This is a genomic window from Oceanobacillus timonensis, assembly GCF_900166635.1.
Lineage (GTDB): Bacteria > Bacillota > Bacilli > Bacillales > Amphibacillaceae > Oceanobacillus > Oceanobacillus timonensis.
This window is the reverse complement of record NZ_LT800497.1, coordinates 529,974-587,644: the sequence shown is the minus strand read 5'-3', so window position 1 is coordinate 587,644 and position 57,671 is coordinate 529,974. Positions and strand designations below refer to the sequence as shown.

General features: G+C 41.8%; 52 protein-coding genes (2 of these 52 cut by a window edge). 8 read left to right on the top strand and 44 right to left on the bottom strand.

Annotated elements, in window-relative coordinates; genetic code table 11:
* From B7E05_RS03170 to B7E05_RS03140, 7 genes are all read right to left on the bottom strand, one after another.
* Positions 1 to 1,337, bottom strand: the 5' portion of a protein-coding gene (locus B7E05_RS03170) for a tripartite tricarboxylate transporter permease (RefSeq protein ID WP_179134438.1). The gene continues 142 nt to the left of window position 1, outside the view; the window shows 1,337 of its 1,479 coding nt (coding positions 1–1,337); the start codon lies at positions 1,335 to 1,337; its stop codon lies beyond the left edge, outside the window.
* Positions 1,338 to 1,348: 11 nt separating this feature from the next.
* Positions 1,349 to 1,783: a tripartite tricarboxylate transporter TctB family protein gene (locus B7E05_RS03165; protein ID WP_080872451.1), complete on the bottom strand. Its 435-nt coding sequence runs from the start codon at positions 1,781 to 1,783 to the stop codon at positions 1,349 to 1,351.
* 39 nt (positions 1,784 to 1,822) lie between these two features.
* On the bottom strand, positions 1,823 to 2,791 hold the full coding sequence (locus tag B7E05_RS03160) for a tripartite tricarboxylate transporter substrate binding protein (protein WP_080872449.1): 969 nt from the start codon (positions 2,789 to 2,791) through the stop codon (positions 1,823 to 1,825).
* A 2-nt stretch (positions 2,792 to 2,793) separates the two neighbouring features.
* Entirely contained in the window at positions 2,794 to 3,819 is a 1,026-nt protein-coding gene (locus B7E05_RS03155) for a LacI family DNA-binding transcriptional regulator (RefSeq protein ID WP_080872447.1), read from the bottom strand.
* A 39-nt stretch (positions 3,820 to 3,858) separates the two neighbouring features.
* Complete coding sequence (locus tag B7E05_RS03150) at positions 3,859 to 4,767, bottom strand: dihydrodipicolinate synthase family protein (protein WP_080872445.1); 909 nt, start codon at positions 4,765 to 4,767, stop codon at positions 3,859 to 3,861.
* Positions 4,768 to 5,067: 300 nt separating this feature from the next.
* A complete protein-coding gene (locus tag B7E05_RS03145; protein WP_281252427.1) occupies positions 5,068 to 8,154 on the bottom strand; it encodes an efflux RND transporter permease subunit in 3,087 nt (1,028 codons plus the stop codon).
* A gap of 3 nt (positions 8,155 to 8,157) precedes the next feature.
* Positions 8,158 to 9,024 (bottom strand): efflux RND transporter periplasmic adaptor subunit, encoded by an 867-nt coding sequence (locus B7E05_RS03140; RefSeq protein ID WP_080872442.1) that lies wholly within the window; start codon positions 9,022 to 9,024, stop codon positions 8,158 to 8,160.
* A 1,270-nt stretch (positions 9,025 to 10,294) separates the two neighbouring features.
* On the opposite strand from B7E05_RS03140, the gene B7E05_RS03135 reads away from it, so the two are divergent.
* From B7E05_RS03135 to B7E05_RS03125, 3 genes are all read left to right on the top strand, one after another.
* Complete coding sequence (locus B7E05_RS03135; RefSeq protein WP_080872440.1) at positions 10,295 to 11,287, top strand: ABC transporter substrate-binding protein; 993 nt, start codon at positions 10,295 to 10,297, stop codon at positions 11,285 to 11,287.
* A 117-nt stretch (positions 11,288 to 11,404) separates the two neighbouring features.
* Positions 11,405 to 12,262: an ABC transporter permease gene (locus B7E05_RS03130; RefSeq protein ID WP_080872437.1), complete on the top strand. Its 858-nt coding sequence runs from the start codon at positions 11,405 to 11,407 to the stop codon at positions 12,260 to 12,262.
* The gene (locus B7E05_RS03125; protein WP_080872435.1) at positions 12,262 to 13,470 is read left to right on the top strand and encodes a quaternary amine ABC transporter ATP-binding protein; all 1,209 of its coding nucleotides are present in this window, start codon (positions 12,262 to 12,264) and stop codon (positions 13,468 to 13,470) included. Before B7E05_RS03130 ends, B7E05_RS03125 begins: the two co-directional genes overlap by 1 nt.
* A 107-nt stretch (positions 13,471 to 13,577) precedes the next feature.
* Here B7E05_RS03125 and B7E05_RS03120 read toward each other — a convergent pair whose 3' ends face one another.
* The 11 genes from B7E05_RS03120 to spoIIID all read right to left on the bottom strand — a co-directional run bounded on the left by B7E05_RS03120 (position 13,578) and on the right by spoIIID (position 23,198).
* Positions 13,578 to 13,823 carry a hypothetical protein gene (locus tag B7E05_RS03120; protein ID WP_080872432.1) on the bottom strand — a complete coding sequence of 82 codons (246 nt, stop codon included), beginning with the start codon at positions 13,821 to 13,823 and terminating at the stop codon, positions 13,578 to 13,580.
* 191 nt (positions 13,824 to 14,014) lie between these two features.
* A complete protein-coding gene (gene fabZ / locus B7E05_RS03115; RefSeq protein WP_080872429.1) occupies positions 14,015 to 14,434 on the bottom strand; it encodes a 3-hydroxyacyl-ACP dehydratase FabZ in 420 nt (139 codons plus the stop codon).
* Between the two features lie 80 nt (positions 14,435 to 14,514).
* Positions 14,515 to 14,847: a DNA-directed RNA polymerase subunit beta gene (locus B7E05_RS03110; RefSeq protein ID WP_080872428.1), complete on the bottom strand. Its 333-nt coding sequence runs from the start codon at positions 14,845 to 14,847 to the stop codon at positions 14,515 to 14,517.
* A 109-nt stretch (positions 14,848 to 14,956) separates the two neighbouring features.
* Entirely contained in the window at positions 14,957 to 15,775 is an 819-nt protein-coding gene (locus tag B7E05_RS03105) for a flagellar hook-basal body protein (RefSeq protein ID WP_080872426.1), read from the bottom strand.
* Positions 15,776 to 15,788: 13 nt separating this feature from the next.
* The gene (locus B7E05_RS03100; protein ID WP_080872425.1) at positions 15,789 to 16,598 is read right to left on the bottom strand and encodes a flagellar hook-basal body protein; all 810 of its coding nucleotides are present in this window, start codon (positions 16,596 to 16,598) and stop codon (positions 15,789 to 15,791) included.
* An 84-nt stretch (positions 16,599 to 16,682) separates the two neighbouring features.
* Positions 16,683 to 17,684 (bottom strand): rod shape-determining protein, encoded by a 1,002-nt coding sequence (gene mreB / locus B7E05_RS03095; protein ID WP_080872423.1) that lies wholly within the window; start codon positions 17,682 to 17,684, stop codon positions 16,683 to 16,685.
* Between the two features lie 258 nt (positions 17,685 to 17,942).
* Positions 17,943 to 19,508: a hydantoinase/oxoprolinase N-terminal domain-containing protein gene (locus B7E05_RS03090; RefSeq protein ID WP_080872420.1), complete on the bottom strand. Its 1,566-nt coding sequence runs from the start codon at positions 19,506 to 19,508 to the stop codon at positions 17,943 to 17,945.
* Entirely contained in the window at positions 19,508 to 20,602 is a 1,095-nt protein-coding gene (locus B7E05_RS03085) for an S-methyl thiohydantoin desulfurase family protein (protein ID WP_080872418.1), read from the bottom strand. The genes B7E05_RS03090 and B7E05_RS03085 overlap by 1 nt, the downstream gene beginning before the upstream one ends.
* Positions 20,599 to 21,933 carry a purine-cytosine permease family protein gene (locus tag B7E05_RS03080; protein WP_080872416.1) on the bottom strand — a complete coding sequence of 445 codons (1,335 nt, stop codon included), beginning with the start codon at positions 21,931 to 21,933 and terminating at the stop codon, positions 20,599 to 20,601. Before B7E05_RS03080 ends, B7E05_RS03085 begins: the two co-directional genes overlap by 4 nt.
* A 131-nt stretch (positions 21,934 to 22,064) precedes the next feature.
* On the bottom strand, positions 22,065 to 22,673 hold the full coding sequence (locus tag B7E05_RS03075; protein ID WP_179134437.1) for a TetR/AcrR family transcriptional regulator: 609 nt from the start codon (positions 22,671 to 22,673) through the stop codon (positions 22,065 to 22,067).
* A gap of 195 nt (positions 22,674 to 22,868) precedes the next feature.
* Positions 22,869 to 23,198, bottom strand: a complete 330-nt coding sequence (spoIIID, locus tag B7E05_RS03070; protein ID WP_080872413.1) for a sporulation transcriptional regulator SpoIIID — start codon at positions 23,196 to 23,198, stop codon at positions 22,869 to 22,871.
* Between the two features lie 535 nt (positions 23,199 to 23,733).
* On the opposite strand from spoIIID, the gene B7E05_RS03065 reads away from it, so the two are divergent.
* The 5 genes from B7E05_RS03065 (at position 23,734) to B7E05_RS03045 (ending at position 29,586) form a co-directional block, all read left to right on the top strand.
* Positions 23,734 to 25,449 (top strand): hypothetical protein, encoded by a 1,716-nt coding sequence (locus B7E05_RS03065; RefSeq protein WP_080872411.1) that lies wholly within the window; start codon positions 23,734 to 23,736, stop codon positions 25,447 to 25,449.
* Positions 25,446 to 26,462 carry a membrane dipeptidase gene (locus tag B7E05_RS03060; protein WP_080872409.1) on the top strand — a complete coding sequence of 339 codons (1,017 nt, stop codon included), beginning with the start codon at positions 25,446 to 25,448 and terminating at the stop codon, positions 26,460 to 26,462. Before B7E05_RS03065 ends, B7E05_RS03060 begins: the two co-directional genes overlap by 4 nt.
* The gene (locus B7E05_RS03055; RefSeq protein WP_080872407.1) at positions 26,444 to 27,217 is read left to right on the top strand and encodes a DUF3726 domain-containing protein; all 774 of its coding nucleotides are present in this window, start codon (positions 26,444 to 26,446) and stop codon (positions 27,215 to 27,217) included. The genes B7E05_RS03060 and B7E05_RS03055 overlap by 19 nt, the downstream gene beginning before the upstream one ends.
* Positions 27,218 to 27,279: 62 nt before the next feature.
* Positions 27,280 to 28,740: an aldehyde dehydrogenase family protein gene (locus B7E05_RS03050; RefSeq protein ID WP_080872405.1), complete on the top strand. Its 1,461-nt coding sequence runs from the start codon at positions 27,280 to 27,282 to the stop codon at positions 28,738 to 28,740.
* Positions 28,741 to 28,848: 108 nt separating this feature from the next.
* Positions 28,849 to 29,586: an IclR family transcriptional regulator gene (locus tag B7E05_RS03045; protein ID WP_080872403.1), complete on the top strand. Its 738-nt coding sequence runs from the start codon at positions 28,849 to 28,851 to the stop codon at positions 29,584 to 29,586.
* Between the two features lie 106 nt (positions 29,587 to 29,692).
* Here the strand turns inward: B7E05_RS03045 and spoIIQ are convergent, their stop codons facing one another.
* The 26 genes from spoIIQ to B7E05_RS02915 all read right to left on the bottom strand — a co-directional run.
* Entirely contained in the window at positions 29,693 to 30,574 is an 882-nt protein-coding gene (spoIIQ, locus tag B7E05_RS03040) for a stage II sporulation protein SpoIIQ (protein WP_080872401.1), read from the bottom strand.
* 298 nt (positions 30,575 to 30,872) lie between these two features.
* Positions 30,873 to 32,147, bottom strand: a complete 1,275-nt coding sequence (gene spoIID / locus B7E05_RS03035; RefSeq protein ID WP_245832933.1) for a stage II sporulation protein D — start codon at positions 32,145 to 32,147, stop codon at positions 30,873 to 30,875.
* A 190-nt stretch (positions 32,148 to 32,337) separates the two neighbouring features.
* Positions 32,338 to 33,336: an ABC transporter ATP-binding protein gene (locus tag B7E05_RS03030; RefSeq protein ID WP_425435104.1), complete on the bottom strand. Its 999-nt coding sequence runs from the start codon at positions 33,334 to 33,336 to the stop codon at positions 32,338 to 32,340.
* A gap of 37 nt (positions 33,337 to 33,373) precedes the next feature.
* A complete protein-coding gene (locus tag B7E05_RS03025) occupies positions 33,374 to 34,309 on the bottom strand; it encodes a C40 family peptidase (RefSeq protein ID WP_080872399.1) in 936 nt (311 codons plus the stop codon).
* A 1-nt stretch (position 34,310) separates the two neighbouring features.
* Positions 34,311 to 35,432: a dipeptide epimerase gene (locus tag B7E05_RS03020; RefSeq protein WP_080876196.1), complete on the bottom strand. Its 1,122-nt coding sequence runs from the start codon at positions 35,430 to 35,432 to the stop codon at positions 34,311 to 34,313.
* 28 nt (positions 35,433 to 35,460) lie between these two features.
* Positions 35,461 to 36,375: a S66 peptidase family protein gene (locus B7E05_RS03015; protein WP_080872397.1), complete on the bottom strand. Its 915-nt coding sequence runs from the start codon at positions 36,373 to 36,375 to the stop codon at positions 35,461 to 35,463.
* Between the two features lie 64 nt (positions 36,376 to 36,439).
* Entirely contained in the window at positions 36,440 to 38,131 is a 1,692-nt protein-coding gene (locus B7E05_RS03010; RefSeq protein ID WP_080872394.1) for a peptide ABC transporter substrate-binding protein, read from the bottom strand.
* Between the two features lie 15 nt (positions 38,132 to 38,146).
* Positions 38,147 to 39,151 carry an ABC transporter ATP-binding protein gene (locus B7E05_RS03005; RefSeq protein ID WP_080872392.1) on the bottom strand — a complete coding sequence of 335 codons (1,005 nt, stop codon included), beginning with the start codon at positions 39,149 to 39,151 and terminating at the stop codon, positions 38,147 to 38,149.
* A 9-nt stretch (positions 39,152 to 39,160) separates the two neighbouring features.
* Positions 39,161 to 40,117 (bottom strand): ABC transporter permease, encoded by a 957-nt coding sequence (locus B7E05_RS03000; RefSeq protein ID WP_080872390.1) that lies wholly within the window; start codon positions 40,115 to 40,117, stop codon positions 39,161 to 39,163.
* A 2-nt stretch (positions 40,118 to 40,119) separates the two neighbouring features.
* On the bottom strand, positions 40,120 to 41,052 hold the full coding sequence (locus B7E05_RS02995) for an ABC transporter permease (protein ID WP_080872388.1): 933 nt from the start codon (positions 41,050 to 41,052) through the stop codon (positions 40,120 to 40,122).
* 385 nt (positions 41,053 to 41,437) lie between these two features.
* The gene (locus B7E05_RS02990) at positions 41,438 to 42,262 is read right to left on the bottom strand and encodes a M55 family metallopeptidase (RefSeq protein ID WP_080872386.1); all 825 of its coding nucleotides are present in this window, start codon (positions 42,260 to 42,262) and stop codon (positions 41,438 to 41,440) included.
* A 329-nt stretch (positions 42,263 to 42,591) separates the two neighbouring features.
* A complete protein-coding gene (gene murA / locus B7E05_RS02985; protein ID WP_080872384.1) occupies positions 42,592 to 43,923 on the bottom strand; it encodes a UDP-N-acetylglucosamine 1-carboxyvinyltransferase in 1,332 nt (443 codons plus the stop codon).
* Between the two features lie 36 nt (positions 43,924 to 43,959).
* Positions 43,960 to 44,760, bottom strand: a complete 801-nt coding sequence (locus B7E05_RS02980; protein ID WP_080872382.1) for a YwmB family TATA-box binding protein — start codon at positions 44,758 to 44,760, stop codon at positions 43,960 to 43,962.
* A 48-nt stretch (positions 44,761 to 44,808) separates the two neighbouring features.
* Positions 44,809 to 45,060 (bottom strand): DUF1146 family protein, encoded by a 252-nt coding sequence (locus tag B7E05_RS02975; protein WP_080872380.1) that lies wholly within the window; start codon positions 45,058 to 45,060, stop codon positions 44,809 to 44,811.
* A gap of 190 nt (positions 45,061 to 45,250) precedes the next feature.
* On the bottom strand, positions 45,251 to 45,649 hold the full coding sequence (locus tag B7E05_RS02970; protein ID WP_080872379.1) for a F0F1 ATP synthase subunit epsilon: 399 nt from the start codon (positions 45,647 to 45,649) through the stop codon (positions 45,251 to 45,253).
* A 103-nt stretch (positions 45,650 to 45,752) separates the two neighbouring features.
* Complete coding sequence (atpD, locus tag B7E05_RS02965) at positions 45,753 to 47,150, bottom strand: F0F1 ATP synthase subunit beta (RefSeq protein ID WP_080872377.1); 1,398 nt, start codon at positions 47,148 to 47,150, stop codon at positions 45,753 to 45,755.
* A gap of 29 nt (positions 47,151 to 47,179) precedes the next feature.
* Complete coding sequence (gene atpG, locus B7E05_RS02960) at positions 47,180 to 48,040, bottom strand: ATP synthase F1 subunit gamma (protein WP_080876195.1); 861 nt, start codon at positions 48,038 to 48,040, stop codon at positions 47,180 to 47,182.
* A gap of 82 nt (positions 48,041 to 48,122) precedes the next feature.
* Complete coding sequence (atpA, locus tag B7E05_RS02955) at positions 48,123 to 49,634, bottom strand: F0F1 ATP synthase subunit alpha (protein WP_080872376.1); 1,512 nt, start codon at positions 49,632 to 49,634, stop codon at positions 48,123 to 48,125.
* Between the two features lie 22 nt (positions 49,635 to 49,656).
* The gene (locus tag B7E05_RS02950; RefSeq protein ID WP_080872375.1) at positions 49,657 to 50,199 is read right to left on the bottom strand and encodes a F0F1 ATP synthase subunit delta; all 543 of its coding nucleotides are present in this window, start codon (positions 50,197 to 50,199) and stop codon (positions 49,657 to 49,659) included.
* Positions 50,196 to 50,723 (bottom strand): F0F1 ATP synthase subunit B, encoded by a 528-nt coding sequence (locus B7E05_RS02945; protein ID WP_080872373.1) that lies wholly within the window; start codon positions 50,721 to 50,723, stop codon positions 50,196 to 50,198. The genes B7E05_RS02950 and B7E05_RS02945 overlap by 4 nt, the downstream gene beginning before the upstream one ends.
* A gap of 196 nt (positions 50,724 to 50,919) precedes the next feature.
* Positions 50,920 to 51,126 carry a F0F1 ATP synthase subunit C gene (gene atpE / locus B7E05_RS02940; protein WP_080872372.1) on the bottom strand — a complete coding sequence of 69 codons (207 nt, stop codon included), beginning with the start codon at positions 51,124 to 51,126 and terminating at the stop codon, positions 50,920 to 50,922.
* A 49-nt stretch (positions 51,127 to 51,175) separates the two neighbouring features.
* Positions 51,176 to 51,898 (bottom strand): F0F1 ATP synthase subunit A, encoded by a 723-nt coding sequence (gene atpB, locus B7E05_RS02935; RefSeq protein WP_080872370.1) that lies wholly within the window; start codon positions 51,896 to 51,898, stop codon positions 51,176 to 51,178.
* A 54-nt stretch (positions 51,899 to 51,952) separates the two neighbouring features.
* Complete coding sequence (locus B7E05_RS02930) at positions 51,953 to 52,342, bottom strand: ATP synthase subunit I (RefSeq protein ID WP_080872368.1); 390 nt, start codon at positions 52,340 to 52,342, stop codon at positions 51,953 to 51,955.
* A 475-nt stretch (positions 52,343 to 52,817) separates the two neighbouring features.
* Entirely contained in the window at positions 52,818 to 55,016 is a 2,199-nt protein-coding gene (locus B7E05_RS02925; protein WP_080872367.1) for a S8 family serine peptidase, read from the bottom strand.
* Positions 55,017 to 55,942: 926 nt separating this feature from the next.
* The gene (gene upp, locus B7E05_RS02920; RefSeq protein ID WP_080872365.1) at positions 55,943 to 56,572 is read right to left on the bottom strand and encodes a uracil phosphoribosyltransferase; all 630 of its coding nucleotides are present in this window, start codon (positions 56,570 to 56,572) and stop codon (positions 55,943 to 55,945) included.
* A 256-nt stretch (positions 56,573 to 56,828) separates the two neighbouring features.
* Positions 56,829 to 57,671 carry the 3' portion of a serine hydroxymethyltransferase gene (locus tag B7E05_RS02915; protein WP_080876194.1) on the bottom strand. The gene runs 393 nt beyond the window's last position, so only the last 843 of its 1,236 coding nucleotides appear in the window; its start codon lies off the right edge, out of view; it ends in the stop codon at positions 56,829 to 56,831.

Here is a 57,671-nt window from a genome sequence, read left to right as displayed (position 1 = left end):
AAGTTTGACTCCGCCATTGGACCGAGTATCAATGCTAAAATAAGCGGTCCTAACGGAATATCGAGCTTCTTAAATAAGAAACCGGCTATTCCTGCTATTACCATAACCCACACATCAAAATAGGAATTGTTAATTGCGTAAGATCCAATGACACAGAAAATAATTATTGCTACCCAGATAATCTCCTGTTTAATCAGCATGATGCGCGAAAATAAATTAGATCCTAACAAACCGATGACGATCACTAAAATATTAGCAATAATCAAAAGCCCGAAGATTAAATGCACCATTTCAATATTATCTGTAAACAAAGCCGGACCAGGGTCAAGACCATACATCATTAATGAACCAATCAATATCGCCGTTACTGCGTCACCAGGCAGCCCCAATGTCATCATGGTTGTAAAAGCTCCACCGATCACAGCATTATTTGATACCGCAGCAGATGTGACCCCTCCAAGCGAGCCGTTCCCATATTCCTCTTTCTTCTCTCCCTTTGACATATTTTTATTCTGGTTCCAGGAAATCATCGATGCTATATCTCCGCCTGCTCCAGGAATAGCGCCAATAAATGTTGCTAATACAGAAGAGACTAGAAACGGTCGCCGCACTTCTTTTCGTTCCGCTTTTGTTGGGATAATTCGTCCTACTTTTCTTTTCTCTACTTTAATATTTTCATTTTTGCCTAACATTTGGCTGAATACTTCCCCTAAACCGAATAGACCTATCATCACCGGTATGAAAGAAAAGCCTTCCAATAACGGAGGATAGCCATATGTAAAGCGTGGAATATTCATTATCGGATCCAAACCAATTGTAATAATAAACAGACCGATAAATCCGGAGATAAGGCCCTTTATAATTGATTTGGAAGCAACGCTAATCATAATGGATAACCCAAATACCGCCAGGGAAAAATATTCCGCCGGTCCGAAGCTAAGCGCAAATTTTGAAATTGGCACGGAAGCGACGATTAAGAACAGCACACTTACCAGACCGCCTAACCCGGAATAGATAGCATTAATTCCGAGTGCTATCCCTTCTTTTCCTTTCTGTGTCAATTTATATCCATCAAATGTCGTTACAACAGAGGCAGGAGTTCCCGGGGTATTTACAAGAATAGCCGGTATATCCCCCGCAAAAATGGCTGTACAGTAAATGGCAATCAGCATAGCCAACCCGTCTGCCGGTTCCAGCCAAAAAGTAAGCGGTGTTAAAACAGCTACCCCCATTGTTGCTGTCAATCCGGGAAGTGCTCCGATAAATAACCCCAGTACAGAACCAAGGATCATAAAGAGAATCACACTTGGTTGAAATAGTTGAATGATTGTATCCACATAAACACCTCCTAAAAAACAATATTTAAACCTTCAACAAAAACAAAGTAAATAAACAAGGTTAATACCACAGACGTCATTACTGATGTGATCCATTTGAGTTTAAAAATCATACTAACGACAAACAAACTGATGAACGAAAGGATAATAAAATTTATTTTGCCTAGTAGAAGTACAAAAACAAAAATGGTCGCTAATAACAACATGAAACGGACTAATTTCTTTTTCTCTTCTTGTGTAAATAAAGGAATATTACCACTTTTCCGAATAGTAGATATTGTATCTATCAATAAAAGAACAGCGAGACCAATAAGTGCAAATCTTGGGAAAATTGCTGGTCCTGAATCCTCTATACCAAAACGAGTCGGGAAAAAGAAAGTTAAAACGAATAGGTAAACAATCGCCACAAACAATATGGCATTAAATATCAGATTGGTTTTTTTCATTAATATTTCCTCCCCTCATCTATCATTTATGCTAATCCATTACTGCATCTGGATGGTTGGAATAAATTCATTGTAAAAATCGTATTCTCCCAACACAAATTCCTTAAAATCTTCATTGGATAAATATGCAGGGGTCAACCCATTCGTTTCTGCTAATCGCTTGAATGTATCCGTTTCCATACTTTTGTTAATTGCATGATCTAAAGCGTCCACAATTTCCTGTGGCGTATCTTTTGGTGCGACAAATCCTCCCCAAGCTCCTAACGTAAGGTCTATACCTTCTTCTTGAAGGGTAGGAACATCCGGTACAATCGGATCCCGTTCTTCTCCCATAACAGCTAGTACCTTTAAGTCTCCACCGTCTATGCCTGCCTTGACTTCAGATGGGCTTACAGAAACAGCATCGATGTGACCGCCGAGAAGCGAACTGACTGCTGGAGCAGCTCCCTCAAACGGGACATAATTAAAAGAAGTTCCCGTTTCCTGAGCTAAAGCAGCTGCGGCAATGTGCCATATAGAACCCGTTCCGGAATTCCCTATTTGGATTTCTCCCGGATGTTCTTCCGCATAGTCAAGAAATTCTTCCAACGTATCGTACGGTGCATCGGCCGGTACAGTAATCGCAGGCGGTATCGTCATAATCCGGCTGAGATATTCAAAATCTTCTGGTGGAACATTAGCAATTTCCAGACTTTCATACATGGATAATTCCACTGGAACATAACCAATTCTATAACCATCAGGAGATGATGCCATTACATCATAGACGCCGATTGCTCCGGAACCTCCTGTTTTATTAATAATCACAACAGGAACGCCTAATTCATTTTCCATTTCCATCGCTACTGCCCTGGATACCATATCAGAGGCGCCTCCCGTATCAAATGGCACAACTAAACTGATTTGTTCATCCGGATAATTTTCGACGTTTTCTTGCGTTGTTGTACTGCACCCTACAAGGAACACAATACTCAGTAATCCAATTAAAACTTTATACATACTGTTCATTATCATCCCTCTTTATTCGTATTTAAACGCGCACAACTTTCTCCAATCTCTAATTTCGGTTTAATCACAATCTGCTTCGGTTCATAAGCTTCTTTCAATGTCAGCCGGTTCTTCAATAAACTTGCCGCTTCTGTTCCAATTCGCTTCATCGGCTGCGTAATCAAGGTCAGTTTAGGAGTGATCAATTCCCATTGTTCTCTATCGCCAAATGCGATGACAGACATATCCTCCGGCACTTTGAGATCTTGCTCTATAAGAGCTTTTAAAACGCCTTTTGTCATCGTATTATTACAACTATATATAGCTGTTGGCGGTTCTTGAAGTAACAGCATTTCCTTCGTTTCCCGATAGGCCTCTTCTTCATGAAACCAGCCCTGGCGGATATATCTTTCATCGATCGGATTTCCCAGCTCTTCCATCGCGTCTACTGCGCCTTGATACCGTCCCCTGCCATTGGAATGATTTTGATGTCCAAATAAAAGCGCAATTTTATGATGGCCCAGTTTATTTAAATAAGAAATAGCTTCATAAGATCCATAGTAATTGTCATCTTCAATGCTATCGGTTAAAACGCCATCAGCAAGCCGGTCCACTGCGATAACTGGAATGCCACGGTCTTGTACATCTTCAATTAACGCTTTATTCCCTCCGGTCGGGACCAATACCAAACCGTCTACTTGCTGTTCTAAAATCAGCTGGATCAGTTCACTTTCCTGTTTTGTATCATCATTATGACTCATCAAAATCATATGGCAGCCTATGGAACGAATTGTCTTTTCAATCTCTTTGGCAATAGACATTAAATAAGGATTATTAATATAGGAAACAATCAATCCTATTTTATTGGTTCGCTCCGCTTTTAAACTGCGTGCGTTTGCATTCACTTGATAACGGAGCTTATAAACGGCATCCTGAACACGTTTAGCTGTGCTTTCACTGACGTATCCTGTTTTATTTAATGCTTTTGAAACCGTACTGATAGCTACATCGGCTTCTTTAGCAACTTCTCTGATTGTTATTTTTTTCATCTCTATTCAAGCCTCCATCTGTGTAATCAACACAGTGAATTATACTTGAATCGTTGCCGAATGTCTTTCAAGTGATTTCAGCTCATCCGTTAAAGAATCGATAGCTTTCTGATCAAGATCCAACTGTGGTTTTTTCATTGCTCCTGCTTCTACTCCCCGATGTTTTAACGCTTCTTTAAAGTAGGACATATTCGCTCCGCCTTTCAGCGCGACACAATATGCTGCTGCTTCTTTCTGATACTTTCGGGCACTTTCGATATCCCCTTCCTGATATGCTTTATATGTAGCAATAAAAGGCTCCGGATATGCACTGGAAACACCGGACACCGTCCCGTCACATCCCATTGCCAGCGCTGGTAAGAGTAGTCTGTCTGTTCCGGTTAGCACCGAAAAATGACCGTTATTGATATTGAGATACTCCGATAACCGGACAAAATCAGGATAGCTGTATTTCATACCGATAACATTCTCTGTTCTATCTACGATACGCTGCGCCACTTCTGGTAACAGTTCATTAGCAGAAGCCTGCGGAATATTATATAAATAAATTGGAAAATCAGCTGGAACGCTTTTCGCAACTGTTACATAAAATTCTTCCATTTCTGTATCGTTTGTACCCAGGAAATACGGTGTTACGACACCGATACCGTCAGCACCGATGCTGCTTGCATGTTGCGCCAGTTCAATGGTGTCTTCCTGTGTCTGTGCGCCTGTCTGTATAAAGACAGTGACTCGGTTGGCTGCTTGTTTTACAATGGTTTCCGCAACCAGTTTTCTTTCCTCCACATTCAGCTTGTTCATTTCTCCTGTTGTACCAAGCGGAAATAGACAATCTACTCCTTTATTGATTAAAAAATCAGTCACATCTTTTGTTTTCTCTAAATCTATTTGTCCTTCATCTGTAAATGGTGTTACCATCGCTGTCGTAATTCCATATAATTTTTTCATTGAAAGCCCTCCCATAATTATGTATATTTCGGAAAACGTTTTCCGTTTTATTAAAAAAATAATTGTTTTCCATCGTATACTGCATATACATAACGGAAAACGTTTTCTTGTTTGTGTATTATATAGGCATCTTTTTAAAAATGCAACAACTTTTTAAAAATTTATTTAAGATGATATAATCCTGATTAAAAAAAGCCTTTCAGAAAGCGTTTCTTCTTCCTGAAAGACTTTTAAATGAATCGCCGTATCACGCTTCACAAATATTTTGTGTTGAAAACCTCTACTGCAACTCATTTTCCTTTATTTCTCTGTTTTAGCTGCTTTAGCCGCTTTCTTCCGTTTTCTTCTCCCCGTTACTTTCTTCGTCATATTATCAAAGATAAGGTAAATAACCGGAACAAAGAATAACGTAAAGATACTAGAAACAGTTAATCCAAAAATAATCGTAACAGCTAACGGCTGCTGGAGTTCCGCTCCTTCGCCGATGCCTAACCCTAATGGAATCATCGCCAAAATCGTTGTGAGGGATGTCATTAGAATCGGGCGCAATCTGGAGCGTCCTGCTTCAATAATGGCTTCTATCTGGTCCATCCCGCGTCTGCGCAGAATATTGATGTAATCTACGAGCACAATGGAATTATTTACGACGATACCGGCAAGCATGATGAGACCGATAAAACCGGCGACACTGAGAGGGATATTTGTCATAAATAATCCGACGATGACCCCAATAATGGTTGTTGGCAATGCAAACATAATGATAAATGGCTGCAGCAGGTTCTCAAATTGTACGGCGAGCACGATGTATACTAAGAAAATCGAGAATATAAGCGCCAGCCCAAGCTCTATAAAGGCTTCTTCCATATCTTCTGCCTGACCGCCTATGTTATACGAATAGCCTTCTGGAAAATGCATTTGATCGAGTGTTGTTTCAATATCGGTTACAACACTTCCCAAATCACGGCCCACGACACCGGAACTCACATTCATCTGCGCCTGCTGGTTTTCTCTTAAGAGCGTTTGCGGTCCTTCAGCCTGTTCTATTTCTACCAGCTCATCCAATGGAACCGTTGCTCCAGACGGTGATTGCATCGTGGTATCCAGCAAGTCTTCTATACTTGTACGTTCGTCTTCCGGATAAGAAAGCGTCATATCAATTTCCTGGCCTTCTTCCCGATACTGGCCGACAACTTGCCCGGAGAATTTCATTTCCAGCTGACTTGTAATCTGTGCTTCCGTTAAACCATAGCTGGAGGCAAGGTCTTCATCTACTTGAATCTCCATTTGCGGAATACCATCTTCTGCAGCAGAAGATGTATTGGTAACCCCATCTATCTCTTCAATTTCTGTAAGAATCTGTTCGGATAAATCAATCAGCGTATTATTTTCAGGTCCATTTAATTGAATGGTCACCGGATCTCCCATTTGCATGCCGCCATCCATGGAAGAAGCTGTAATATCTGCTCCGGCAATCTGTTGGACACGTTCATCGATTTCCAACATGATTTCGTCGGTGGACCGATCTCGTTCCGATGCCGGTAATAATTGCATCGTATATGTGGATTGATTCATACTTCCTGTCATATCAGCTGCACCGACAGTAACATAGCTGACATCCATATACGATTCATAATCAGCCAAAATAGCATCGACTTGCTCTGTGATATCGACTGTATAATCTAATGTGCTTCCCGGCGGGGTTTCCACCGTAATTTGTCCTTGCCCCTGATCGGCAGAAGGCATAAATTCCATTCCAATTCTCGGAATCAGGAATAAGCTTCCAATAATCGCTGCTATGGTGACAAGCACCGTTGTTTTCCGGAATTTGAGGACCTTCTCCAGCCCGCTGCTATAACGATTCCGCAGCCAATTCAAGAACCGTTCAAACCAATATCTTTTTCCGGAACCTTCCATCACATTGGCTAATAGTTTGGAAGAGAACATCGGTACCAATGTAATCGCAACGACTAAGGATGCAATTAAAGAGAAAGACACTGCCAATGCCAGCGGTGTAAATAAGTCCGATGACATTCCTTCTACAAAGATAATTGGCAAAAACACGACTAATGTTGTTGTCGTCGAAGCAATAACAGCTGGTGCCAGCTCAATCGATCCTTTGGTTGCCGCTTCAAACAGGCTGTATCCTCTCCTTCGATACGAGAAGATATTCTCCAGTATAATAATGGAGGAATCCAGCATCATACCGATTCCAAGCGCCAATCCGCCTAAAGAGAGCACATTCAATGTCTGACCTGTAAAGTACATCAAGACAAAGGTGGCAATAATCGCAATGGGAATCGATAGACCAATCACAATGGTCGCACGGACACTCTTTAAGAAAAGAAGTAGAATAATAAAGGCGATGACTCCGCCGATGAGAATATTATTGATAATCGAATCGATAGACATCTCGATAAAATCGGATGTATCAATGATGGTATTAAGACCAAGACCTTCCGGCAACTCTTCCGTCATTCCCGGCATGGCATCGGTTATATTATTGGCTACTTCCACCGTATTGGCATCAGTCTGCTTCATGATGGAAAGTACAATCGCATGCTCGCCATTGACCATTGTTTCCGAGGATGCCTCTTTAAAATCATCTTCTACCGTTGCAATATCGGAAATATGGACAACGCCACCTGATTCGGACTGTATCTGTGTATTTTCAATATCTTCTATGGTTTCAAATTCACCTGTCACGCGAATCTGTAAATCCTGGTCTCCTTGTTCCACTGTCCCGATGGAGGAAGAACTGTTGGCACTCCCAAGTGTATCCATGACTGTTTGCGGTGTCAGGTCATACTGTTCCAGACTTGCTTCATCCAGCTCAATTTGTATTTCTCTTTCCAAGCCTCCTTCAATCGTGACCGAGGCTACACCTTCTTGTCTTTCAAAGAAAGGAATGATTTGCTGGTCTGCTATTTCGGTTAACTGCGCTAAATCATTCCCTGTCAACCCTAAGTACATAACTGGAAGGGAATCCGGACTGAAACGGAGAATACTCGGATCTCCTGCCTCTTCCGGCAGCATCCCTTTCACTTGATCAACTTGCTCTCTTACATCCAGTAAAGCCTGGTCTAAATCTGTTCCATTTTGAAACATCATCATGACCATAGAAGAACCAGACTGTGATTGTGATTGAACCGTATCTATCCCTTCTACGGAACTTACAGCTGATTCCAGCGGCCTGCTGATGGAATTCTGCACATCTTCAGGAGCTGCATCTTGATAATTTGTCGCAACAACGGCTACGGGCAAATCGATTTCAGGGAAAAGATCAACTGCAAGATTTCGCAAGGACATGAATCCTAATGCAAGAACAGCTAATACGATCATGATGACGCCAATTGGTCGTTTTACAGAAGTTTTTATAAGCTGTTTCACAATCTATTCCCCTTTCACGACTTCGACAGCATCGCCGTCTTCTAGTCCCGACTGTCCTGTTATCACAATTTCTTCTCCTGCTTCCACATCTCCTTCTATTGCTGTTTGCTGCGATTGCATCGTAACCACAGAAATCTCTCGCTGTTCTGCTGTATCTTCATCTGTAACAACAAATAGAAAGGATTCTCCTGCATTTTCTACAACGGCTTCTGTCGGTACAAGAAGCGCATCTGATTCCACGGTTTCATTCACTGCTATTTTAGCAGCCGCTCCGGAAACAAACGATGCATCTCCTGCCTCCAATGCAGCAGTAACCGGGTATAATCCTGTATCATCCGGCACTTTATCCATATTGGTAACCGTCCCTGTTTTTTCTTCTCCACTTACAGTGACAGTCACTTCGTCCTCTATATTTAAAAGATTAAGTATACTCTCTGAAGCATTTCCGGTTGCTTTCCATTCATCCGTATCAGCAATCATAATAAAAGGTTCTTCTGGATCGATATTCTCTCCTTCCTCTGCCTGAATTTGAATGATTTCCCCAGCCTCTGGTGCATCTACAGATTGTGTATTGCCATCCAGCGTCAATGTGGCAATGGTTTCATCTTCTTCTACTGTATCACCGATGTTCACTTCCAGCGCATCCACTTCCAAAGGTTGTTCTATCATCACCGGGGTCATCCCGGAAGCTTCCAGCCGAGCGTGGAATGTTCTTTCCCGCGTCAGGTCCCCTTTCTCAATCTCCTCTGCTTGTACAGAAGTTACCCCCTCCTCCTGCGTTTCTTCCGCAGATTCATTGTCGTCTTCTGTACATGCCGCTAAAAAAAGCAGCATAAGCACCAATCCAATTGCTCCAATACGTTTTTTCATGAGTGTGCATTGACTCCTTCCATGTTTTATCCAGATAATACTGGCTCTCTTTCCATATTTTTATTCCTTTACGTAGTACGAAAGTGATATAACATTTGTTTCAAAATTTTTATTTTTAGTTTACCTCTTTTTACATACCGCCACAAACTTGGATTCCCTTTCGAACAAAACATGTTAAGTTTGAATTTATTAACTCAACTTTCGCGCCTAAGAATAAGTATATAAACCTTGCTGTTTCAGGATGACCAGGATATGGAGTATTGCTCCGCTCCGGCCAACCACTCCGCTTTCCATGGGGACGGCTTCAGCTAACTTGAAAAGAAAACCGCTTTTCAAGTGGATCTTCAGCTCGCCCTATTCCCATAGGAGTCTCCATGGTTGGCCTGCGCTCTAATAGGATTCTGCGGCGCATGGAAGAAATAACATACTGATAAAGGGAGATAAAATAATCACTTTTCAGCCTAAATAAACCAATCATTCTGGTATTTGAAATGGTTGCATGACAGCATGGATTATTCATATCGAGAATAGCTTTCATGCACAGAAAGGAATGGTTGCTGAACATTTTACCACACACTAAAAAAACTGGTTCTGTCTAATCTAACTTTTATTTGTTGAGCTATTACAACCGCATAGAATATCCCACTAGCGGAGGAGGATCGTTTTGACTCCTGAGGGATCAGCACCATCTGAAGATGCCCTTTTGCCAAGTGCTCTTCTTGGCAAAAGTTAGCTGAAGAGCGTGCCCCTAGGCAGACTAAGAACGCAACGTCCTGTTGCAAGGTCTGCACTAGTACGTCCTGTACGTCGGAAAGCAAAACGGTCCGCCGTAGCGGTCGCCTTACCTTCTATTTTTTGTCAACAGATGTACGGAAGCAACAATCAACCCTTGTTTCGATGGAAAGGAAGTTACTTTTTTAAGTACGAAAGTTGAGTTATTAAAATTAGTTCTATTTTCCGACGATTTCTATGTAATATTGAGTATTCTCGACAATTATAAAGATAACGACATTTAAACTTGGCTTATCCTCGTTTTACATAGAAATTTGCACTATTTTCCGCTTTTAAGCGCTTTGTTAATTTTTATGCGTATAAGGTATAATAAAGAATCGAATCATAGCTATCTTCTTCCTGACTGCATTTATCCTCATCCAGCCCATAATAAAATACTATCATTACCAATTGTAAAATGTTTCTGTTCTACAAGCTATTTTGCATTTTTTACCCATTTCATACCTGAAAATTGTCAAAATAAAAAGGAGATGGAAAAATGAGAAAATTATTATTTGTATTCATGACTGCATCTGTTCTTATTTTAGCTGCTTGCAGTGATTCATCCAGTGATGAAATTGAAACAATTGTTTTTGCTGATGCCGGCTGGGACAGCGTGAATGTACATAATTATATTGCCGGTACGATCATTGAAGAAGGATATGGCTATGAAACAGACATCACTTCGGGTTCGACCCCGGCAACCATGCAAGGGTTAAGTGATGGAGATATTCAAGTCAATATGGAGGTCTGGACAGATAATATCCGGGAGCTTTATGAAGAGCTAACAGAAGCAGGAGATATTGAAACATTATCGGTGAACTTTGATGATAACGATCAAGGTATTTACGTCCCTGCTTATGTGATTGAAGGCGATCCGGAAAGAGGGATTGAACCGCTTGCGCCGGACTTGAAAACCGTAGAGGACTTAAAGAATTATCCAGAAGTATTTGAAGACCCGGAAGATCCCGGTAAGGGCCGTTTAATTAATGCTCCAAGCGGCTGGGAAGTAGAACAGGCGATTAATGCAAAATTTGATTTTTACGGACTTGATGAATCATTTAATAATTTTAGTCCAGGATCTGATTCAGCTATTATTACAGATTTAGCGCGCGCTTATGAAGCAGGAGAAGGCTGGGTTGGCTATTACTGGTCTCCTACTGCGATTACAGCAAAATATGACTTGGTTCTATTAGAGGAAGAGCCTTATGATGAAGAAGTTTGGGAAGAATCCAGAGGGACAGAATTCCCTCCAAACGATGTTGTTATTTCCGTTCATCCGGATTTTCCGGAACAGGCGCCAGAAGTTACCGAGTTTCTGGAGCAATATGAAACTAGCAGTGCCCTGACGGAAGAAGCATTGGAATATATGGATGAAAATGGCGCTTCCACCGAAGAAGCTGCTATATGGTGGATGCAAGAACATGAAGATATTTGGACAGAATGGGTTTCTGAAGACATTGCCCAAGATGTGCTTGATTCATTGGAATAGTTAAATGAGGAACATATGGAGTAGCTTGCCCTCAGGCTGGCTGCTCTTTCTTCCTAATCGTACAAATATATTAAAGAAGGAGAGGTAATCACTGCTTTTTTAGCAGTTAAAATAATTATGATTCGTTTTCCGGATATTACTTTCGAAGCCGGGAAGTATGTTGACGATTTTGTCAGCTTTCTTGCCGATAACTTAGAAGCTTTATTTGATTTTATATTTTTTATTACATCCAGGTCCATCAGTGGACTGACTGATTTTCTTATGTTTATTCCATGGTGGCTGTTTATTATCATCATCTTTTTACTGGGATGGTATTTTAAATCGCTTTTCTCTGGTATTTTATACGGCATATTTATATTTCTCATTGGAACATTTGGACTTTGGGAAGAAATGATGATTACGATTTCGATTATTTTAACCGCCGTTATTATTTGTTTGATTATCGGAATTCCGCTCGGCGTCGCAATGGCATTCAATAAATGGGTTTCCGCCATCCTGCGTCCAATTCTTGATGCGATGCAGACCATGCCCAGTTTCGTTTATTTAATCCCAGCGATTTTCTTCTTTGGGTTAGGTAATGTCTCTGCTATTTTTGCAACATTAATCTATTCCTTGCCGCCTGTTATCCGTTTAACAGACTTAGCTATTCGCGGGGTAGACAAAGAAGTGGTCGAGTCAGCGCAATCTTTCGGTTCTTCCAGATGGCAGACCTTATCGAAAGTTCAATTGCCGCAAGCTTTACCAACAATTATGGCCGGTGTAAACCAGACTACTATGATGGCATTAGCCATGGTTGTTATCGCATCTATGGTCGGGGCTTCCGGTCTTGGAGAGCAAGTACTGGTATCCATTAACCGGATTGATATTGCACTTGGTTTCGAAGCTGGTATTAGTATCGTATTCCTGGCGATTATTATTGACCGTATTACGAACGGAATCGCTGAAAAAGTACAACGTCGTGGAGGGAAGAAATAATGACTGTACAAATTCAAGTGAAAAATGTATCTAAAATATTTGGTTCCAAGCCAAAATCTGCTATTCCTTTGATTAAAAAGGGACTGTCTAAAGATGAAATTTTAAAGAAAACCAATCATACAGTCGGTGTCTATGATGCCACTTTTGATATCCATAAGGGCGAGGTTTTTGTCATCATGGGGCTTTCGGGAAGTGGTAAATCCACCTTAATCCGCTGCTTCAATCTGCTAAACAAACCGACAGACGGCTCGATTATCATCGATGGGGAAGATATTACGAAAAGCAGCCGGGAAGATTTGAAGAGAATCCGTCAAGAAAAAATCGCTATGGTCTTTCAACATTTCGGCCTGTTCAGCCACCGATCTATTTTAGCAAATGTAGAGTACGGTCTGGAAGTTCGTAATGTGCCAAAAGAAAAGCGTCAAGATATGGCTATGCAAAATATTGAAACGGTTGGTTTAAAAGGTTATGAAAATAAATACCCGGATGAATTATCCGGCGGCATGCAGCAGCGTGTCGGTTTAGCACGCGCACTTACCAATGACCCGGACATTCTATTAATGGATGAGCCTTTTAGTGCACTTGACCCATTGATTCGCCGGGAAATGCAGCTTGAGTTATTAGATATCCAAGAACGACTGCAAAAGACCATTATCTTTATTACCCATGATGTAAATGAAGCCTTCCGGATTGGTGACCGCGTCGCCGTGATGAAGGACGGGCATGTGGAACAGGTTGGAACACCTGAAGAAATAATTGCAGATCCAGCCAATGATTATATTTCTGATTTCATTAAAGATATTGATCGTTCGAAAGTGTTCCAGGCAAGCCATATTATGACCAAGCCAAATGCGCTTGTATCGAATAAAGATGGCTTGAATGTCGCAGTGAAGGAAATGCGGGAGAATGGTATCTCCAGTGTGTTTGTCGTTGACCGTTCCAGACGGTTGCAGGGGATTGTTACGATTGATGATGCGATGCAGGGGATTAAAGATCATCAATCCCTGAACGATGTATTACGGGAAGATATTACAATTGTTCAAGAGGAAGAATATATTAATGATTTAATTCCAAAAGCATTGGAATCCAGCTTCCCGTTAGCTGTTGTGAACGAAGAACAGAAGCTGGTCGGTTATATTCTGCGTGTTCATGTACTATCCGGACTTACTTCCGATGATGTAACTGAAAGCGAAGAATATGTATACTAAGCAACATTTCCTTATGTCAGTATGATTTTTCTTATAAGTCAATAAAAAAGAAGAAGGGAATGGCCGATATGGGGTACATTGCCTTCTTCTTTCTCATTGGCGTTTGATTAGTTCTTATCGTCACGTGGCAAATCTTCATCCGGCTCATTAAGGTTATCGTCATCCATCGGATCATTCTGGTCATTCTGGTCATTTTGATCATTGTTTTCTTCGTTCATGTCATCTTGTCTTTCTTCCTGATCCATGGACGGGTTTTCATCTGCAGGCTCATCATTATCATTCGAGGTCCCACACCCAGCCATTAATGTCAGAGCTAATGCAGAAGCACCAACTTTTAAAAGTACCTTTTTCATAAAAAATTCCTCCCTTCTAAAATAACCTATTGCTCGAAATTAGGTTATCCTGGAAAAGAGGAATCATACATTTTTTCATTCTATTCATTCAGGAAATTTATTACATATTTCATGGCCTTCTCGCTGAAACCGAGATTACCTGCCCTGCTGAAACGTGTTATGTGTCAGACCTTCTTCAACAGATTGAAGTTTTATTTTATCGCAAAGGTGATTTCTGCTTCACAAGCTACTTTCCCATTAACCGTTGCCGTGCCTTTTCCTTTGCCGATTGGTCCTTTCATCCGGATAATTTCAACGGTCAGTTCCAGCTGATCTCCCGGTTTTACTTGTTGTTTGAAGCGGCATTTGTCTACGCCTGCCAACAGGCCGATTTTGCCTTTGTTTTCTTCAATGCCTAAAACAGCAATAGCTCCAGTTTGAGCAAGGGCTTCTAAAATGAGAACGCCTGGCATGACCGGATAGTCCGGGAAATGACCCGGGAAAAAAGGTTCGTTCGCAGTGACATTTTTGATGGCTGTGACTTTTTTGCCTTCATCTATTTCTTTTACTTGATCTACTAATAAAAACGGATAACGGTGTGGAAGAACTTCTTTAATTTGTTGAATATCCATCCTTTTCTCAACTCCTTTATGTATGTATAAATTGATACTGGAAAAACAGGAAAACATACCCGTCCATCATCGAATATGTTTTAGTCTGTTTTATTCACGATATCAATAATATGCTGCCACGTCTCTAAGCGTAAAACATCCAGCGGAGAACCATCACCAAGTACCGCAAAGCCAATCATTAATCCAATAACGAAAGCAGCTGCGGCAAATATCAAAATAACGATAATCCGTAACCAGATTGGAAAAATACGCAACCTTGGTCTGTTGCGTTTCGCTTCCCATTTACGCTGTTGTTTTTCTTTCTTTTCTGTCTTTCTGGAAATTTCCTGTTGTACTGCTTGTTCCTCACTGGCTGCAGCTGACTCTTGTCCAGCTTTGGGTGAGGTATGCTGTGAAGATGGATTTTTAGTCATTTCTGTAACTCCTTACAAATGGCTGTCCAAAAAGGTTCATAAGAATCAAGCCTGCTTCTTGATCACGAACGCGGTATATAGCTTATGAAACATCGGCTGTCCGTAAAGCTTAAGAACGAATCGTGTTTACTAACCCAGACATTTGATCGCCCATGGTGATAGAGCGTGAATTCAATTGATAAAGCCGTTGGGCTGCAGTCATATCAGTCATCGCCTGCGATAAGTCCACATTGGATTGTTCCAATGCCTGCGGGTTTATCACAGCGTCTTCTCCCTCATATGCTTGCATGATTTCATCTATATCTGCTTCTTCAGTGACTGTGAAGAAGTTGTCTCCTTCTGCTTCCAAAGCGCTGGGCCGTACCGCTTCCGCAATAGCCAGTTCTGCTTCTGCTTCCTGCTCGCCGCCTCTAGTTACGAGTAATTGCCCCTGGTCATCTAATTCGATGTCATCAAATCCGTCTTGAATTTCAATGGGACCGTCATTACCGATAATAGGGTGACCATCTGCAGTTGTCAAGGCCACCATGTCTCCTTCAACAGGGGAAAGGAAAAAGGAACCGTCTCTGGTATAGACTGTTTCTTCCTGACCGTTCTCTATCCGGTTTACTTGAAAGAATGTGTTCGCTTCTGTTAATGCAGCATCCAAAGCACGATCTGTTTCCATCGCACTTCCCTGCAGCTGGTTTAACTGAATGGCACCTAGTCCTGCGCCGCTTCCTACACGTATACCGTCAGGGGTCAACCTGCCTTCTGCGTTTTCCGGCGCGTTTAAATTATCAATTTGCTGGCTCAACAAGGAGGAAAATTCCGTTTGTCTGCTTTTATATCCTGTTGTATTGTTATTGGAAATATTATTCCCGATAACATCCAATTTGTTCTGAATCTGGTTCATGGTTACTGCTGCTTGATTCATCATGCGTGACATCTTCCATTCCTCCTTACGTTAATCGGCCAACTTCTGTAACAGCCTTACCCAGACTTTCATCATATACCCGCAAAACACGTTGATTACTCTCAAATAAGCGATACGCATCCATCATATCCGCCATTGTCTGTTCCGTGTTTACATTGGATTGTTCTAATGCGCCCTGTTGCAATGCAAATGCTGCTTCTGCAGGTACCGCTTCTGCATCACCATCGAAAAGGTCATTGCCTTCCTTCGTTAATGTGTTTACGTCCGCTACATATTGCATACCGAGTGCAGTATCTCCGTCCGCTGTCGGAATGACGCCTTCCGGGGTTATTGTATCAACGGTTCCGTTCGTCTGAATATTTTCGCCGTTCTCATCCAAAACATAATTTCCTTGACTGGTCACAAGGTAACCGTCTGCATCAATTGTGAAATTCCCATTTCGTGTATAGCGGACATCTCCATCACCGTTCTGAACGGCGAAAAAAATGGCACCATTTTCGTCAGGAACCTCTCTTTGCTGAATCGCAACATCTGTTGGCAATCCCGATTCCGTGATATCTCCCTGGGAAAAGCGGGGTATCGTTTCTTGCACATATACGCCTGTATTCATTCCGCCTAATGGGCGCGAATCAGAAGGATTGAATCCTCCTTGTGTTGTGGGAATGGTGTTCTGACCGCCGCTTTGCTGAATCAATAATTCCGGAAAAGCCCGAATTGCTGTCTGATCGGCTTTGTAGCCCGGCGTATTAGCGTTGGCAATATTATTAGACAATGCCTCCTGCTGCCGCTGCTGCGTCATCATTCCGCTCGCTGCTCCATATAAACCTCTTAACACAAAGCTCCCTCCTCCGTCACTGAACCGATTGAAATTAGAGCTAGCAGTATGAGGATAAGAAACGCACTCCGCCAGCTCCTTCTATCAATTCACGCTTCTTTTTTCAATTTTATCAATGTTCTCAAGCATAATCCCTGTTCCTTTTGCGACACAATCCATTGGGTCCTCTGCGATAAAAATAGGAACCTTCAGCTCTTCCGCTAACAATTTATCTACGCCATGCAACAGTGCGCCGCCACCAGTCAGAATAACTCCTCTGTCAATGATATCTGCTGATAGTTCCGGTGGAGTTTGCTCCAGAACTTGTTTGGCCGCTTGAACGATAAGTTCCACGGATTCCACTAACGCCTTCTGTATTTCTTCAGATTCAATCGTTATTGTTCTTGGCAGTCCGGATACCATGTCACGACCTCGGATATCCATGGATTCATGGCGTGAGTCCGGAAATACGGTTGCTACATTGATTTTTATATCTTCTGCTGTCCGTTCACCAATAAGCAGTTTATATTGTTTTTTAATATATTGAAGAATATCCCAATCAAACTTATCTCCGGCCATTTTAATGGATTGGGAAGTAACAATACCGCCCATGGACAATACAGCCACGTCCGTTGTACCACCACCAATATCAACGACCATGTTTCCACTTGGCTGATAAATATCCATTCCGGCACCAACTGCAGCTACTTTAGGCTCTTCTTCTAAGTATACGCGTTTTCCGCCAGATTTTTCCGCTGCTTCTTTAATTGCTTTTTGCTCGACTTTCGTAATATTCGTCGGGCAGCAAATTAACATTCTGGGCTTCGATAATACACCTTTTACGTTAATTTTATTTATAAAATATCTTAACATTGCTTCCGTTACATCAAAATCAGCGATTACACCGTCTTTCAATGGGCGCATCGCTTCTATATTTCCCGGTGTACGTCCAACCATACGACGGGCTTCTTCTCCCACCTCGAGTACGCGGTTTGTATTCTTATCCATCGCGACAACAGATGGCTCATTTAAAACGATCCCTTTTCCTTTTACGTGTATCAATACATTTGCGGTACCAAGATCAATCCCAATATCTCTGGAAAACATGAATCTAAATCCTCCTAGCGTTACTATCTTGCACCGTCCTAAGACAAAATGCTACTAGTATATCATTTTACCACAAAACACGGTAATTAACTGTATGAAAATAAGTTTTTTTTGATTTTTTTAATCAGAGAATATGACAAAATTGGTTCTATATTAAATTTTATTTCAGGATGCTTTATGTATGTACAAATTTCATTTTCACAAAACAAAGACAAAACCGGCATCGAATTCCAGTTTTGTCTTTGTTTTTTATTTATATTATATGTTTCGATTCAATTCTCCTGCGGCTTTTACTCTTACTCGTGTGGCGTTTCCCGGCAAATAAGCTAATGGAACATCTTCTATATCTACAATCACGAGGCTGTTTGTATCCGCACCTGCATGAACAGCTGCTGATTTTGCTTCTGTTTTCGCGGATTCCAGCGCATTTTCTCTTCCTACTTCATCCAGTATATAAATACGTTCCACCTGACCGCTTACTTGTGAAATGGCAGAGCCAATCGCATTGGCAACACCAGAGTGTTTTGGACGAATCACCGTTTCAGCACCTTTTAATTCCGTTGGCAGCAGGATGCTTCCTCCGCCAACAAGAATCACGGGGATGGGATCTGCTGATGTTTTCATTTTATCAATTGCTTCTTCTACAAGTTCTACCATTTTCTCATAAATTTGATGCAACAAAGCTTTATCCAAATGAGCAACTTTTGAAGCATCACCAAGATCCACTTTGCCTAGAGCTACAGCTACGTCTGTTGTGGTTAGCGTATCTCCACCAAAAATCAGGGCTTTCTCAGACAAGAGATAACCAACACTGTCTGGTCCGATCGTAAATGCTCCGTTTTCTTTTACACGGATAATCGTTCCCCCGCCAAGTCCAATGGAAGTTAAATCAGGCATCCGAAAATTCGTTCTCGCTCCGCCAATCTCTACCTCTAAAGAAGATTCCCGCGGGAAAGAATTGATTAATACGCCAACGTCTGATGTGGTACCGCCCACATCCACCACAATCGCATTGGACAAGCCGCCTAAATACGAAGCACCGCGTAATGAATTTGTCGGACCGCAAGCAACGGTAAATATTGGATAGCGAACAGCATAATCGACCGACATTAACGTCCCATCATTTTGTCCAAAAAATACGTTTGCGTCCACTTTTTCATTTTTTAAAGCCTGAATAAATCCATCTGCTGCTGTTTTCGCCACGCGGATGACTGATGCATTCAGAATTGTTGCGTTTTCTCTCTCCAACAAGCCTACAGAACCGATTTCAGCAGACAAAGAAATCGCAATATCTTCTCCTAATACCTCTTGGAAAATTTCTTTTGCTCTCTCTTCATGATGTGATGAAACTGGAGAGAAAACAGACGTAATCGCAATCGAATCGACCGCTCCTTTTACTTCATTAGCAATCTTATACAAATGATCTTCATCCAAATCCACAATTTCTCTGCCATCAAATTCATGCCCGCCACGCACAAGATAGACGTGTTTTCCGAGTGTTTCCCGGAGATCGTCTGGTACGCCGACTAATGGTTTTACGGCTAATGTCGCAGGAGCACCAATACGTACGGCTGCCATTTTATTTAATCCTTTTCTTTCCACAATCGCATTTGTACAATGGGTTGTCCCAAGCATGGCATAACGGATATCCTGCGGGGAAACATTCGCCATTGCAATGACTTCATGCATAGCTGTATAAATCCCTGTCGCAACGTCCTCTGTCGTTGATGATTTTGTTTCCGAAATGACTTGATTATCTTGATTGAGCAAAACAGCATCCGTATGTGTTCCGCCAACGTCAATTCCAATACGATACGTACTCATTACTCAGCCTCTCCTTTACGAACTAATTCTTCCACTGGTGTATACTCCACGTCATAACCGAAATATTTGGGTCCAACTGCTGCAATCCCTTTTTCCGTTCTCCATTTTTCATGACATGGGATACCGATTACCACACATCTGGAACCATAACGGATACCTTCTGTCGTAATCGGCAGCCCTGTTTCCGCATCGAGTACGGCAATTAAATCCGGCGTCACACAAAGCAGACGTTGTCCCGCTTGTGCCAGCAGATGTTCATTCTGAAAACGAAGCTGAAGGGTCTCCCCTTTATACGTATCAATTCCTTCAAAAGATGCTGTCCCTCTCGCAAATCCAGTTTCTGTTTTACGATTAATGTCCGTTACTTTTCCATGGAATAATTCAAATCCGCCAACTGTTTTTAATACTTCCTGAATCGCGTTAACGTTGTTCGCTTTACTAAGGCGAATGGTTTTCCCAATTTCTTCTTCCAACTTCAAAATACCGGAGATGCCACTGTCTTTTAAATTTTTCCCGGTCATGGAATACATGGCATTCATGACAGAACCGCCCATCTGGATGGCAGATGCCCGGGCAATCCGTTCCGTCCAGACATTGTCAATCGTTGATAAAAGCGCCGTATTTCCTTTTTCATCACCGATTACTGCCGGTGTTGCTGAAATACCGTCTAAATAGAAAGTTACCATTTGCAATTCAGGGAAAGCTCTTCCCATCCCGTCCGCATCAATAACCGGCAGCCCTCGTCTGGCGGCTAATGCAAAAGGTAACATCGAATTTACTCCGCCCGCTTCAATCGGAAATGTTGCATAGATTTCTTCACCGAGAAACTCTTCCAGCTTCCCAAAAACTTCAATAGCTTCTTCACCGCTAGGCACTTTCTCCAGCATAACTGTTGGCGCCCCCATCATGGAAGAAGGAACGACCAAAGCATCCTCTGGAACTTCATCTATATCCAATAAGGTTACCGGCCCATTTTCTTCAATGGCTTGCAACGCCATCAATTTTCCGATATATGGATCGCCACCGCCGCCTGTTCCAAGCAATGCTGCACCAACAGCGATGTCTTCAATTTCTTGTTTATCTATGATTCTCATTTATTAGCCTCCATTTCTTTAACATATACGGTTCCATTGTCTGATTTTTTATTCTTTCGAAAGATCTGGGACCCAACATAATAGACGATCCCGCTAACCAACAGCGAGTTAATGGAAGGAATGCCAATTGTAATCACATAACCTGCAGCAAATCCTGCTGCCCAGGCAACGAGTGTGACTGGATGCATTTTTTCCACATTGGTTGGAAGCGTTCCTTTTGCTCTGGTTTCATCCAGGCTTCTGCGATGTGTTTTTAAGATAAAATATTCCACCACCATAATCCCTGCAATTGGCGGAACAAGCACCCCCAGAAACACCAGAAAATCAACAAAGTAATCCAGCATCCCGAGAACAGATAGCACCGTTCCGATAACCCCAATTATTAATGTCACTTTTCCACGGTTGAGCTTGATTTTAAATATCGAATCAAAAATATTTGTAAAACCGAGTGAAGAAGAATAAAGATTCAGATTATTAATTTTAACGGTAGACAGAACAACAGCACCTGCTCCAAGCCAGCCGGAAGCTTGTACCATAATGCTCACAACATCATTTGTTCTGGCAGCCAGAGCCATCAATACGGCAATCATATTAATACCCAGTTCCCCAATAAGGACACCAATGGTCGCCATCCAAAATACATCTTTACCACTTTTCGCAAAGCGGGTAAAATCTGGTGTGATTACTGCACCGATGATAAATCCTCCTGCAACCATCGTGGCAGCTGCTCCCATTGTCAATGGATCACCAGCTGGAACAGCAGAAAATAATCCGCTAATGGAATACTCACTAAACACATAATAAACACCAACAGCCATTGCCAGTAAGAATAGTGGTACAGTGATTGTCGCAGTAATACTCAGCAATTTAAATCCGAAGATGACGAGTACCGTAACGCCGAGTCCTGTAATCGTAGCAGCAACTGCATGTGGAAGTCTGCCTCCCGTTGCCTGAACCAGACCATCCGCAAATACAGAATTTTGAACACCAAACCAGCCGATACAGGAGATGGCAATCACGCCCCCAATAATACTGGATCCATACCTCCCAAAGCCTGTCCACCGTGAAAGTAAACTGGTAGAAAGACCTTCCTTCGCCCCTGCATACCCTAAAAGAAAGCTGACCACCTGCAAGATAACACTTCCGAACATGGTTGCCCAAAAAGCCTGCCAAAAAGTCATTCCATAACCCAACGAAGCACCCAAAATAAATTGAGAAATGGTTGCTAAAGCCCCTACCCTGATGATCGTGATACTCCAAAGAGACTTCCTTGCTTCGATTGGTACTCTGGTTAATGAATAATCATCTCCTATATTGGTTTTATTCCCCATTATCTGTTCCTCCCTCTTATCTTCATGCTGCGCTTCATGGGGAATGGCACTTTCTTTAACATCTCCCATCTATTCAGCTGAATGATTGAATTAACAAATGATTTAAAAATTACCTTTTTGAAATCATCCCTCTATCCCGAAAAATGCTCTGTCTGTACATCTTTTTGATGTCGTTCATCTAATAAGGAATACATCAATTGGCTGGCAAGCATAACTTGTTCGTCAAAATCATCCCCGTCATATAATTTAATTCCCCAGAAGACGCCATTACCAATTAAAACAAATTGCTTGATGATTCGGTCAATTTCATCAGCGGACATCTGCGAGTAGCTATTTCGCATGATCGAATCTAATGATTCAACCAGCCAATCATTATACCGCTGCATATGATCATATAAATATTGTGAAATACCGGGTATCGGAGAAGTAACCAGTGAAATATAAGCATCTGTTCCCTGCATATCCCCTTTATGGTGTTCTGCAATTCCTTCAAACATAGCAGAAAAGATTTGCTGGACAGGTTCATTTCGCTTTTCATTCAGAATTGATTTCATTTTACTGAAATGGTTATCCAAAAATTGCTTGAATGCGACTGTAAATAAATCTTCTTTATTCTTATAGAAAAAATAAATGGATGCTGGTTTAATTCCAACCTCTTCCGCTATTTTCCTCATGGTTGCGCCATGATAGCCATGTAAAGCATACTGTTTCAATGCTGCATCGATTAATTTCTTTTGCAATATCTCACCACCTAACAGTTGTTAGCTTATTATATTACCTAACAACTGTTCAGTCAATGAATTGTTTGATAATTTCTTCTACATAAAATCTTTAAGTAATTCGTATTAATAGGAATCATCATTACATCATCCGCATTTTGAAGACACAAAAAAACAACCCAATTTTCCTGTTGTAATTGGATTGTTTTCTTATTTCTAACTGCCTTGTGCTTTGGTCCTGCTGGAAGATGATAAAAATTGCTGTGTAATTTTTGCTTCTTTTAATAATTCTTCTTCTTTCGGCGTTCTATATTTTTTTCTGGTTGCTTCTCCCCCGCGTAAGTGGCGGATTGCTTTATGGTACTCCAGTATTTCTTTTACCTCTAGTGCAAGTTTGGGATTTATTTCTGGAAGCCGTTCTGTCAAATCTTTATGAACTGTACTTTTCGATACGCCAAATTCTTTTGCAATGGTGCGGACTGTTTTTCTTGTTTCGACAACGTGCCTCCCTATTTTGATTGTCCTTTCTTTGATGTAATCATGCACACCGTTCGCCCCCCTAAGTTGTAATTCCGAGGTGTCGCTTGGACAGGGTGTATGTTTTGGGATAGGACTTATAAATAAGCGGTTGACTATTTTTTATGTAGCCATTGGTTTATAAAAGGAAAAAGGGTCCACTTTTGATAAAGGATGCTTCTAAATCACATGTTTTTCACCTCAGACAGTTCGATTGCATGGTTTGTAATATCATCATATTAAAAAAAGCGCATCTTTATGCTTAAGTTTTGTACAAATAATCAGGGGGACAAGGTGTATTTTGGAAAATAAGTTACATAGCACTCCTGTGATAAAGTCAACGCGTTTCTTTATTCATGCAACAACGGAAAGGTAAAAACCATTGTCCGAAAATATTTAATATTGACAATAACTCATCTCTATTTTATTATTTAGTTAAATAAATAACGGTATCAAATTCCTATTATCGGAATAAAGATGAAATATAGACTTTCATTTTTATTTATTATTTATTGAAAGCCCTTACAATTATTTTATAAAAGATTCGTTCATGGAGGTGTACAGCATGATAGAAATGAAGCACGAAAATCATAAATTACGCCCGGCTTCTCAAGTAATGAAACTGGAACGTATTGGTGCATTCCGCCTGACAAGTTTAAGTTTTCTACGCATATTATTAAGACATATGATGCGAGAAAATTGGCAAGTAGAACGAACGGTATTTGAATTAAATCAGGATGGGCACGGTCATTGTGTATATCAGATTCAAACACCGAAGCATACGTTTTCCTTTATCGTTATCTCGACAACTATCAAGGATGATGAACGAAGCGACCGCGTTATTTCACAAACTTGGGACGTCACTTTTGCCTTATGTGAAGGGATTGTTTCTGATAAAAAAATAGAAAGTTTAAAAAAGGAATTACCAAAGCAAGAAGCAGGACGCGGTGACGCTTTTGATCTTGTCTGGTCACGCGCTAATAGAAGCAACAGAATTTTTGATTATGTGATTGATTGCCTTGCAGGACAAAAACAGCCTGATCCTAAAATTTTAAATGAAGTTGGTTATTTATTACGAACAACTGCGGTTTATGGGAATGGAAAATTCGGGCTTGCTCCTTATGAAAAAATGAAGGATAACCACCCTTTCAGCGGTCCGTTTCAAGCTCAGATGTTTGCAGTGTATATGTTGCGCCATTTTAGCTTTGACCTTGTGGAACATATCGCCTTACAAAAAAATCCGGATGCTGTTCGGTTAGCACCAGAAATCAAACGTTTTATGGGCACCGGCAATGCAACCGGATTAGGGATGGCTCCTTTTCTTAACGCACATCCCAGATTGATTCATCAATGGGTCTATATCAGAGAAAAAGCAATAGCCAGAGTAAAGGATATTCAACCGTCTCCAGATGACCTTACATTAATGGTTTATTGGCTCAATCGCGTAGCAAATTACTTCGATGACTCCAGACTGATAGACAGGGAGATTTTTTTCAAACCGGAAAAGCTGGCAGAACAAAGCAGATTTCTAAAAAAAGTGGTTCTGGAATATGTAAACGCTGGGACAATGATGGGAAAAACGACAAATGACATGTGGCACGATTTATCTATTCTCACCGATGAAACCGTATCCATGGAAATGCAGGAATTGCTGCACACCCTGCTGCTGGAGATTTATACCGATCATATCATTGATTTGGAGCGAAGCATGAACGTCGAAGAAACCTATCAAATTGAACCGCGCATGAAAATAAAAGAACTTCTTGATTTAATCAAACAACAATATTCCTGGGCATTTCAATATGATTTTACCGATCCGGATGAAACGTATTATTTCTGGTACCGTTCCGAAGAAAAAGAAGAGCCGCGTTTGGGTATTCGTGAGCAAGAATCTGGAAGCGACAAGGAGCTGTCGATGAATGTAGCAGAAGAAGTACAGGAACTTTACCGGGCTTTAATAGATGCTCATCCAGAAGAGATTGTCATATCTTTTATTTTGAGACACCCTCACTATAAAGGGATCATACAACGGATTCAATCATTGGACGGTTATGAGTATGGAGAAATTCAGGCCAATCTATTAAGCAAAGATTTATTACCTGTCAATCTACTCCGATTTAAATTAGCATTTTTTGGAGCGGAACGTTTCAATCCCAAATCGAATCGCTGGGTTCGTATTACGTTATTTCAGGGGGCGCCGCTTGTTGAAGAAATCGGAGAGCCATTCCCTGATAACTGGGTATTTCCACAATTACCGACACAGAAAGGAGAGAAACGATGAAGCAACCAAACGAAATTATCATTGATGCTCTAGAGTTAAGCAACTGGGACAGAGAATTTGTACATCTTTTACAAAAAGGTGGTGTTACTTGCGTCCACGCATGCTGCGGGTTATGGGAAAATGCCCGGGAAACACTTCATAACATTGGTCAATGGCATCGTTTCTTTCAAGAAAATGATGATCTCATCATGCAGGTGTTTCAGGGCAGCGATATCTTAAAGGCAAAACAGGAAGGAAAAATCGGCGTGATTCTGGGTACACAAAACACTTCTGCTTTGGAAGATGAACTCTCATTTGTCTCTGTTTTCAATCAACTTGGTTTGAAAGTGATGCAGCTGACCTATAATAATCAAAACTTGATTGGAAGCAGCTGTTATGAAGAGAGAGACAGCGGGCTTTCCCGTTACGGCAAATTGGTAGTTCAGGAAATGAACCGGGTAGGCATGGTTGTGGACCTTTCACATGTAGGAGAGCAGACTTCCCTTGATGCCATTGCGGTATCAGAACGTCCTGTGGCCATAACGCATGCCAATCCGAATTGGATTTATCCAACAAAACGGAACAAATCCCCAGAAGTTCTCCGTGCATTAAAAGATAATGGCGGTGTGCTCGGACTTTGTGCATATCCGCACCTTCTAAACGGGAAAGACACAACGCTGGAAGAATTCTGCAGTATGATTATCCGTACCGTTGATTTTATGGGAATCGACCAGGTTGGCTTAGGCACGGATTTAACCTTAAATATGTCCACAGATTTTCTGCACTGGATGAGAATGGGGAGATGGACACATGACGTTGATTATGGAGCTGGTTCAAAGGAAAATCCGTCATGGCCAGAGTGGCCTTCATGGTTCCGGACTCCGAAAGACTTTCCTAACATTGCAAAAGGACTCATGGAACAAGGCATGACAGGCGAAGATGTATCGAAAGTGATGGGAGGCAACTGGTTACGTTTCTTTACGGAAGGATTTAAAGATAAAAAGGAGGCGGAGAAATGCGCGTATCCTATGTAGAGCTATTTATTCATTGTAAAAAGGTGTTTCGCGCATGCGGCATTCCCTATGGATGCGCAGATGATGGGGCCGAAGTAGTGACGTGGAGTGAATTTATCGGGTTAAACGGGATGCAGGTATTGCTGGATGAAATTCCAAATATCAACCCGCCCGGCATGGAAAGCATCCATCTTCTTCAAGAGGAGAAAGGATTATATCGCTTTGATGGAAGGAGGCAAAGCGCGATTATCCTTGGTAAATTGATGGCAGACTTTGCTTTAGGGATGTCCGAAACAAAGCGTACCGTCCGCGTTTATATGCAAAATACAACCCGTTCGCGACTGCTTGCCCAACCGGCCCACTATATCGCTTCCAGAGGAAAAGGGTGTTTGGTGAATTATAAAACAAGGGAGGGAAAGCCTATGTGGATTCTTTCTACTCCGGAAATCGCCTTTCCCTTCTTTGCTGAAGGGGACGCTGCCGAGCAAATTATGGAACAAAACCTTACCGCAGATTTAGGGCAATATGAAACAGCCAGTATGACAAGCGATGGCTTTTGGCTTGTTTGTACCTCTGAAACAACATGGATTACTTCTTGCATCAGAAAGCTGCGTCAGGCAGCAGAAAACAGAACAATGCAATTGACAGAATCCGTCCATTTAAAAGCAACTTTTGAAAAGACCTATTTACAAGGCGCCAAAATCGATATGCATCATTGGAACGAATTGGATCAAATCGGCCGGGAAACACTCGTAAAAGCTTCCGGGAATGCATGAATAAGCAAACACAGGCGTCTCTCTCATATAAATAGATTGGAAATATACAAGGAGGTTTTATCATGACGGCAACAACAACATTAAAAAATTTTATAAACGGGAAATGGGCAGCCCCCACCGGAACTGAATGGAAACAAGGAGTAAACCCTGCTAATGTTCGGGAAATTGTTTCCTCCTATTACCCATCCACCTCAGCAGATGTAAGAGAAGCGATTGATGCTGCAGCATTGGCATTTCAGTCATGGAAACGCACGCCTGCACCACAGCGTGAAAACTATTTATATAACATTGCTGCATTAATGGAAGACGAAAAAGAGGCATTAGCCAAGACCATTGTCATGGAAGAAGGTAAAACCTTTACAGATGCCATCAAAGAAGTTGGGTATGCAGCTGGTATTATTCGATTTTATGCTGGAGAATGCCGCCGTCTAAAAGGAACCATTTTGGAAGCAGATATGCCGGATGTTCAAATTGAAACAAAGCCGGAACCGCTTGGTGTTGTCCTTGTCGTCACCCCGTGGAATTTTCCGCTTTCTATCCCGGCATGGAAGACGGCACCAGCGATTGCAAGCGGTAATACGGTGGTATTGAAAGCATCATCTCAAACACCGTTGACTGCGATGAAGTTTATGGAAATCGTTGAACGCGCTGGCGTTCCTGCTGGAGTGATCAATAACGTCATTGCACCCGGAAAGCTTGTTTCGGAAATGATTCATCACAAAGCAGTCAAAGCCGTCACGTTTACCGGTTCCAATGATTCCGGAAAAAAAGTGTATGCAGAAGCCGCCAAAGATATGAAACGCTGCCTGCTGGAAATGGGCGGAAAAAATCCGCTTATTGTCATGGAAGACGCGGATATAGACGAAGCAGTACAGCTTGCTGCAGCAGGCGCCTATGGGCAAACCGGACAGGCATGTACCGCTACAGGCCGACTTATCGTTCATCATGAAATTGCCGAAACTTTCACAGAAAAGCTTGTGGCAAAGACCAAAGAGCTGTTGGTCGGAAATGGCATGGAAGAAGGTGTTGAAGTAGGACCACAGGTGAGCAAATCCGAACAGTCCTCCACGCTTGCACTGATTCAAAGTGCTATAGAGGAAGGGGCAAATGTGCTTACTGGCGGGAACGTTCCAGAAGGTGCTGCATTTGAGCACGGCTATTTTGTAGAGCCCACTGTCATCCGTGATGTGACTGCATCCATGCGTATTTTCCAAGAAGAAGTATTTGGGCCTGTTAACTGTATCACAGAAGTCCGCGATATTGACGAGGCCATTGCTGTCGCCAATAATGTAGATTATGGTCTGTCATCCGCTATCTGCACCAAAAATTTGGAATATATGAATAAGGCATTACATGAAATCGAAGCAGGAATTGTGAAAGTGAATATGACAACCACAGGTACATTCTATCAGGCTCCTTTTGGCGGTTATAAGCAATCCAGCACTGGAACTTTCAAAGAATTAGGCAGTGAAGCAATGGATTTCTACTGTCAATACAAAACTCGTTATATTAAAAGTAAGTGATGAACGATCATACAGCAGGCTTCCTTTTTTTAAGCGCTGCTTAGATAATAAGTAATATGCTATAATCATTCCAAAGTATGCTAATGAATCAATTTCTGGAGGTTTATCATGAAGACAAAAGCAGATGTATCTGCAACGGTATTACGAGCAATCAAAGTATTAGAGCATCTGAAAGAAACACCTGGTCCGCAAAGCGTCAGTTATATCAGCAAGGAATTAAACCTTTCCCAAACCATTGTTCATCGTTTACTAACAACATTGAAAACGGAAGGTTTTGTACTGCAAGATACGCATTCCAAACTATATTCACTCGGCCCTGCTTTTTTAGATTATGCAAATAAGATCATAACAGAACTGCCTTTTGCCCCTGTTGTCGAGCCTTGGCTCATTCGATTACGTAACCAGACAGGTGAGACAGCTGGATTTTATATACCTAATGGACATACTAGGTTATGTGTCATGGAATATGAAAGCCAGCAGGAAATCAGGCGATCTGTAGGAGTCGGTAATCAGTACCCTATCCATGCCGGTGCTACAGGCCGGGCGATTCTAGCTTTTCAATCTGAAGAAATCCTTCAAGACGTGCTGAATAGTTTATCTACAGAAGAACGTCATATCTTAGCTGCAAAGATAAATACGACGAGGGAAAATGGTTATGCTGCCAGCTTTGAGGAGATCAATGCTAATGTTTCTGCACTTTCTGCACCTGTATTTGACCAGAATCAGCGTGTTGTCGGAGCATTGTCCATTTCAGGTCCTGCTTTTCGATTTAATCACGACATGATGGAGAGACATATTCCTGCATTAATGGATGCAACACAGGAAATTTCGAAATCGTTTGTTTGATAAGAACCTTTTCTTTACCTCTATCTTCATTTTCAGAAACATCAAAAATCCGGCAATGCATCTAATGCATTACCGGATTTTTCAGCTTTTCCCAAGCAGCTATCTATTATTCTTCTGAATCATCTAACTCCACATCGATTTCTTCATCTTCACTTGGAGCTTCTTCCTCTTCTGTATCTTGTTCTGCATCTTCTTCTGTGTCTTCCACATCTTCTTCAGGTTCTGTTGTTTCTTCTCCTGAAGTCGGCTCTTCTGACGTTGGTTCATCACTTACTGCTTCATCCTGTTCCGCACTTTCTTCTACAGCTATACTGGAAGCTGGCTGGTCGAAGTAACTTTCCGGATTAACTTCTGTACCGTCTTTACGGATTTCGAAATGCAAGTGTGTGCCATTATCTTTGCCAAACAAGTTGTTACCAGCTGTTCCAAGTGCATCTCCTTGTGCTACTTGATCACTAACGGATACAGCTACGTCTTCAAGACTAGCATAATACGTTTTTAAATCGTCGCTGTGAGATAAAACTACCACATTTCCAAGTAACGGGTCTTCCTTCACTTCTTCAACGGTTCCACTGATGGAAGCTAAGACATCAAATGTTTCTGCATCTGCTGCTGCGATATCTACTCCTGTACTTTGATAGTATCGATTGTTGTAAAGTACAAGTGCATTTTCTCTGTCTTCTTGTTCTGCGTTGTAATCAAAAAATTTAGTTACGATTTCTGCTTCATCTGTGTTTTCAAGCGGCATTCCTACCAATTCCTGCTGATCCACTACGGGGGCAGAGTCTTCCTCGTTCATAACCGGAAGATAATCTTCCTCTCCATCTCTTTGATCAGCTGGTTCTGAAACATCAGATCCTGCATTTTGATACCAAATGACTGACCCTAATAAAACAGCTGCAATACTTAAATACAAAGCTGGGAAAAACCATTTCTTACGGAAAATTTGGCTCCATTTATTTTTTGGGCCTTTGAATTCCTCTTTCATTTTCATCACCTCTGCAACCATTGTGAGCAGAAAAAGAGAATTATATACATGGCTATGAAAAAAATTTTTTGATTTTCATAATAGAGGCTGTTTATATCCGTTCAGATAGATATTTAATAGACAAAATAAAGCGGAAGATAAAGTGTTGTTACTGACATTCGGCTTTTTTTCGCCTAATGCACTATGCTGCACGATTTGCTCTATATTAACTACTACGTCTTTCTCTCATTTGAAAAGACGTGCAAAATATTTACCTGACCGTTGCATTTCAATCATTAGCCCACGCAAAAACCCCCGTTTAGTTAGAAACGAGGGCTGGTGCTATTTCACCTATTTGGCTGATTTCTACATCGGTATAGTAATGGTGAATAATTTCATTATAGTCTTTTCCTTCTGCGGCCATGCCGTTTGCACCGAATTGGCTCATGCCGACACCGTGCCCAAAACCTTGTGTTGTAAAAATCAGATGACCATCACTCTGTTCAATGGTAAAGTCACTCGATCTTAAACCCAATTTATCGCGAAATTCCGGACCGGTAAATGCATTTCCGGCTACGGTTATTTCTGCTACTCTGCCGCTGTCTGTATGGCTGACTTCCATTGGTATTTCCTTATCATCCTGAAGTGGAATTTCTAAAGCTTCGGATACTTCTGCTACCGTTAATGTTGTTTGCATGGAAAATTCTGGTGATTCTTCGTCCCATGGGCTTTCTACGCTGCGCAGATATGCCACTTCCCCTTCCCAATAATCTTCCGAGTTTTCCGTATAACCATTACTTGTGGAGAAGAAAGAAGCTGTTATCGGGTCGCTATCATAGGTAATAATCTGCCCCTCGGTTTCTTTCACAGCTTGATTGATTTTGTTCATTTTTTCATGATATTCTGGTCCCCATTGTTCTTGCAATTCTTGTTCACTTTTATATACTTGATGCTGCGTTGTATCCGTTAAATCATAGTTATCATTTTTCTCTCCATTTAATAAAAAGTTAACCGTAAATGTCCTCGCAGCAACTGCCTGGGCTTTTAATGCCTCCATTTCAAATTCGGACGGCATTTCCGAGGATACAACACCGGCTACATATTGCTCTACCGGGATATTTTCCACTTCCTCATTACTGACACGCATAACAGAAATATCAAATGGCGAAGTCCCGACTTCTACCGCTTCCTCACCAGAAGCTGTCTCTGTCTCTGACGACTTATCTTCTTCTCCATCTGATCCCTCTGATCCCTCTGATCCATCTGTTTCATTTTCTTCCTTTGTTTCCTCAGAGCCTTCTGCTTCTTCTACATTGTTCACCACTTCTGTCCCCGCACTGATTGGATTATCTGTTTTAGAAATTTGTACTACCATTGCCGGAACAGCAAGAATAAAAATAATCATCGTCGCAAAAAAACCTATTATCATCTGCTTCCAAGGAGATGGGCGCTGATTTTTATAATATGCTGATTTTCGATTGGAAATAGGTACGATTTTCTGCAAAGATTGGTTAGGTACTCTGTTTTTCTGCTTTAATTGCTTCATTTTTTTATGAATGGCTGCGTTTTTATATTTATATTTTTGATTACGCACGTTCCTCCTCCTTTTCTTAAAACTGTCTATCTATCATGCCTACTATTAAATCTATACATTTTAGCGGCAATTTAGACCTTTTCTTAAGAAAAAAATATGAGGAGAACGTTATGCATCCGAATCTTTTTCAGCTTCAGCCATCAAAAAACCACAGATACGCATGTTGAAAACGCTCTATGGTTTTTCATCTTTATGATTGTATTTCTTCTTCAACCAATTCTTCCGTCCGCTGGGGTCCCGTTGTCGGACTGTCGTTATAATTTTCATCATAGAGGTGGCAGGCAACACGATGTCCGGGTTCCATCTCTTGCCACACCGGTTTCACGTCTTTGCATATGTCCATGGCCATCGGACATCTTGTCCGAAATACACAGCCGGAGGGCGGGTTCATCGGGCTTGGTAATTCGCCTTCTAAAATAATCCGCTCCCTCTTTTCTTCCAAATCCGGATCCGGAATGGGGATGGCTGATAGCAGGGCTTTTGTATATGGATGTAACGGATTTTCATAGAGTGATTCGCCGCTTGTTTCTTCTACCAGATTTCCTAAATACATTACTCCAATCCGGTCTGAAAATTGCTTTACCATCGATAAATCATGAGCAATAAACAGGAATGTCAGCCCTTTTTCTTTTTGCAGCCGCTTCATCAAATTCACTACCTGTGCCTGTACAGATACATCCAATGCAGAGATAGGCTCATCCGCAATGATAAACTCCGGATCCAGCGCCAGCGCTCTGGCAATACCGATTCGTTGACGCTGGCCACCGCTGAATTCATGCGGATAACGGTTTACATGATCCCGGCTCAATCCAACCTCTTCTAATAGTTCATACACACGGTTCATCTGATCTTTTTTCTTCTTAAATATACCGTGTACCTCTAATGGTTCCGAGATGATTTCTTTGATTGTGGAGCGCGGATTCAAAGAAGCATATGGATCTTGAAAAATCATCTGCATTTTCCGGTACAACGCAAATTGTTCTTTTTCGTTTTGTTCATGGACATTTTCATCGTTAAACCAGACATCTCCACTAGTTTTATCATATAACCCGAGAATTGTACGGCCAATAGTGGATTTGCCGCAGCCGGATTCTCCTACCAGTCCATACGTTTCCCCTTTATAAACGTGAAAAGATACATCATGAACTGCTTTTAAATAACCTTTTTTGCCGACATCAAAATATTTCATCAGTTTTTTTACTTCCAGTACTTTATCTTCCAATTTTTCACCTCCAGTACCTTCTGGCTGCGCATAACTCTTTTTCATACTTGGTTCCTTGTAAAGGTGTGATTTCCACTCCTTTTCCGGTTTGCGGAGAATGGAGCATTTTTCCTTCTCCTTGATAGATACCTACATGGTGAATCGTCCCTTTCCCTTCCTGATAAGCAAAGAAAAGTAAATCTCCCGGCTCTATCGTATCTATAGCAATCTCTTTTCCCGCAGCTGCCTGGTCTCCTGCATCCCGGGCGATCCAGTAACCATTTGCTTTATGTGCTGCATAAGCCAGACCGGAACAGTCATAACCAAAGGAACTCATACCGCCCCAGAAGTAATCCAGCCCGATGAACGGAAGCATTGCCGTAACAATATCGGTCCCGCTTCCGGGAGCAAATCCGGCTTCACCGGAAACAACAGCTGTTTTTTCTTTGGCGATTTGTTGCCGGCCGGACGGTGTCTGCACATAAACATGCGTGTCATTTTCGCCTGTATAAGGGAGGATTGTTAAGTAGCTCAGCTGCATGGTTTTGCCTTTTTCCGGTTCTTCCAGCCAAGCATCATCTGTTATCACAACACTATATTGATGCTGAAGCCATTCCTTCTTTGTCACAGGAGCCAGCTGTTTGATAGGGATATATCCTGGATATCCTCTTGTATCTTTTTTCGATGCCTGAAAGGGAGCAATAATCTGTGCCCACTCTTCTGATTCCTCAAGCACAATTACCGGTTCTCCATATAATGTCTGCGACTGCACTAAATTTTCATCACATAGTGCCAGCGCTTGTTCATAGGTCAAGCTGGTTATCCAATGTAAAATATCAGTCGGTTTCGAGATACCCTTCTCGTCTTCCGGCCTGGGAGCTTGTGGATTCGTCCAAATGGTTGCCACCTGCACGTTCGTTACATGAAATTTTTCTGGCAGTTTCTCAAACATTTCCTGCATCTTATCCGCTCCTTTCCTTATCAATGACGTGCAAATAGGATTCGTTGACCGATGTGATTCCGAGGCCGGGTTGATTCGGGAAGGTGATTTGGTTCCCGTTTCCTTCATAATGAATGCCGCCTTCTAATATGTCGTCGGACAGCATTAGCGGCGCATCAAAATCAAAACGTGTCACGGCAGGATGGCTGGCTGCGAAATGGGCTGCCGCTGTAATGCCCAGTTTTGTCTCTATCATGCTTCCTACCATGCAAGAAACCCCAAAGTTTTGTGCAAGATTGGCGATTTTTACCGCTTGATAGATTCCACCGGCCTTCATTAATTTAATATTTATCATATCTGCTGCACCTGTCTCCAACACACGTCGGGCATCTTGCGGCGAAAATACCGCTTCATCGGCCATAATCGGGGTCGCTGTATGGTCCGTAATGTACTTGAGACCTTTGATATCATGTGCCGCAACAGGCTGTTCGACCAATTCAATCTGTAGTCCCATCTCTTCCATTTGTGTAATTGCATGCACAGCTGCTTTCGCTGTCCAGCCCTGGTTGGCATCCAGCCGGATCAGAACATCTTCCCCAGCTGCTTTTCTGACAGCCGCAACCCGTTCTATGTCTTTTTCAGCTGTGTCTTTACCCACTTTTACTTTTAAAATCCGGAATCCGTTTGCTTGATATACCTTAGCATCCTTCTGCATTTGGGCGATATCATTCACACTGACTGTATAATCATTTTCTATACGGGAGCGGTAACCGCCCAAAAATCGATATAAAGGCTGCTTTGCTGCTTGTGCCAGACAATCGTATATCGCCATATCCACGGCAGCTTTAGCACTCGTATTACGCACTATCACTTTCTCTATTTGCTCAAAGATACTGGCATAGGCAAATAAATCTGCACCTATTAAAACAGGGCGGAGGATGGTATCCACTGCATAACGAATACTTGCCAGACTGTCTCCTGTAATCACATGTGTCGGCGGCGCCTCTCCCCAGCCGCTGATACCATTATCACAAGTTATTTTTACCATCACACTTTCAGCGACAGTCACCGTCCGCAACGCTGTTTTAAAAGGGGTGTGTAAAGGGATGGAACTATGATAAAGTGTGACGTCAACTACTTTCATACGAATCTCCCTTTCTGATAGCAGCAAATCATCGGACTCCCGGTGACAGCTGAAGTGTTTTCGTCCTGCTGGATAACGTTGCTTTCACGCCTAAAGGAATCGAAAAATGCGGGAAGCAATGTCCAATTCGAAATCCTGCAATGACCGGCTTTTTATAATTTCTGACATAATGCTTCCAAATATCTTCTAAACGCAAGGAAGGCTGGCGTTCCGGTTCCGCTTCTGCAAAATCACCAATGATGATTCCGGCAGCATCTTTCAGTTTTCCGGCTAAACGCAGCTGATTCATCATCCCGTCGACTCGATACGGCTCCTCGCCAATATCTTCTATGAACAGCAATTTATCCTTGGTACCAATTTCATAAGGTGTTCCAAGTGTCTGTACAAGGAGTGACAGATTTCCGCCCACTATTTTTCCGGACGCTTCTCCTTCTCTATACACCGTAAGCGGAGAAATACTTTCGGAATAAATTAAATTTGTCGGCTCAAATAATTGCTTAAACAATTGAGCAGATACTGGATCAAAATCATTTTTAATAATATCTGATACCGGCATTGGACCATGGAATGTAACCAAACCGGTTTCCTGACGAATAGCTGTATGTAAACATGTAATATCGCTGTATCCCCAAATAATTTTCGGATTCTTTTTGATTAATTCCATATCTATTTTATCCACGAAGCGTCCTGTTCCATAGCCGCCTTTTGCAAAAATAATCGCTTTGACGTTCCTGTCAGCAACCATTTGATGAAAATCTGCCAGACGATTCGTATCTTTTCCTGCTAAATAACCGTATTGCTCATAAATATGTGCGCCCAGTTTTATCTTCAGTCCCATCTTTTCAAAAAAAGCAAATGATTTTTCCAGCTTTTGTTTATCAACCGGGCCTGCTGGAGCAATCATTCCAATTGTGTCTCCAGGCTTCAGACGGTTAGAAAGCATGTATACGACCTCCTTTTAAAAACAGAGATAGGCTCGCTTGGATAGGAGCCTATCTTGTTTTTTCTTACTCTGTCTTATCTGCGTATTTCAAATCAAAGTAACCTACTGGATGACGCAGGACTCCTTCTACGCCATCTGCTTCTAAAACAACTTGATTATAGTAACGGATTGGTGTAGCAATCATTTCATCGGCCAACATTCTTTCTGCCTCATAGAGATATTCATAACGCTGTTCCTCATCGGTTTCGCTTTTCCCGTTTTGAATCAGCTCATCATATTCCTCGCTTTCAAATCCGGTACGGTTCATATAAGAGTCTGATACAAAGCTTTCCAAGAAGTTGACAGGGTCACTATAATCATTGAGAAAAGAGCTTCTGGAGAACAGTAATTCCAGGTTTTGCTGCGCATCCGCAAACACATTCCACTCCTGATTTTCCAGCGTTACATCGACACCTAAATGCTCGCTGAACATATCCTGCATGGTTTCTGCGACTGCCTGATTGGTATCATCGGTGCTATATGTTAAAACAACTGGAGGCAGTTCATCGTAGCCTTCTTCCTGCATCCCTTCTTCCAGCAATTTCTGTGCCTGTTCCGGATCAAAGGCAGCCAAGTCCCCATTCTCATCGCGGAAATCACTTCCATCCGGTGTTGTAAAACCTGGTGATACAAAACCATATGCCGGCTCCACCCCCTGTTTTACAACGTATTCTGCAATATCATCCCGATTAATCGCGTAGGAAAACGCCTGTCTGATTTTCTTGTTCTGGAATGGTTCTTCTGTTACATTAAAACGATAGAATTCCAGTCCGCCATTTTCGCCAATATATACATTATCTCCCTCAATCAATTCATCTGACATCTCTGGAGGGATACCTACAGCATCTCCAGCTAAATCTAACTCCCCGGTTTCAAACATTTGATATTGTGTATTCGTGTTGTTCACCATCGAGACATGAACATGATCTAAATTCACCGCATCTGCATCCCAATATTCCGGGTTTTTGTCGAAAATCATTTCCGTGTCATGCTCCCAGGAATCCAGCATAAATGGACCATTCGCTACAAACGTGTCTGCGTCTGCATACCAATCAGATGTTTCCTCAGCAACCTGATGATTGATTGGGAAAAATGCCGGGTTCGTAAGCAAATCCAAGAAGAATCCCGTCGGCTGTTTTAAAACGACCTCCAAGGTTTTATCATCCACGGCCGTGACGTTCACATCATCTGCGGATCCGTCCCCATTATTATATTCTTCTCCGCCTTCAATATAATAAGCTAAAAATGCTGCGGATGATGCTGTTTCAGGGTCCAGCATATGCTTCCAGGCGTAGACAAAGTCTTCCGCAACGACTGGATCTCCATTGGACCAGTTGGCATCTTCACGTAAATGAAACGTATAAGTCAATTGATCATCAGAAATATCCCAGCTTTCTGCTACGCCTTCCGCTGCTTCTGAATTCTCATCTAAACGCGTTAATCCTTCCATCAGGTTATTCAAAGGATCCCAGGATACCTGATCGAACCCTACGGATGGATCAAATGAAGTTGGTTCCTGCCCATTATTAATATATAAGGTCTTCCCATCCAGGTCTGGTGTTTCTTCTGCAGCTCCATCCTCCCCGCCGTCATCTTCTGCTGCGCCGGTATCTTCTTCCGGCGCTTCCCCGGCATCTTCATTCGCCGTACACGCTGCGAGAATCAATGCCGTTAGCAGTGCCAGCAGCAACATCCATAAAAGCTTTTTGTTACGCATTGTATTGCCCCCTTTTTAAGTTTGTAAACTTTCAGCAGCTAAAAGCCGCTTGGCCCGCTCATCTTGCAACCAGCAATCCACGTGATGTGTGGCACTGATTTTTTCCGGAGCGGGGTAAACTTTATCACACACCTCCATCGCAAAAGGACATCGCGCTGTAAACGGGCATCCCTTTGGAGGTGAGAATAAATCAGGTGGTGTACCGGCAATCGGTTTTAATGTTTCTTTGGCATCCAGTCTGGGAACAGAATGGAGCAGTCCTTGTGTATATGGATGCTTTGGTTGATAGAATATTTCCCGTTTGCTCCCGGATTCAATAATTTTCCCGGCATACATCACTACAATGCGGTCGGCAATCTTGGCGACAACACCTAGATCATGGGTAATCAAAATAATCGAAACTCCAGTCCGCTCCTGGATGGTTGCAAATAACTCCAAAACTTGAGCTTGAATAGTCACATCCAGTGCCGTCGTTGGCTCGTCTGCGATTAGTAAATCCGGATCACAAATCAAAGCAATCGCAATCACGATCCGCTGCCGCATCCCTCCGCTAAATTGATGCGGATATTGTTTTAAGCGTTCCTCCGGATTTGGAATACCTACCAGTTCCATCATTTCCACTGCTTTCGATTTTGCCTGTGCACCTGTTATTTTCTTATGTTCTTTCAACCCTTCCATCAACTGAGTCCCAATCGTTAAGGTTGGATTCAGCGCTGTCATCGGGTCTTGAAAAATCATGGAAATATCCACGCCGCGAATGGAACGCATTGTCTTCTCAGAACACGCGGTTACATCCTGTCCTTTAAAAATAATCGAGCCCGCCGCAATTTTTCCCGGCGGATTTGGAATCAGTCCCATAATCGCATTGGAAGTAACACTTTTCCCGCATCCAGATTCACCGACAATGGCCAATGTTTCTCCTTTATCCAAGTGAAAGTTGACACCCCGAACAGCTTGGACGGTTCCCCCATACGTTGTAAATGTCACATGTAAGTCGTTTACTTCGAGTATTCTTTCCAAGTTGCCCACCTACTTTCTTAATTTCGGATCCAGTGCATCCTGCAGTCCATCTCCCAGAACATTAAAAGCAAACATGGTAAAAGAGATAAAGAAAGCAGGAAAGAATAGAGTCCACCAGTTTCCGGATAATATAGCGCCTAATGAATCGTTTGCCATCACACCCCAGCTCGCAAACGGTGCCTGGATGCCAAGACCGATAAAACTCAGAAATGCTTCCGCGAAAATGGCGGTTGGCACGGTTAATGTCATTTGTACAATAATCGGCCCCATTGTATTCGGCAGCAGATTTTTCCGGATAATCCGGGATGTTTTCGTCCCAAAGGACTTGGAAGCAAGCACAAATTCATAGTTTTTTATTTGCAGTACCTGCCCCCGTACAATTCGGGCCATCCCAACCCAGCCGGTAATCGTTAGCGCCAGGATAATCGTACCGAGACTCGGTCCGAGCACAACTAAAAGTAAAATAACAACTAACAAGTAAGGCAATCCGTATAACACTTCAATCATTCGCATCATGACATTGTCTGTCCGGCCGCCCTTATAACCGGAGATTCCTCCCCAAATAATGCCAATCGTTACATCAATTAAAGCAGCTACTAAACCGACAAACAGGGAAATACGGGCACCATACCATGTACGCGTAAACACATCTCTTCCGGCGTTATCTGTTCCAAACCAATGATCCATCGAAGGCGGCTGAAATTGATCCGGCAGACTCTGTCTATTCACTTCATACGGGGAAATCATCGGGCCAATAATTGCCATCACTGTAAGTAATACTAAAAAAATCAGTCCAAGCATAGCCATCTTATTCTTCATCAACCGCCGCCATGCATCCTGCCAATAGGATAAAGATGGACGGGATACTTCTTCCATTTTCTCTGTATCCCGTTCTTTCCAAGAAAACCATTCATCCGGTATATTGGAGGGGGATGTGGGATGCTCCATTTCTTTCTCTGATTTCATCTTTATTTGCCCCCTTTCTGCTGCATTTTAATCCGTGGATCAAGGATGCCGTAAATGATATCCACTAGAAAAAGCATGATAATTAAGAAGGCGCTGTAAAAAACCGTCGTGCCCATAATAACCGGGTAATCACGCTGGTTAATACTTTCGACAAAGTATCTTCCCATTCCCGGGATGGCAAAAATTTGCTCAATAACAAAAGTCCCAGTCAAAATCCCGGCAAAGAGGGTCCCCATAATCGTAACAACAGGCATAAGTGCATTTCGGAGTGCGTGCTTGAAAACAACTTTCCATGGAGACAGTCCCTTTGCTTTTGCCATTTTAATGTAGTCCTGCGTCAAGACCTCCAGCATTGTCGAACGTGTCAGCCGGGCAATAATTGCCATTGGCCCTGTTGCCAGCGCCAGTACCGGAAGTACCATGTGAGACGGGCTTCTCCATGTTGCCGTCGGAAATATGTCCAAATTTACTGCCAACTGCTGAATAAGAATGGTTGCTAAAATAAAGTTTGGTATGGAGATACCCAATACAGCGATGCCCATCGTCAAATAGTCCAAAAAGCCGTTATGCCGGAGTGCAGCAATAATTCCAACCAGTACACCGGAAACGATTGCTAGGGCTATGGTAATAATCCCCAACTCAAAAGAAATTGGAAATCCGCGTGATAACAGATCATTTACTGTCTGATTCGGTTGTTTAATAGATGGTCCAAATTCAAATGTGACGATGGATTTAATGTAGAGTAAATATTGTATGTAATAAGGCTGGTCTAAATTATAGTGCGCTTCCAGGTTGGCCTGTACGGTTTCATTGGAAGATTGGTCGGTGTTGAAAGGAGAACCAGGTATATTTACCATTAATACAAAAGTAAGTGTAATAATGACCCAGAGTGTGATAATCATAATGAGTAATCGTTTTAAAATATACTTCAGCATATGTTTCACCTCTTTATCTTTTCATTTTTCGTATCTTCACCAAAAACGATGAGGGGGGAAATTAGCTATATTTTGATGGTAGCAACCGCTACGGAAAAACACTACGCTTTCCCATAGAGGTCTCCGTGTTTGCCTTCGCTCGCTCATTTCATTTGCTTATTTATGAAATAATATCAACTATAGATTTTGGTGTTGAACGCATTTTTCATGTCATAAGTGTCACTTTAAAAGCATATCAGTAAGCTTAATAGAGAATGGCTCAGGTAAATAAGATACTGCTGGAGGTGTTTTATTTATTTTTTGTGCTGCCTGGTTACAAATAAAAGGCTTATTATTATAGATAATTACATTTGTTTTTTTGGATGCATTATGGATGATTGCATTGTTAAGTGAATGTTGTTTGTACTGCTAATTCTGTCATTACCAGCATCGCTTGGTAGGCTTCTTTCATATCTTTGGCTTGAAAACGAACTTTGGTTGTGCCGGGAATCCATATCGTTCCAGGCATTAAATTGGCCCATTCTGCCTGTCCGCTGTTATTGAATTCAATGGTCAGCTCCGGATTTTCAGGAGGTATTAATGGTTTTATAAGATGACGGTTATCCAGAGCCAATTTTACTTTTTCCGCAAGCAGTTGACCCGCCTTTTTAGGTGTTAGGCTCTTGACTGATGACCTGGAAATCGTCTCTTTCACAATGGCAGTAGTTACATGAGGTATTAATTTTTCTGCTTCTGCCGCAGCTTGGTCATCTCCTGCTGCCAACAAAACAGGTACGTCGTAATACCCGGCAAGATATGCATTCATTCCCATCTCCCCGATACAATGATCATCTATATAGAAGTTGCGGACAGCATGTACCATGGAATGTGACATCACCCCGCGCTGTCCGGCTCTGGCATGATAACCTACAAAGAAAGCACCGCTATATGTATTATTTAGTCCTTGCATCATGGAAAAGGGCTTGACTTCTCCCGTTATCAGCAATGCATCCGGATGAATGTCATCAATAAGTAAATTATTCATCTTGGAATGACTATCATTCACCAGAACTTCTTCCGCTCCGTAATCAAACGCAGCTTGGATAACGTAATTCGCTTCATCTGTCATTATTTTTCGGGCTCTTTCATAATTTTGCATGCTCCGATCCACAAAAGTGGTATCCGGCAATCCAGTAATGCCTTCCATATCAACGGACATATATAGTTTCATTTTCATCACCCAATTGTAATATTAGTAATTTTCTTAAATATATCACGTTTTATAGAAAGTGAAAAGAGAAATTTTGGAAAGGCATACATACACACTACTGTTCTTTTTAAAACTTTTTATTTCGAAAAACGAATGGAATGCTATGTAAACATGACAGCTTATCCAGCTTCTTTTGTTTATCCGCTTATCTAAAAACCATCCTTTATACCTATGCGCGTTAACAGATTCTTTTTCATTGCTTCCGACGAAGCAGAAAAAGCTTTTGCTTGGATAAACAAAAAAAGATGCACCTGCAATCAGGTACATCTTTTTAATAGAGTAGTATAAAATTATTCAGTGATATATTCATTTAATTCGACATTTTCTTCCACACCTAGTGGCTGAAGAACGACACCATTTTCATCAACGCGTTTTATGTCGGCGCCAAGATTAGCTAGTTTAATGACAATATCTACATATCCGCGATCTAAATGTTTTAACTCTGTTACGCGGGTATGGCCTTCACTGACCAGACCAGCTAAAATTAATGCTGCTGCAGCACGTAAATCCGTTGCCGCTACTTCCGCACCTTGCAGTTTAGAAAGACCTTCAATAATAACGCTACGGCCTTCAATTTTAATATTCGCATTCATGCGGCGGAATTCTTCAACATGCATAAAGCGATTCTCAAATACTGTTTCAGTTATAACACTTGTTCCTTTAGCACATAACATCAATGCCATCATTTGTGACTGCATATCTGTTGGGAAACCGGGGTGCGGTAATGTCTTGATATCTGTAGATTCAATGGCATCAGAACCAATAACCCGAAGGCCGCCATCTTCATCAAGCACTTGTACGTTCATTTCCTCTAATTTTGAAACTACCGAACTTAGATGTTCACGTACAGCATTTTCGATTAATATGTTTCCATTTGTAATTGCCGCTGCAACCATAAAGGTTCCTGCTTCAATACGATCCGGAATCATATTATGTTCTGCTCCATGAAGTTTTTCCACACCGTTAATCCGGATTGTTTCTGTACCGGCCCCAACGATTTTTGCGCCCATTTTATTTAAATAGTTAGCTAAATCAACAATTTCAGGCTCTTTAGCAGCATTTTCAATAATGGTTTTGCCTTCTGCTAAAGCAGCAGCCATCATGATGTTTTCTGTAGCTCCTACACTTGGCATATCTAAATAAATTTTCGCACCTTGCAAACGGCCATGTGATGTTGCTTCTACAAATCCATTACCTACGTGAATTTCAGCTCCCATTGCTTCGAAACCTTTTAAGTGCAAGTCAATCGGACGTGAACCAATGGCACATCCTCCAGGCATAGCAACCTTTGCGTGTCCATAGCGGGCTAATAACGGTCCCAGAACAAGCACGGATGCACGCATTTTTCTTACATATTCGAATGGAGCTTCTGTTTCCAACCTGGCAGAAGCATCAATCATTACAGCTTTTTCTTTCGAATCAAATTCCACATCGGCATTTAAGTTGCGGAGTACTTCATTAATTGTATATACATCTGCTAATACTGGTACTTCTTTGATAACACTCTTTCCTTCACTAGCAATTAAGCTAGCGGCAAGTACAGGCAGGACAGCGTTTTTAGCACCTTCAACACGCACAGTGCCTTCCAACTTCTGTCCGCCACCAACGATGATTTTTTCCATGTCATAAATCCCCTTCAGAATCTAATTTCCCTAATATTAATATTCATGTATCAAGATAGGTGTTCCTATCATAAAACTCTTTTCCCCATGACGATCAGCAACAGTAGTGACTTGCACATTTTTTGGGTCATTTTCCATGAAATAAAATTGTTCCCATGTTTTTGTATACCCGTATGTACTTTTTTCAATCCTGGAATTTTTTAAATTGTCATTATTAGTCGATATATGCTTTATATTGAAATACGTTTTTGCTATATTTAAAAATTCATCATGATTAATTATATCACTACCTTGTACAGATAGACAAGTATATACTTGTGAACCTTTTGTTAAATATTTCTCTTGTATAGCTTGTTTTTCTTTTTCATACTTTTGGCTTATCTGTTTATCCCAGTCTTCTCCATGCAGAACAATAATCACTTCTGCCGGATTGCTTTTATCTAAAGGAAGAATCACATTATATAATACGTCAAAAGGAGCTTCCTTGTGACTACTCTTAAAAGCATATTTCATGCCGTTTTCATTCTCTTCCTCCTGGACCGGGTACTGCGCTTTCAAATCCTGAATAAGCTGCTCTGCCTGGGCTGTTTCCATTTGTTCTTTCATTGTCACATCCCAGAAATGGATAGGAAGATCATGCTCTTCTGCAAATGTACCTAGATCTTGCATCTCATCTTTCTGATAAGGTTGACTGAAAGCCTGGTTGATAATAAAGCAGAGAATAAGTAATACGAAAAAGATCTGTCTGTTTCTTTGAGCCGGTTCAGAAAGTACATGATGGGGTGTTGATTTTTGTGTCACCGGGAAATGGGAACGGGAAAAGAATCTATAAAACATGAAAAAACCTCCTGTCAAATCTATTAATCTCAGTTTTGACAGAAGGTTTTATATCCATACGTGTATCGATGAAAAAAGGTACATTAAATCTCCAGACCATTGTAGTATATCCAGGAAGAATCTGCTTACACCTGTACCAATCATAATGGTAATGAACAGAAGAAAAACTCTGGCTTCTGCTGATCTTCCTTTTTTAAATATCGTTTCAATGCGGATAGCCGTAACTACTTTCCATGTCAGGTAAATAAACATGAGATGGGAGAAAATACTAATTACCGCTAATTGGGCTGCTGAGAACATGGCAATCTCCTTTCTGAATACAATTTTCAACATATATTGCCGAATGATATGTTACTTTCAAACATTTCCCGGGAAATGATAACATTTTTCTTCCATTTTTTTAGCCGGGTATCTGTATCACTTCAGAAATAACATAACCCCCTATCCATCCGACGTGAATGGGACCAGGGGGTTATTTCAAATGGTTTTCTTATGAATTTGCGATTTCCAGACGATTAACTGCCCGTTTCAATGCATGTTCAGCACGGTACCTGTCAACTGTATCGCTTTTATCCTGAAGTCGTTTCTCTGCACGGTCTTTGGCTTCTCTTGCACGCAGAACGTCGATATGATTAGCAGTTTCAGCGGACTGTGCCAGGATAGTAACTTTATCCGGTTGTACTTCCATAAAACCTCCGCTGATGGCAACTTCCACTGTATCATCTGCTTTTTTCAAGCGGGCAATACTTATTTGTAACGGAGAAACAAGCGGAATATGCTTAGGCAGGATACCAATTTCTCCAGTATCCGCTTTACAGACAACCATATCAAAGCTATCCTCCAGAATCGGACCTTCAGGAGTGACGACACTTACTTCTAATGTACTCAATGTTTACCCCTCCTACAACTGGCTAAAAAGCGGATATGAATGACGCATATAACAGATCCATACATGAAAGATTCTATTGACATGCATCATTCCCAGCTGTCTATTATTCCGAAACTTTTGCTTTCTCTACGACTTCTTCGATACGTCCGACAAGACGGAAGGCATCCTCTGGAAGGTCATCATATTTCCCTTCAAGGATTTCTTTAAAACCTTGAATCGTTTCTTTTACCGGAACATACGAACCAGGCTGCCCAGTGAACTGCTCAGCAACGTGGAAGTTTTGTGATAAGAAGAATTGGATACGGCGTGCACGAGAAACAACCAGTTTGTCCTCATCACTCAGTTCATCCATACCAAGGATTGCAATAATATCCTGCAATTCACGATATTTTTGAAGCGTCTGCTGCACTTCTGTCGCAACTTTGTAATGTTCTTCTCCTACTATTACCGGGTCCAGCGCACGAGAAGTAGATGCCAACGGATCCACAGCAGGGTAGATACCTTGCTCAGAAAGTTTACGATCTAAGTTCGTTGTTGCATCCAAGTGAGCGAATGCCGTTGCCGGCGCCGGATCGGTATAGTCATCCGCAGGAACATAGATAGCCTGAATAGACGTTACAGAACCTTTATCGGTTGTTGTAATACGTTCCTGTAGTTGGCCCATTTCCGTTGCTAGTGTCGGTTGATAACCAACGGCTGATGGCATACGTCCTAGAAGTGCGGATACCTCCATACCAGCTTGTGTAAAACGGAAAATATTATCAATAAATAACAATACGTCCTGTCCTTGTTCATCACGGAAATATTCTGCCATTGTTAATCCGGTTAATGCTACACGCATACGTGCACCCGGCGGCTCGTTCATTTGTCCGAATACCATCGCTGTTTTGGAAATAACGCCAGAATCACTCATTTCATAATAAAGGTCATTTCCTTCACGAGTTCGCTCTCCAACACCCGCGAATACAGAAATACCACCGTGTTCCTGCGCGATATTATTGATTAATTCCTGAATTAATACGGTCTTACCTACACCGGCACCACCAAAGAGACCGATTTTTCCGCCTTTGGTATAGGGTGCAAGCAAGTCAACCACTTTAATCCCGGTTTCCAAAATCTCTGTTTCCGTAGAAAGACTTTCAAAGTCCGGCGCCTGACGATGAATCGGATCTAAACGGATACCTTCTGGCAACGGCTCATCTAAATCAATTTTTTCACCTAAAACGTTAAATACGCGTCCTAATGTAATATCTCCAACAGGGACAGAAATTGGTTGACCTGAATCTTCTACCTCTGTTCCACGCTGGAAACCATCTGTTGAGGACATCGCAATGGCACGGACACTATGATCACCAAGATGAAGCGCTACTTCTAATGTTAAATCTTCACCTGATTGTTTATTGTGTACGACTAGTGCATTATTTACAGCAGGAAGCTCGCCATCTTCAAAACGTACGTCAACGACTGGCCCCATCAGCTGTGTTACGCGTCCTTTCGTCATCTGTTCCCCTCCTAACTTAACTTATCTACCTATTCAAGTGCTGCAACGCCGCCGACAATCTCAGTAATTTCCTGCGTAATAGCTGCCTGGCGTGCACGGTTATATGATAGTTCTAGATCATCGATTAATTCATTTGCATTATCTGTTGCACTGCGCATCGCTGTCATACTTGCAGCATGCTCACTTGCTTTTCCGTCAAGTAGTGCTTCAAAAATCAGACTTTCTGCATATTGAGGTAAAAGCACTTCCAGAATTTCCTCCTGGTTCGGCTCAAACTCATAGTCAGAAGTTGCACCAGTTTGCCCTTCTATATTCTCGATGGGTAAAAGCTGCTTATCTGTAACTACTTGAGAAATCGCGCTGACATAATGATTATAAATCACATGAAGCTCATCAATTTCCTCATTTGCATACATTTGTACCGCTTCGGAAGCAAGGTTTTTCACATCTGCAAATGCAGGATGATCGGATATACCTATAATACTCTGTGCAACTGGAAGTCCACGTTTGCGACAGAAATCATACCCTTTTCTTCCAATAACAATGATGGTGTATTCATCTTTGGAAGAATGATTTGCATCAATCTTACTCATTAGACTTCGTAAGATATGACTATTATAAGCCCCTACCAAACCACGGTCGGAAGTAACAATCAGATAGCCTGTTTTCTTTACTTCCCGTTTATTTAGCATCGGATGATTGGAATCTGATGTGGAACTTGCGATACTGCTGACAACTTCCTGCAGTTTTTCTGCATAAGGAACGAACCCTTTCGCATTTTGTTCTGCTTTAGACATTTTAGATGCAGATACAAGTTCCATTGCTCCGGTGATTTGTTTTGTTTTCTTTGTAGAATCAATTCTTCCTTTTAATTCTCTAAGTGATGCCAAGCTTTTCACCACACTTTCCTATAAGGAATGCGGGCCGAACTTCGCATTTATCGGCCCATTTTATTTTGAGTTACAAGACATCTTATTTATCAGATGGTAAGAATGTTTTCTTAAAGCTTTCAATTGCTCCGCTGAATTCTTCTTCATCTGGGAGTTTTCCTGTGTCACGGATACTGGTTAACAGATCATTTTGATTATGTTCCAGCCAGATACCCATTTCTTCTTCAAAGCGCAGGACATCTTCCACAGGAATGTCATCTAAGAATCCTCTTGTTAAGGCGTAAATAGAAGCTACCTGTTTTTCAACCGGCATTGGTTTATGAAGTCCCTGCTTTAGTATTTCTACTGTGCGTTGCCCACGGTTCAGTTTTGCTTGCGTTGCTTTATCCAAATCAGAGCCGAATTGGGAGAATGCTTCCAGCTCACGGAACGATGCCAAGTCAAGACGCAGTGTACCCGCAACTTTTTTCATGGCCTTAATCTGCGCAGAACCGCCGACACGCGATACGGACAGACCCGGGTTAATCGCCGGACGTACTCCGGAGAAAAACAAGTCGGATTGTAAGAAAATCTGACCGTCTGTAATGGAAATAACGTTAGTCGGGATATACGCTGAGATATCGCCTGCCTGTGTTTCAACGAAAGGCAAGGCTGTCAAGGAACCGCCGCCTTTTGCATCACTTAGTTTTGCTGCACGCTCTAATAAACGGGAATGTAAGTAGAATACATCTCCCGGGAATGCTTCACGGCCTGGCGGGCGGCGAAGTAATAAGGAAAGTTCACGATAAGCAACCGCTTGTTTGGATAAATCATCATACACAACAAGGACGTGTTTGCCGTTATACATAAACTCTTCACCCATAGCCACTCCGGCATACGGCGATAAGTATAGTAATGGAGCCGGGTCGGATGCGCCTGCAGTGACCACAATCGTATAATCCAATGCTCCGTTCTTACGGAATGTTTCTACAGTAGAACGAACAGTAGATTCTTTTTGGCCAATTGCGACGTAAATACAAATCATATCTTGATCGCCCTGATTCAAAATCGTATCCACTGCAACCGTTGTTTTCCCTGTTTGACGGTCACCAATGATTAACTCACGTTGTCCACGGCCAATCGGTACAAGCGCGTCAATCGCTTTTAGTCCAGTTTGCAATGGCTCATCAACGGATTTCCGATCCATTACGCCTGGTGCCGGCGCTTCAATCGGACGCGTATTGGATGTTTCAATCGCACCTTGTCCATCAATTGGCTGACCCAGTGGATTCACCACGCGTCCTAATAGTTCCTCTCCAACCGGTACTTGCATGATGCGGCCGGTCCGGCGTACTTCATCCCCTTCTTTAATCCCTTCAAAAGGGCCGAGAATAACAATACCTACATTGCTTTCCTCTAAGTTTTGAGCTAAGCCCATCACTCCGTTAGGAAATTCAAGCAGCTCTCCTGCCATTGCGTTATCAAGTCCGTGTGCACGTGCAATCCCGTCTCCGACTTCAATAACTGTTCCAACATCAGTCACTTCTATGTCTGAATCAAAATTTTCAATTTGCTTTTTTATCAGCGTACTAATTTCTTCAGCATTAATGCTCATACCATTTCACCCCTATCATCATTTAATTAGCAGACACAATTCTACGGGAGATTCGATTCAGCTTCCCTTTGACTGTCCCGTCATAAATCGTATTTCCAACGCGAATCTTGATTCCTCCAAGAATCGACGGGTCAACGATATTATGAAATTGAACGGCGCTTTTTCCTAATCGGGCAGCAAAAGAACGCTCTAATTGAGTCTTTTCATCATCCGATAAATTTCTTGTCGAATATACAGTAGCATCTGCCATTCCTTTCGCATCATTTACGAGAGCAAGGAATTCGTCAATAATGGCTGGAATAATCAATATACGGTGACGATCCACCAGTAATTGAAGGGTGTTCAAAATGGTTTCGTCCACTCCTTGAAATGCTTCTACGACAAGTTGTTTCTTTGTTGCCTGATCAATTTTTGGATGTGTCAGGAAGTTAGCTAATTTCTTATCATTTTGAAAAACAGGCTTGACGACTCTTAAGTCTGCCGTAAGCTGTTCGATTTTCTGTTGTTCTATACCAAGTCTGAAAAGAGCATCTGCGTATCGTTTCGCAACTACTTCATAACTCATCGCTCTTCTCCTACCTCTTTAATGTATTCGTTGATCAGTTTCTCCTGATCCTGCTCGCTTAACTCTTTCTCAATAACTTTGCTTGCAATTAATACAGATAGAGATGCCACTTTATCCTGCAGCGCTTCGATAGCTCTTTCTTTCTCGTTTTGAATATCTGCTTGGGCAGCTTCTTTTATACGATCTGCTTCCTTCTTCGCAGATTCAATAATTTGTTCCTCTTGCCTGGTGCCTGCTGCTTTTGCATCTTCAATCATTTTTTGAGCTTCTGCTCTCACTTGATCTAGCTGATCAGCTGCTTCTTTAGAAGCCTTCTCTGCTTCAGCTCTGCTTTTTTCAGCTGCATCAATTTCATTCGCCACATATTGCTCACGGTCTTCCATTTTTTTCATCAATGGTCCCCAGGCAAATTTTTTCAACAATGCAAGAAGAATAAGGAAGAAAAACAGCTGAACCAGCATATCCGGCCATTGCAAGCCGCCGACATCGGCGCCTATTACTAATGAATCAATGTATGAATGCACGAATTCCACTCCTTTCGCTAAGACGTTCACCCGAAATTGAGATATTTCCGCTTTGATATAAAAGCCTGTTTCTCTATTCGTTTATGAAGCACGAATTTGTCATATTTTTTGAAACTGTTGTTCCAGCATAAAGGAATGGCGAAGGTTCTCTCTGAGACAAACTTCGCCATTCTATTTTTGGAAAATCAAACGTCAATTACATGACCATAAATGCGATAACTACTGCGAGGATTGGAACAGCCTCAACAAGTGCTACCCCGACAAACATTGTCCCCATAAGCGGGCCTCTTAATTCTGGTTGACGTGCAATTCCTTCTACTGTTCTACCTACGATTAAACCGTTACCTACACCAGCACCTAATGCTGCTAGGCCTATTGCGATACCTGCTGCTAAAGCTCCCATGAATAATTTCCTCCTTTTTATGTGTAAAAAACAACTTAATATTATTTATTTAATGGTCTGCACTCACTTTATGAGACATATAAACCATTGTTAACATAACAAATACATACGATTGAATAACACCGATAAACACACTGAATCCTTGCCATGCAAGCATCGGCAATGCTGCTCCGACGAAACCGAACGCACTGGAAGTTGCCCAGCCTACCAATAGACCTAATAAAACTTCACCAGCATAAAGGTTACCAAACAGACGAAGACCCAATGTTAAGGTATTTGTAAATTCTTCTACTATTTTAAATGGTAACATAAATGGCACCGGGCTCACGTATGTCTTTAAATATGCTTTTGTTCCTCGAACTTTGATGCCGTAATAGTGTGTCAATAAAATAATCATTGTTGACAATGCTAGAGTAAGACTCGCATCCGCGGTAGGAGACTTCCACCATAAATCGTGTCCAACCACTCCAACAGTAGCTACTCCGACAAGGTTACTTACTAAGATATAAAAAATGAGTGTCAATCCAAGCGGAAGAAAAACTTTTCCTGTTTTCCAATCCATATTGTCTTTTATAATGCCCCGCACAAACTCTACTGCCCATTCCATAAAGTTTTGCATCCCTTTGGGTTTCATTTGCAATTTTCTGCTTCCCCACACACAGAAAACGAAAACAATCAGTGACACGATAAAAGTCATTAACACATTTGAAAGATTTAAATCAGCACCCGGTATCCCAAAGATATCATGTACTATTGGATTTTCATGATCCAAAATTATCACCCCTTTACTAAAACTATTTATAAGTAAAATGGAATACTGGAAGGATTAGTCTTCTTTGCGATTACGTATAACTAGTTGATAGACAATGACATCTATCATCATAATCACGTAGGAAGAAACAATCCCAAAAATTACAGCATACAGATGAAAATACTCATCAAAACGTATCGCAACAACAACCGCTAATACCGCGGCAGCCATTCTGGAAAAGGTACCTAAACCAGTTTTGGCCGTTTCTCCGGCTGCAACCGTCTTGCCGAGTTGGTCTGACTTGTGCTGCAATAACCACAAGTTATAAAAACTGATGCTACTACCCAGGATTAAACCGAGAAAAATTCGGGTATACGGTAGAAATCCAGCGCAAAGTACTAAAATTGCCAACCAGTAAAGCATCCATTTTCGCTGACGGATAATCATATTATCAAAATTAGACATCAATGCTGTTTCACTCCTAATGCCCGTCAACTTAGATATTACCGTTAGAAACATGCATTTGCATCCGTTTTCGTTTTCAATCAAGTTGGGGAACTTCTTACTGGGTAATACTACTTGTAGTCTTAGATGCGGAGGTGTTACATAATATTGCATCTTATGTATAAAAGGCAGAGAAATGCATTTCGCATACTTTCAGAAAGCATCAATTTTTAAATGGGCTAAGTCTGCTCCCCCTTTTCTCCACACTAAATAAGTTTACAATACGCCTGTAAGAGTTGTCAACGAGTATCACATAATGTTCAAAGTATTTTCAGAACTGTAATAATGCACCTTCAGGCAGGGTCATTGCCCATTAAGAAGCATTTGTGAAATATTTCTCAAAGAAATGAATTCACAAATGCTTCCAACTTAAAATGACAGTTTTGTGAACGTGTCTTTTTAACTATACTGGACCAGGGAATTCACAGGTATATTTTCACTCAATCATGATCATTGTCTCTATCTGTTCAAATTCTCCATTTTCAAGTTCCGCTGTGATTAATGCCAGATAATATCCAGGTGCCCCCGCTTCTTCTTTACGAAGCACTCCTTCATGCTTTCCTTCTTTTAATTCTGTTTCTTCCAGCAGTTTCCTTTCAAACAGAAAAGTCTCTGGGTTGTATAAGCTGACATTCATCTTTTTCACCGATTCCGTTACATAAAATTGATATTTATAATCTGCGTTTTCAAAAGGTTCGAGGTAAAATTCAAATCCTGCTGTTTTTGGCTGATCAGCTTCCTGGTTAACAATAATGTAAGGCAACTCGTAGTTGCTCTCCCCTTCTCTAAGCGTCAACCACCCTTCATGAACGCCTTCTTCCAATCGGTCCCGGTTCATCGATAGTTTTACCGTTATTTCTTTTTGTGCTTGCGGTTCAATCGTGAAAGATTGCGGAATATCCCAAACGAAGCCATCCTTCCGCTCCGGCATTTCAAAATAATAGGTCTGTTCCTTGTCCGTTTTATTTTCGACCGTGACTGTTTCGGTAAAAGCTTCCTGATACTGATTCAGCTTACCGAATTCCAGTTGCGGATCATATATAATTGTAGATGGATCGGCAGCTGCTTCCAGATGAATAAGCCCCATCCCCTGTGTTGTAGCATTTAAGCGAGTTTCCGCTTCTTCAAAGGGTTGTGCTGTTGTTTTCAGGGCTCCAACCAGCTGCTCGTCCGTCCAATCCGGATGCGCCTCTTTTAAAACAGCAAATGCTCCAGCTACATGCGGAGAAGCCATACTTGTTCCATTCATTGCTTGATACCCTCCCGGAACCGTACTCCAAATACCCGCTCCAGGAGCTGAGATATCCGGTTTAATATTCCAATGCACGGTAACCGGTCCTCTTGAACTGAAAGGTGCAATCGTGATAGTATTCTCTTTTTGAATCGAATCTATAAAATAATTCCCTTTGTTTATTTGTGCCTGCAGCCACTCTCCTTCTTCTTTCTCGATAGAAGCAACCGGAATATTGACAGGCTGCCGATTATTGTCCACAGAGGCCTGCAGCGGTCCAGATTCAGAATTATAAATGATTAAAGCTTCTGCCCCCATGCTTTCTGCTTGTAACGCCAATTCAAAAAAAGGTATTTCATTTCGTCTGGTAATGGCGATTTTGCCGTGCAAGGATTGCCCCTGCTCCATATTGTCCATATCGATGAGCTGATAATCATTGTCCAGTTCCCATTGTGGAGCCCCAATTGCTTCTAGTAAAGGTATCTCCTTTTCTTCCAAGGTATCTGTCAGTACCGGCTCTTTCTGCGGCGTTGTTGATGCTCCTACGGAAACGGAATGGTCTGCTGTTGCCGGCGATCCGACGGTCCATGCATCCGGTCCACTGTTTCCATTGGCAATTACTACGATAATGCCCATCTCCCTAGCACGGTTCACCGCCATACTTGTTGGATAATCCGGTATATTGACATCATTCCCAAGCGACAGATTAATAATATCCATCTCGTCTTCTATTGCTTTTTCCAATGCTGCTAATACTTGAACGGAAGAACCTGACCCGCCTGGTCCCAAGGCGCGGTAAGCATATAATTCCGCATCTGGAGCGACCCCTTTTATGTCTCCATTCCCAGCAATAATTCCTGAAACGTGCGTCCCGTGCTCTGTAGGCTGCCCTTCCTCCGGGGTTGTTTCCATAGGATCATCGTCAAAATCAACCAAGTCGTAACCACCCTGGTAATTCTTCTGCAAATCAGGATGTTCATAATCAATTCCTGTGTCAATAACACCTACTTTGACACCTTTTCCGGTAAAATCGGTTGTATTTATATCATATGGTTTTGATGCGGAAGGTTCCAATTGTTCCGTCACATCCGCATTGTCTGAATGCTGCGGTTGCGTTTCATATGTTTGCACTTGGTGAAGTGTCTTGACTTGTTCAATCGAACCCAGCTCCGCCAATTGTTCTGCTTTGCCTTCCACAGCAAGTCCTTTAAAAACAATATCGTACACGGCTACTACTTCAACAAATGGATGATACGCTTCTATTTCTTCTTTTACTTTTTCCGGATCACCTTCCACCTCGATAATGAGTGTTTGCTTCTGTTCTTCAGCATACGTATCATGCACGATTGGGATCAGTGATAAAATCATGCAAACCGTCCATAAACACAGCACTTTTTTCCACATAACATCTCCACCTTTACAGCGTAGTTTTCGTGGAAAAAAGTTATTTTATTCACTCGACTTTCGGCCTTTAAAAAGTAACTTCCATTCCATGGGAACAGGGGTTGATCGTTACTTCTGTACATCTGTTGATAAAGAATAGAAGGTAAGGTGTAAGGCACCGCCTCCGCTAGTAGGGGATTCTATGCGGTTGATATAGTTGAACAAATAAAAATTAGACCAGAAAGAACAGATATTTCGTGGTGCATGGTAAAAATGTTCAACAATCATTCCTCTCTGTGCATGAAAGTGATTATTTCATCTAACTTCATCAGGATGCTATTTCTTCCATGCGCTATAGAATCCTATTAGAGCACAGGTCAACCGCGTAGACTCCTAAGTGGTTTGCAGGCTAAAACCGTGACTCCTGGAGTTGAGACTGGGGCTGCGATTACTCGCCCCACCGAAGAGCTTTCGCAATTACCAATGCTGTCAGGTTAATAAATTTTCAAAAAAATGATAGTTGCTACAAGCATAAAGCAATAACGCTAACCAGCGGAGGAAAAACACGGAGACTCCTGCGGGAAAGCGCAGTGGGAAGACCCCGCAGGAAAAAAGCGAACTTCTTTTTTCCGAGGAGGCTGAGCTCAAGCCCGCGGAAAGCGTAGTGTTTTTCCGTAGCGGTCATATTAGCCTGACAACATTGCTGCGGTTACTCGTCCCATCGAAAACATTTGCACGCCGGAAAGCGTAGTGGTTGGTCGGAGTGGAGCTATACACCATACCATGTTCAACAAATAGAAGGATGATTGAACGAAAAGCAAGTATGCTGGTAGAGACCATATTCATCCTGGAATAGCAAGGTTTTTATGCTTATTCTTAGGTGTGAAAGTTGAGTTATGCAAATAAAAAACAGACCGGATGGGATACCCAGTCTGTCTTTCATTCTCTTATTTTGTTCCAAATAAACGGTCTCCCGCATCACCAAGGCCTGGAACAATGTAACCATGGTCATCCAAACTATCGTCCAGAGCTGCTAAGTAAATATCTACATCCGGATGTTCTTCCTGTACTGCTTTCACGCCCTCTGGCGCAGCAACAAGACACATCAAACGGACATTTTTCGCGCCACGCTTTTTCAAAGCACCAATAGCATCAATTGCCGATCCGCCTGTCGCCAGCATGGGATCAATTACAATCAGTTCACGTTCTTCTATATCATTTGGCAATTTCACATAGTATTCTACCGGTTTAAATGTTTCCGGATCACGATACAAACCAACATGTCCAACTTTTGCTGCCGGAATCAGTTTACGTACACCGTCTACCATTCCTAAACCAGCACGAAGAATTGGTACCAGCCCAACTTTTTTACCAGCTAATACTTTTGAGTGGGACGTCTTTACAGGTGTTTCCACTTCCACATCCGATGTCGGTAAATCTCTTGTAATTTCAAACGCCATTAACATTGCTACTTCATCTACAAGCTCACGAAATTCTTTTGTTCCCGTATTTTTATCACGAATATACGTTAATTTATGTTGAATTAACGGATGATCAAATACAAATACATTACTCACGCCAGGATCACTCCTTCAATTTATATATCGTTCAAATTGTACTGAAAATCACGTGTTCTTTCAAGTTAATCTACTTCATGATAGCAATAATAGTTTATTGCAAAAATTCCAATTTCACTTTTCATTATCTCGCTGGTTCGTGAAGAAATCAAGCTGATTGTAATTAAAAAATCCGCAGAGCAGTTAATCGCTGTTCTACGGATTTTTTCATTTTCCTGTTTCGATATTGTTTTACTTTATCCACAATGGGGATATCTTATTTATATAACGGGAATTTATCTGTTAATGCTTGTACACGTTCTTTTGCTTCGTTTAATTTATCTTCGTCTTCTAAGTTTTTAAGCGTAAGAGAGATAATTGCAGCAATTTCTTTCATTTCTTCCACGCCGAATCCACGTGTTGTTACAGCTGCCGTTCCAATACGGACACCACTTGTAACAAACGGACTTTCCGTATCAAAAGGAATCGTATTTTTATTGGTTGTGACGCCGATATCATCTAACGCTTTTTCTGCTGCTTTTCCAGTCAGATTTAATGGTGTAACATCTAATAATAATAAATGATTATCTGTACCGCCTGAAACAATCCGGATACCTTCTTTTTGCAGTGCTTCTCCAAGTGCTTTCGCATTTTCGATAATGTTTCCGGAATAAGCTTTAAAATCATCCGATAAGACTTCTTTGAAGGAAACAGCTTTTGCTGCAATGATATGCATTAAAGGTCCGCCTTGAATTCCTGGGAAAATGGCTTTATCAATTTTCTTCGCATACGCTTCTTTACAGAGTATCATACCGCCGCGCGGTCCGCGTAATGTTTTATGCGTTGTTGTGGTGACAAAATCAGAGTATGGAACCGGATTTTCATGGTGACCCGTAGCAACTAACCCGGCAATATGGGCCATATCCACCATCAGATAAGCACCCACAGCGTCTGCAATCTCTCTGAACTTTTTAAAATCAATGCCTCGTGAATACGCACTTGCGCCGGCAACAATCAGTTTGGGTTTCACTTCTTTTGCTTTTTCAAGAACAGCATCATAATCCAGCTTTTCTGTCTCTTTATCCACACCATAATCAACAAAGTTGTACAAACCGCCGCT

What these genes read in the sequence shown, in the direction of transcription:
- B7E05_RS03165 (WP_080872451.1), bottom strand. Translation starts at nt 1,783, where the DNA reads ATGAAAAAAACCAATCTGATATTTAATGCCATATTGTTTGTGGCGATT.
- B7E05_RS03160 (WP_080872449.1), bottom strand. Translation starts at nt 2,791, where the DNA reads ATGAACAGTATGTATAAAGTTTTAATTGGATTACTGAGTATTGTGTTC.
- B7E05_RS03155 (WP_080872447.1), bottom strand. Translation starts at nt 3,819, where the DNA reads ATGAAAAAAATAACAATCAGAGAAGTTGCTAAAGAAGCCGATGTAGCT.
- B7E05_RS03150 (WP_080872445.1), bottom strand. Translation starts at nt 4,767, where the DNA reads ATGAAAAAATTATATGGAATTACGACAGCGATGGTAACACCATTTACA.
- B7E05_RS03140 (WP_080872442.1), bottom strand. Translation starts at nt 9,024, where the DNA reads ATGAAAAAACGTATTGGAGCAATTGGATTGGTGCTTATGCTGCTTTTT.
- B7E05_RS03135 (WP_080872440.1), top strand. Translation starts at nt 10,295, where the DNA reads ATGAGAAAATTATTATTTGTATTCATGACTGCATCTGTTCTTATTTTA.
- B7E05_RS03130 (WP_080872437.1), top strand. Translation starts at nt 11,405, where the DNA reads ATGATTCGTTTTCCGGATATTACTTTCGAAGCCGGGAAGTATGTTGAC.
- B7E05_RS03125 (WP_080872435.1), top strand. Translation starts at nt 12,262, where the DNA reads ATGACTGTACAAATTCAAGTGAAAAATGTATCTAAAATATTTGGTTCC.
- B7E05_RS03120 (WP_080872432.1), bottom strand. Translation starts at nt 13,823, where the DNA reads ATGAAAAAGGTACTTTTAAAAGTTGGTGCTTCTGCATTAGCTCTGACA.
- fabZ (WP_080872429.1), bottom strand. Translation starts at nt 14,434, where the DNA reads ATGGATATTCAACAAATTAAAGAAGTTCTTCCACACCGTTATCCGTTT.
- B7E05_RS03110 (WP_080872428.1), bottom strand. Translation starts at nt 14,847, where the DNA reads ATGACTAAAAATCCATCTTCACAGCATACCTCACCCAAAGCTGGACAA.
- B7E05_RS03105 (WP_080872426.1), bottom strand. Translation starts at nt 15,775, where the DNA reads ATGTCACGCATGATGAATCAAGCAGCAGTAACCATGAACCAGATTCAG.
- mreB (WP_080872423.1), bottom strand. Translation starts at nt 17,684, where the DNA reads ATGTTTTCCAGAGATATTGGGATTGATCTTGGTACCGCAAATGTATTG.
- B7E05_RS03090 (WP_080872420.1), bottom strand. Translation starts at nt 19,508, where the DNA reads ATGAGTACGTATCGTATTGGAATTGACGTTGGCGGAACACATACGGAT.
- B7E05_RS03085 (WP_080872418.1), bottom strand. Translation starts at nt 20,602, where the DNA reads ATGAGAATCATAGATAAACAAGAAATTGAAGACATCGCTGTTGGTGCA.
- B7E05_RS03080 (WP_080872416.1), bottom strand. Translation starts at nt 21,933, where the DNA reads ATGGGGAATAAAACCAATATAGGAGATGATTATTCATTAACCAGAGTA.
- B7E05_RS03065 (WP_080872411.1), top strand. Translation starts at nt 23,734, where the DNA reads ATGATAGAAATGAAGCACGAAAATCATAAATTACGCCCGGCTTCTCAA.
- B7E05_RS03060 (WP_080872409.1), top strand. Translation starts at nt 25,446, where the DNA reads ATGAAGCAACCAAACGAAATTATCATTGATGCTCTAGAGTTAAGCAAC.
- B7E05_RS03055 (WP_080872407.1), top strand. Translation starts at nt 26,444, where the DNA reads ATGCGCGTATCCTATGTAGAGCTATTTATTCATTGTAAAAAGGTGTTT.
- B7E05_RS03050 (WP_080872405.1), top strand. Translation starts at nt 27,280, where the DNA reads ATGACGGCAACAACAACATTAAAAAATTTTATAAACGGGAAATGGGCA.
- B7E05_RS03045 (WP_080872403.1), top strand. Translation starts at nt 28,849, where the DNA reads ATGAAGACAAAAGCAGATGTATCTGCAACGGTATTACGAGCAATCAAA.
- spoIIQ (WP_080872401.1), bottom strand. Translation starts at nt 30,574, where the DNA reads ATGAAAGAGGAATTCAAAGGCCCAAAAAATAAATGGAGCCAAATTTTC.
- B7E05_RS03030 (WP_425435104.1), bottom strand. Translation starts at nt 33,336, where the DNA reads ATGAAATATTTTGATGTCGGCAAAAAAGGTTATTTAAAAGCAGTTCAT.
- B7E05_RS03025 (WP_080872399.1), bottom strand. Translation starts at nt 34,309, where the DNA reads ATGCAGGAAATGTTTGAGAAACTGCCAGAAAAATTTCATGTAACGAAC.
- B7E05_RS03020 (WP_080876196.1), bottom strand. Translation starts at nt 35,432, where the DNA reads ATGAAAGTAGTTGACGTCACACTTTATCATAGTTCCATCCCTTTACAC.
- B7E05_RS03015 (WP_080872397.1), bottom strand. Translation starts at nt 36,375, where the DNA reads ATGCTTTCTAACCGTCTGAAGCCTGGAGACACAATTGGAATGATTGCT.
- B7E05_RS03010 (WP_080872394.1), bottom strand. Translation starts at nt 38,131, where the DNA reads ATGCGTAACAAAAAGCTTTTATGGATGTTGCTGCTGGCACTGCTAACG.
- B7E05_RS03000 (WP_080872390.1), bottom strand. Translation starts at nt 40,117, where the DNA reads ATGAAATCAGAGAAAGAAATGGAGCATCCCACATCCCCCTCCAATATA.
- B7E05_RS02995 (WP_080872388.1), bottom strand. Translation starts at nt 41,052, where the DNA reads ATGCTGAAGTATATTTTAAAACGATTACTCATTATGATTATCACACTC.
- B7E05_RS02990 (WP_080872386.1), bottom strand. Translation starts at nt 42,262, where the DNA reads ATGAAACTATATATGTCCGTTGATATGGAAGGCATTACTGGATTGCCG.
- murA (WP_080872384.1), bottom strand. Translation starts at nt 43,923, where the DNA reads ATGGAAAAAATCATCGTTGGTGGCGGACAGAAGTTGGAAGGCACTGTG.
- B7E05_RS02980 (WP_080872382.1), bottom strand. Translation starts at nt 44,760, where the DNA reads ATGTTTTATAGATTCTTTTCCCGTTCCCATTTCCCGGTGACACAAAAA.
- B7E05_RS02975 (WP_080872380.1), bottom strand. Translation starts at nt 45,060, where the DNA reads ATGTTCTCAGCAGCCCAATTAGCGGTAATTAGTATTTTCTCCCATCTC.
- atpD (WP_080872377.1), bottom strand. Translation starts at nt 47,150, where the DNA reads ATGACGAAAGGACGCGTAACACAGCTGATGGGGCCAGTCGTTGACGTA.
- atpA (WP_080872376.1), bottom strand. Translation starts at nt 49,634, where the DNA reads ATGAGCATTAATGCTGAAGAAATTAGTACGCTGATAAAAAAGCAAATT.
- B7E05_RS02950 (WP_080872375.1), bottom strand. Translation starts at nt 50,199, where the DNA reads ATGAGTTATGAAGTAGTTGCGAAACGATACGCAGATGCTCTTTTCAGA.
- atpE (WP_080872372.1), bottom strand. Translation starts at nt 51,126, where the DNA reads ATGGGAGCTTTAGCAGCAGGTATCGCAATAGGCCTAGCAGCATTAGGT.
- B7E05_RS02930 (WP_080872368.1), bottom strand. Translation starts at nt 52,342, where the DNA reads ATGTCTAATTTTGATAATATGATTATCCGTCAGCGAAAATGGATGCTT.
- B7E05_RS02925 (WP_080872367.1), bottom strand. Translation starts at nt 55,016, where the DNA reads ATGTGGAAAAAAGTGCTGTGTTTATGGACGGTTTGCATGATTTTATCA.